The following is a 57,671-nucleotide window of genomic DNA, read 5'->3' as shown; positions in this document are numbered from 1 at the left end:
GCGCTCTGCAATCGCCGCGCGCTCAGGGATGTTATCCAGGAATACCTGGCGCGACAAATGTGGCAGCCCTGTTTCGGCGGCAATGATGGCCGCCACCGTATCTTTGTTGGTCCGCGAATCCACAAAATACAGTTGCTGCTCGGCCAGCTGGGCCATCAGCCAGGTCATTTGTTTTCGCAAGGGGGTCAGCGCGCTGCCCATGTGGTTGTTAACCCCACGGATATGAGGCGTTCCGGCAATTGCCTGTTGCAGGGTAGCCCTGAATTCGGTTTCCGAGAGGTTCTCGGTCAACTCGCCGGTTCCGGGATTATTGTTGCCCAGTGCACTCATCGGCGCGTGCAGCAGTACCTCCTTGCCGGCGAGCCAGGCCTGCTTGGCCAGGCCAGCACCATGTGGGGTGTGCGGCAGTACCGCAATATTGAGCTTGCCCGGTAGCGCGATGGCGGCCTCGCCTTCCCCCCGATGGTTGCCGATATCATCAATGATGATTACCAGGGTCACCATCCCGGGGGCTGGATGGACGGTGCTGATGGCGCCGGGCAGGTCATCCGCGCGCCGCGTTTCCGTAACGGCCCACGCCGTGTCGACCAGGGGTAATAACAGCGCGAGCAATAGCAGTCGATGCATCGGTTCAGGAGCCGGACTTGTTTGTGCCCTGCATGGGGCCTTTGCGTCCCCCAAGAATATTAACGCCCTTGAGCAGGGTTAGCGCTTCATAGAGCTGGTTATCAGTCGCCAGGAGGTCGCTGGAAACCCGCTTCTCGGGCTTCCGGTCGCCGTTGGCGTTATCCAGGCGCCTGCTGAGATCGGCCTCGCTCAGTTCACGGGACGTGTCGTACGCTGTTACCCGGGCGCGTTCAACAATGATATCCGGCTCTATACCTGCAGCCTGGATGGAGCGCCCGTTGGGCGTAAAGTAGAGCGCGGTGGTCAGTTTTACCGCCCGTGATTCCGAAATGGGCATTACCGTCTGCACTGAGCCCTTGCCAAAGCTCTCGGTGCCCATAATGACCGCGCGGCTATGATCCTGCAGGGCACCGGCAACAATTTCCGAGGCGCTGGCGGAGCCCCCGTTGATCAGTACCACCAGCGGGACGCCGTTACTGGCATCGCCCGGCCTGGCGGCATAGCGGGCATCTGAATTGGCGAGACGGCCCTCGGTATAAACTACCAGGCCGCCGTCCAGGAACAGTCCGGCCACATCAATGCTGGCGCCCAGTACGCCGCCCGGGTTGTTGCGCAGGTCCAGCACCAGGCCTTTCACTTCCTCTTCCATCAGCCTCGCCAGTGCGGCGCTGATATCCCCTCCCGTGCCACTCTGGAACTGGGCAATGCGGATATAACCATAACCGGGCTCCAGAAAACGCTCGCGTACGCTAGCCACTTTGATGGTGTCCCTGACCAGGGTCACGTCGAAGGGCTGGCTTTCTCCCGGGCGGCCGATTTGCAGTTCAATCGAGCTGCCCTTGGGGCCGCGCATGATTTCAATTGCCTCGTTGAGGGTCATATCCTTGACGGTCTTGTCATTGAGTTTGAGTATCACATCGCCCGCCATAAGGCCGGCCTCGGCCGCGGGAGAGCCATCAATGGGAGCGATAACCTTGACGAACCCGTCTTCCATGCCAACTTCCAGGCCGAGGCCGCTGAACTCGCCGGTAGTGGATGTCTGCAGATCTTCGAACGCATCTTTATTCAGGTATGCAGAGTGTGGATCCAGGTTCGCGAGCATGCCCTGGATGGCGTACTCCAGCAGGGTACTATCATCTATTTCCTCGACATAGCCGATACGAATCTGGTTATAGATGTCAGCGAAGATGCGCAAATCCTCAAGCGGCAGGCGCCCTTCTTCCTCGGCGGCCTGTGCACCCGACGGGAAACCCAGCAGTGCGAGCGGCAGCACCAGGAACCGCAGCTTTGCCAGGGAATTGAAAAGAGTGTGCATGAATACCGCCATCGGCTCGCTGGCCGTCGCTATAAAAGTGTTTAGTGTAACCGATTCCCCGAGCGCCCGGGGGTGCCGGTCGGCTGCTTTATTGGCACCAGATGACCGGGTCGACGGGTTTTCCGTCCTTGCGAATTTCAAAATAGAGACCGGCCCGCGCGGCACCACCGGTATTGCCAACGGTACCGATAATGGTGCCGGGACCTACCCATTCCCCGACTTCGCGTAACAGGCTCTGGTTGTGGGCATAGAGACTCATATAACCCTCTCCGTGATCAATGATCAGCAGCAGCCCGGAGCCACGCAGCCAGTCCGCATAGACTACCCGGCCGTGATGAATCGCCTTGACCTCGGTCCCTTCCCCAGCGCGCAAATTTATACCGTGCCAGCGCATGCCACCGGCACCGCGACTGGCGCCAAAACTGTTGCCGCGCTTGCCCGGTACCGGCCAGGCCAGGCTGCCCCTGGTATTCGCAAAGGGCTTGTAGTCGTCGGGAAGCTGCATTTGTGCGATGTTCTGGGCGATGGAATCGAGCAGCTCCTCAAGTTCGGCCCGATCCTGTTGCAGGCGCTCGAGTTCATCGTCCTTGCCGCGAATTTCTGCTCCCAGCCTGGCCAGAACCTGCTTGCGCTGCTGTTGTGCAGCAACCACCTGCTGCCTTTGTTGCTGCAGCGCTTGCTGCTGTGCAGTCAGTTGCGCGGCACTTTCCTCAATACTTGCCCGAACCTCCGCCAGCTGTTTGAGAGTGCCTCTGTAGGCCTCAACCAGGGCGTTACGAGCATTGAAAAAGTAGCGATAGTAAGCCATGGCACGGGCTACCGTATGGGGGCTCTCCTGGTTCAGCAGCACCTTGATTTGCCCATCCTGGCCCATTTTCCAGGCCGCCCCAAGCTCTGTGCGGATGCGTGCCTGCTGGCTGTCCCGAGCCTGTTGCAGAGTGACCCGGCGCGCCTGCAGGGCAGCGAGCTCATCCTGGGTGGCAGCGGTGGCTTCCAGATTGTCAGCGATGGACCGCAGTAGTTCGCCCAGGGTGGTTTCAGTCTGCCGCAGTTGTTGCTGAAGGTCGCCAAGACGGGTGCGTGCCTGCGCCAGTTCCCGGCTAATCTGCTCGATCTTCTGCTGTAACTCCCTGAGCTCTGCGCGCGCCCGTGTTTCCTCCGTTTCTGCACTTGCGGCCAGAGGCATGAGCGTGCATACGGCTGTCAGCAACAGCAGCAGCGATGGCCCTCGCAGCATGGTGTTCAGCCTCGACAACTGATCAGGCTGTGGCCTGTCATTTCCCCGGGCTTGGGCAGGTTCATCAGTACCAGCAGGCTGGGTGCGATGTCGGCCAGTATTCCGCCCTGTGGATCCAGGCTACAGTCCCCCGGGCCGATGTATATGAGGGGCACCGGCTGCGTGGTGTGCTGGGTATGAAGTTGTCCGCTTTCGTAGTCCAGCATCTGCTCGCAGTTACCGTGATCGGCGGTAATGAGGGCCTGGCCGCCTACCTCCAGCACTGCCTGCTCGACCCGCCCCAGAGCCTCGTCCACTGCCTCTGCCGCAGCTACCGCCGCCTCAAATACGCCGCTGTGACCCACCATGTCGCCATTGGCATAGTTACACACGATCAGGTCATAGCGACCCGACTTGATAGCTTCCACCAGCTTATCGGTCACCTCGGGTGCGCTCATCTCCGGCTGCAGATCATACGTGGCGACATCGGGGGACTGCACCATGATGCGGTCTTCACCGTCATAGGGCTGCTCGCGACCGCCGCTGAAAAAGAAAGTCACGTGGGCGTATTTTTCGGTTTCAGCTATTCGTAGCTGGGTCCTGCTGTGCTGCGCAATGTAATCCCCAAGCACGTTGTCCAGGCTGGCTGGAGGAAAGGCGCAAGCTGCGTCGATATCGGCTGAGTATTGCGTGGTCATTACAAAGCCTGCCAGTTCCGGTCGCTGCTGGCGTTCGAAATTGTCGAATTCGGGGTCAGTGAAGGCCCGGGTTAGCTGGCGCGCGCGATCGGCGCGGAAGTTCATGAACAGTATCGCATCGCCGTCGTTAATGGTGGCGCTGTCTTCGCCCTCGCGGCAGATCACTGTCGGCAGCACAAACTCGTCGTTTTCATCGCGGTCGTAGGCCATTTCAAGGGCTTCCGCGCTGGTGTCGGCGCGGTAGGGCGCCTCCGCTTCAGTCAGCAGGCGATAGGCTTTTTCAATACGGTCCCAGCGGTTATCGCGATCCATGGCGTAGTAGCGGCCGATTATGCTCGCCGTGCGGCCGTGCCCCAATTCCTGAAACACGGCATCTGCCCTTTCAAGAGACTCTGCAGCGCTGCGCGGGGGCGTGTCGCGGCCATCCAGGAAGGCGTGCAGATAAATGCGCTTGGCACCGTGTTCCGCGGCCAGCCGAATGGCCGCGAAAATATGGTCCTCATAACTGTGGACGCCGCCATTGGATAAAAGGCCCATCACGTGAACGGCTCCGCCATTGGCAACCGCGCGATCTATGGTTTCGGTATAGGCAGGGTTGTCGTTGAAACTGCCATCTTCCAGCGCCTTGTTGATTCGGGTACTGCTTTGATACACAACCCTGCCCGCGCCCAGGCTCATGTGGCCTACTTCGGAGTTTCCCATCTGGCCTTCCGGCAGGCCCACATCCAGGCCCGATCCGGAAAGAAGCGTATGCGGCGCCTGGGCCCAGAGGCGGTCCCATACCGGGGTTTTGGCGTTGGCGATAGCATTGTCCCGGGTTTCCTCCCGGTAACCCCAGCCGTCGAGGATGATAAGTACGGTGGGAATTCTGTGATTGTCGCTCATGGGCAGTCCGGGTTTGTCCGTGAATTGGGGAGTGGCCTGGTATTTTACCTGTTCCCGCGGAGGATCGCATTGTTGCGGGCTGGTTGCCTGTCAGTATAGCTTGTATACTTGCCGGCGATTTGGTGGCGCACTGCTTGTTGGCGGCGCATCGGCCATCCCGGGGCAAAAACCCCGGATCAACCCAAATTACGAGACCACGCAATAGCCTATGGCACTGTTCCTTGAATTCCTTACCCAGCAGTGGGTGCTTTTCGCTGCCCTGCTTGCCGTCGTCATCATGCTGATTATGCACGAGGCGCGTAAATCCGGGCCGGCACTGAGCCCACAACAAGCCATTAACCTCGCCAACAGCGAGGACGGTGTTTTTGTGGACTTGCGCGATGCCGCCGATTTCAAGGCCGGCCATATTGTGGATGCCATACACATTCCCGCCACCAAGGTTAGCGCGCGTATTGGCGAATTGGAAAAGTACCGGGAGCGCCCGATAATCCTGGTTTGCAAGATGGGCCAGAGCGCCGGCGCGGTGGGCAAGCAGTTAAAGGCCGCAGGGTTTACCCGGGTCTACAAGATGGCGGGTGGCATGCTGGAATGGACCAATCTGCAACTACCTACCGTCAAGTAAACGGGAGCCTGAACAATGACTGCACCGGTCAAATTGTATACAACCCGGTTCTGCCCTTATTGCGTGAGCGCCAAGCGGCTGCTGCAAAACAAGCACGTTGACTACCTTGAAATATCGGTAGACGGTGATCTCAACAAGCGTGCCGAAATGACGGAACTTAGCGGGCGCCGTACCGTACCCCAGATATGGATAGGCGATCTCCATATCGGTGGTTTTGATGAACTTGCCGCGCTTGACCGGCAGGGTCGTCTGGATTCTTTACTTGAACAGGCGCAGTAGGCGCCAGCCCCTACGATAACCCAATGGAGGACGGCTCAATGGCCGATGAAGAAGCACAAGCAGCTGGAACCGCGCAGGAACAGCCCCAGCAACAATTTGCCATGCAGCGCATTTACACCAAGGATGTGTCCTTTGAGTCACCTGGCACCCCCGGGGTTTTTCGTAAACAGTGGCAACCGCAGGTCAATGTTGACCTGAACACCAAAAGTGAAAAGATTGACGATCTCGGCAATTATGAAGCGGTACTGACCATCACCCTGACTGCCAAGATCGAAGAAGAGACGGCATTTCTGGTGGAGGTGCAGCAGGCCGGCATTTTCATGATTACCGGCATTGAGGGCGAGAATCTGCGCCGTGTGCTGGCCACCGCCGCGCCTACTATCCTGTTCCCTTACGCCCGGGAAAATATTGATTCCCTGTGCGTCAAAGGCGGTTTCCCTGCAGTTATGCTGGCGCCGGTCAATTTTGAGGGTCTGTACCAGCAGGCAGTGGCCAAGTCGCAGGAAGAGGCTGCTGCCGCAGCACCGGCTGCCGACGAGCAGGGAGCTACTCACTAGTAGCTTCCTGGTCGCATTTCACTCAAGGCCCGGAAAGCCCAACTGGCGTAATCCTTCATAGCAGATAAGAGCCGCTGCATTACTCAGGTTGAGGCTGCGGCTTCCGGGTCGCATTGGAATACGCAGCACCTGTTCCGGCGGCAGCGCCTGCAGCAGGTCGGTCGGTAAGCCCCGGGTTTCCGGACCGAGAATAATGGCATCGCCGGGACAATAGGCATGTTCGTGGTAGGCGGTGGTCCCGCGGGTGCTCACCGCGAGCAACCGCGCGTTCGGCAACAGATGTTGCAGCGCCGCCAGATCCTCGTGTACCTGTACACTGGCAAATTCGCGATAATCCAGCCCTGCCCGACGGAGCTTCTTGTCATCGAGGTCGAACCCGAGTGGTTTTACGAGATGCAGGTTGCAACCGGTGTTGGCACAAAGACGGATGATATTGCCCGTATTGGGCGGAATTTCGGGCTGATACAATACGATATTAAGCATTGGCCTATTATCTGCCGGATCCGGCCATCGGGGAACCCACTTGTGGTTTCACGCAGATTATTACGATATGCCGAGATCCTTCATCTTGCGGGTAAGGGTATTTCGACCCCAGCCCAGTAGTTCGGCTGCATCGCGTTTTCGACCACTGGTATGTTCCAGGGCCACCTCGATCATGGCTTGCTCAAACATGGGCACGGCCTGGCGCAGAATGTGGTGCTTGTCCTGTGCCAGCTCGTTTCGCGCCCAGTGACAGAGCAGGTCATGCCATTGCATTGCAGTATTACCCGTCTCCGGGGCTACGGTCTTACCCAGCTCCGGCGGCAGGTCGCGCAGGTGAATTTCACGGCCGGAGGCCATAACCGTCAACCAGCGGCAGGTATTCTCCAGTTGCCGGACATTCCCCGGCCATGACAGGGTGGTCAGGAAGCGCTCGGTCTCCGCGAGTAACACCTTGGGTTCGCCCCCGAGTTCCTCTGCTGCCTTGCGAAAAAAGAAATTCATCAGCCGTGGGATATCCTCGCGCCGTTCCGCCAGCCGGGGAATGTGTATGCGGATGACGTTCAGGCGATGGAACAGATCCTCGCGGAAATCCCCCTGTCGCACCCGTTCTTCGAGATCCTGGTGAGTGGCGGCAATAATCCGTACATCTACCTTTACCGAGGTGTGCCCGCCAACTCGATAGAACTCGCCATCAGCCAGTACCCGCAGCAGCCGGGTCTGGGTTTCAGCCGGCATATCCCCGATTTCGTCCAGAAACAATGTGCCCCCATCTGCCTGCTCAAAACGACCTTCACGTTTAGTGTTGGCACCGGTAAAGGCGCCCTTTTCGTGCCCGAAAAGCTCGGATTCCATCAGGTCGCGGGGAATCGCAGCCATGTTAAGCGCGATAAACGGTTTTTGTGCTCGCGGACTATGGCGATGCAGGGCTCGCGCCACCAGTTCTTTACCGGTGCCGGACTCGCCATTGATCAGTACGGTGATGTTGCTCTGCGCCAGCCTGCCGATTGCCCGAAACACTTCCTGCATGGCCGGTGCTTCGCCGATAATCTCGGTTTCCGGAAGTTGTTCCGGCGTGACCGGTTCTCCCCGATTTTCCTGTGCGTGGGCAAGGGCACGCTCGGTGACTGCAATAACCTCGTCGACATCAAAGGGTTTGGGCAGGTATTCAAAGGCCCCGCGCTGATATGAGGCCACAGCGCTTTCCAGGTCTGAGTGTGCGGTAGTGATGATCACCGGTAACTCAGGATATTGTTCAGTGATCCTGGTCAGTAGATCCAGCCCATCTATTCCGGGCATGCGAATGTCGCTGATCACTACATCCGGTTGTTCTACCCGCATCCGCGCTATCAGCTGGTCTCCATCAATAAAGCTCTCGTTGTCGATGCCGGCCTGGCTGAGGGCGCGTTCAAGTACCCAGCGAATTGAGCTGTCGTCATCAACGACCCAGACTTTAGCGTGTTTCTGCATGGCTCTGTTCCATTGGTAAATAAAAGGTGAAACGGGTCTTGCCGGGTTCGCTTTCGCACTCGAGCAGACCCCCATGCCGATTAATGATCGACTGGGCAATGGACAGCCCGAGGCCGGTGCCATCGGCGCGACCGGTCACCATAGGTAGAAAAATGGACTGCTGCAGATCGTTCGGAATCCCGGGACCGTTATCAATGATGTCGACCCGACATACCAGCCTGTGGCGCACGTTACCAATGGTGAACTGGCGTTGGGAGCGGGTGCGCAGCGATATCTGGCAATCCTCCGGCCGCGGCGCCGCCTGTAGCGCATTGCGCATGATATTGAGTGCCGCCTGGACCAGTTGCGACCGGTCCGTAGACAGGGTCGGGAGGCTGGGATCATAGTCCCGGCTGATCTGCACCTGGTTGTCGACTTCGGCGGATATCAGGTTACGCACATGTTCCAGGATTTCATGGATATTGAGATCTTCGAGTACCAGGCGGTGATTGGGTCCCAGCAGGCGGTCGACCAGGTCGCGCAGCCGATCGGCTTCACGGATGATGATCCGCGTGTATTCGGTCAGCTCTTCAGTGGGCAGTTCTTTTGCCAGTAACTGTGCCGCGCCACGTACTCCCCCCAGGGGGTTCTTGATTTCGTGGGCCAGCCCGCGGATCACGGCGCGAGTGGTCTCCTGGGTATGCAGCATGCTCTCTTCGCGACTGATGCGTTGCAGCCGGTCTATCGGTATCAGCTCAAGCAACAGGAAGTTTCCGCCCTCGGTTTGCGCCGCCATTGAGGTTGCAATCAAGTCCACGTGAATCTCCTGGCCCGAGTGCAGGACAAGTGACATGCCCCGGCGAGCCAGTGTCGATCGTGTATCCCTGGCCTGCTCCAGGGTTTGCAGGAACTCCCGGGGATGCTCCACCAGCTGGCCGGCATGGGCGCCCATGGCGCGGCTGATTGACGCCTCCAGCAATACTTCGGCAGCGGAATTGATATCAGTGACCCGCAAATCCTGGTCCAGGGCGATAATCCCTGTGCTTATGTGATCGAGAATGTCTGCCTTGTGCCGCATGCTTGCCCCATGATTGACCGCATTACTGTGGCCTGCATCGTGATATAGCAAAAATAGCGCCAGAATGGCGGCTTGCCCGTTAAAAAGTTAAAAGCACTGTTTTTTCTGGTCTACAAAGGTAGTGAGTGCTCGCTACCCGCCTTTGTGCAGCTAAAACGGCAGAAATGTGGCCAGATCGTCATGCTTGCAGGGTCTGGGCCTGAGTATCATGCACCATTATGGTGCGGCATGATCTGGCTGTTGTCCAGCGCCTTTACTTGCTGCCCCGGGCGTTGGGTATGTTATAGGGTCGCATGACGTAGACCCTTACGGTGTCCGAGCGTGCAACGACATCGCCATCGGCATCCAGGCGCACGACTTCAAGATCGTACCCGCCGCGGAACATGCCGGTGAGGGACCAGCGGGTAGTTGTCTGTGTTTCGCCATAAGGTTTGCCGTCGATAGACAGCTGCAGTTGCTCTCCCGAACGCAGAGCCGGGGTTACCGACGCCTGAACGCTGAAATTACCCGGCCCCATTGGGATAACCGTGTCATTTTCCGGGGTGACTATAGTTACAGTGGGTTCCGGTGCCGGCTCCTCGGGTTGTTCGCCGGGTTGCCGAGGGCGGGTTTCAAGGGCGGGTGCCGTGTTGGTCGGCGGCAGCTCCAGCTTTTCAGCTTGCTTGCCATCCTCGGGAGGCTGGTCGCTGTAACTGACGTTGCCCTGCTCATCAACTGACTTGTAAATCTGTGCCTGGGCAAGCGCCGGCAGTATCAGTAGCAGCAGGAACAGGGGTATTCGTGTCATGGTTCACCTCGGCCGGGTCAGTGTAGCTGCCGATAACGATAGCAGAAAAGCAAAAAGCTACCTATTGGCGAATGGCAAGCATAAAAAAGCCCGCGCGAGGCGGGCTCTCATGTTTTCGCCGTTGCTCTTACACGGAGTAGTACATATCGAACTCGACCGGGTGTGTGGTCATGTCCAGGCGCTCGACATCCAGACGCTTGAGGGCAATATAACCATCAATCATGTCATCGGTGAAGACACCACCGGCTGTCAGGAAGTCGCGGTCCGCATCCAGGGAATCCAGTGCTTCGGTAAGACTTGAGCAGACAGTGGGGATGGCCTTGCCTTCTTCGGGTGGCAGATCGTACAGGTCTTTGTCGGCGGCATCACCGGGGTGAATCTTGTTCTGGATGCCATCCAGGCCCGCCATCAACAAGGCGGCAAAGGCCAGATAAGGGTTGGCAGCGGGGTCGGGGAACCGCACTTCCACGCGCTTGCCCTTGGGGCTTGCAACATAGGGAATGCGAATGGAAGCGGAGCGGTTACGGGCGGAGTAGGCCAGCATTACCGGCGCTTCAAAGCCGGGTACCAGGCGCTTGTAGGAGTTGGTGGCTGGGTTGGTGAATGCATTCAGGGCCTTGGCGTGCTTGATGATGCCGCCAATATAGTACAGCGCCATGTCGGACAGGCCCGAGTAACCATCGCCCGCAAACAGGTTGACACCGTCCTTGGAGATTGACTGGTGTACGTGCATGCCGGAGCCGTTATCACCCACCAGGGGCTTGGGCATGAATGTGGCGGTTTTGCCATAGGCATGGGCCACGTTGTGTACGCAGTATTTGAGAATCTGCACTTCGTCGGCTTTTTTCACCAGGGTGTTGAACAGGACCCCGATCTCGCACTGGCCGGCAGTACCCACCTCGTGGTGATGGACTTCAATGGGCAGGCCCATTTCTTCCATTGCGGTACACATGGCGCCGCGGATGTCGTGCAGTGAGTCGACCGGGGGTACCGGGAAGTAACCGCCCTTGACCTTGGGCCGGTGACCGATGTTGCCTTCTTCCACATGCAGGTTGGAAGACCAGGCCGCTTCCGAGGAGCTGATGGCATAGCCTGCACCCGAAATATCCGCGTGCCACTTGATGTCGTCGAAGACAAAAAATTCCGGTTCGGGACCAAAAAATGCGGTGTCGCCGATACCGGTGGCAACCAGGTATTCCTGGGCGCGATGGGCCACGGAGCGAGGGTCGCGTTCGTAGCCCTGCATGGTGGTGGGCTCTACGATGTCGCAACGCAAAATCACGGTGATATCGTCGGTAAAAGGATCCAGGACCGAGGTGCTGTCATCGGGCATGAGGATCATGTCCGACTCGTTGATGCCTTTCCAGCCGGATATCGAGGAACCATCAAACATCTGCCCCTCTTCGAAAAAGTCTTCATCGACACTGGCCGAGGGCAGAGTGACATGCTGTTCCTTGCCGCGAGTATCAGTAAAGCGCAGGTCAACCCAGCGTGCTTCGCTTTCTTTGATCAGATTCAGAGTCTGCTCTGACATGGTGTTTCCTCCGTGGGATAAAAGTCATTCTGCCTTTCGGCACGTGCGTGTTCCTGGTGCAGGGGTTGCTTGCGAGCGTTCCATCAGCGGCCAGAGAGTATCTGCATAAGTTGAAAAGCAAAAGCTGTGCCAATCCTGTGATTTGTGCGGATGCCGCATTTACAGCAATTTACAGGCTTATTTACGCCCCGACGTGTAGCTGCATGCACCAAAATAAAGCGCTAGTGCGCTATTTTGGTGCGAAGATTGTTGCCGCACGCTTCATTATGCACCTTGAAGGCGCGCTTTCGTTATCCCTTTCGGGCATGAAGTTGTCAAGTGTTGCGGCTGTAATGGTACTTTGCCTGAGTATCGGGAAGGCCGCAATATCACCGCTAACAGAACCTGACGCCGCGTGCAGTCCTGGGGTATAATCCGCCGCCTTTTTTGCTGTCGGGTCCCTGGACCGAGGAAATCCCTTGATTGAGAAGCTTCGTAATATCGCCATTATCGCCCACGTTGACCACGGCAAGACCACTCTTGTGGATTGCCTGCTGAATCAATCCGGCACCCTTGATCGCCGCTCCGAAGGGTCGGAACGCATTATGGACTCCAATGACCAGGAGCGAGAGCGGGGTATTACCATCCTCGCCAAGAATACCGCGATCATGTGGGACGACTACCGCATCAACATTGTGGATACCCCCGGGCACGCGGACTTCGGTGGCGAGGTTGAGCGCGTGCTGTCGATGGTCGATTCGGTATTGCTGTTGGTCGACGCGGTGGACGGTCCCATGCCGCAAACCCGGTTTGTGACTTCCAAGGCCTTTGAGCAGGGGCTCAACCCTATTGTGGTGATTAACAAGGTCGATCGCCCCGGCGCCCGCCCTGACTGGGTGGTAGACCAGGTTTTTGATCTCTTTGATCGTCTGGGGGCGACCGAGGAGCAGCTGGATTTCCCGATTGTTTTCGCCTCCGCCATCAACGGTATTTCCGGCCTGGATCACGAAGACATGGCCGAAAACATGAAGCCCCTGATCGACACCATTATCAGCAAGGTGCCGGCGCCCGCGGTTAACCGCGACGGCCCGTTGCAGTTGCAGATCAGCGCACTCGACTACAACAGTTATGTGGGTGTGATCGGTGTTGGCCGTATTACCCGCGGCGTCCTCAAGCCCAACACCCAGGTGACCGTGATAGACGCCGCCGGCAAGAAGCGCAATGGTCGCGTATTGCAGGTAATGGGTTATCTCGGGCTGGAGCGGATTGATGTGCCCACGGCCGAGGCGGGCGATATCGTCTGTGTAACCGGTATCGAGGGGCTCAACATCTCCGATACCTTGTGCGACCCCGCCACGGTCGAGGCGCTGCCGCCACTGACCGTGGACGAGCCTACCGTGAGCATGACCTTCCAGGTTAACGATTCGCCCTTTGCCGGTCGCGAAGGCAAGTTCGTTACCTCGCGCAATATCAAGGAGCGCCTGGAGCGCGAGCTGATCCATAACGTGGCGCTGCGGGTTGAGCCCGGTGACAGCCCCGACAAGTTCAAGGTATCCGGTCGCGGTGAGCTGCACCTGTCGGTGCTGATTGAGTCAATGCGGCGCGAAGGCTTTGAGCTGGGTGTATCGCGGCCCGAAGTGATCCAGCGGGAAATTGACGGGGTGCTTCAGGAGCCCTACGAGCAATTGATGATCGATTGTGAGGACCGGCACCAGGGTGCGGTGATGGAAGAGCTTGGCCAGCGCCGTGCAGAGCTGGAAAACATGATTCCCGATGGCAAGGGCCGGGTGCGGCTGGAGTTTATTATCCCCGCGCGTGGCCTGATCGGTTTCCGTGGCCAGTTCCTTACCCTGACTTCGGGCAGCGGTATCCTGACTCACGTTTTTGACCACTACGGACCGGTCAAGTCGCAGGATGTGGCGCATCGCAGCAACGGTGTGCTGGTATCCATGGTCAAGGGTAAAACCCTGGCCTATTCCATCTTCAACCTGCAGGACCGCGGGCGCATGTTCATTGAGCCCAACGTCGAAGTCTACGAAGGGCAGATCATCGGCCTGCACAGTCGTGGCAACGACCTTACGGTAAACCCCATCAAGGGCAAACAGCTGACCAACGTGCGTGCCTCGGGTACCGACGAGGCACTGACCCTGACGCCACCAACGCGCCATTCCCTGGAGCAGGCACTGGAGTTTATTGAGGATGACGAGCTGGTTGAAGTCACCCCCGAGAGCATTCGCCTGCGTAAGAAAAAGCTGCTTGAACACGAGCGTCGTCGCGCCGGTCGCGGTTAACCCTCGCCGGTGAAAGCGCTGTTGCAGCGGGTTACCTCGGCCGGTGTTTCGGTTGAGGGCCGTTGCGTCGCCAGTATCGGGGCCGGGATGCTGGTGTTCCTGGGCCTTGATCGCGCTGATAACAGGGATGTTGCGACGCGCATGATGGACAAGATCCTGGCTTACCGGATGTTCTCCGACAATGCGGGCCGGATGAATGCCAGTATCACCGATGTTTGCGGTGGGATTTTGTTGGTATCCCAGTTCACCCTGTCGGCAGAGACGCGCAAGGGGCTGCGTCCCGGGTTTTCCAGCGCCATGCCACCGGCCGACGCACAGCCGCTGTATCACTGGATGCTGGAGTGCCTGCGCCAACGGCATGGGGATGTTGCCGCCGGACAATTTGGCGCCAATATGCAGGTGAGCCTGGTAAATGACGGGCCAGTGACATTTCTGCTTGAATTGAGTTAGCGGGAATTGGAAAGAGCGCCAGCCTGCTGTTGCGCGGGATAGCGCATGTGCACATGAAGGATGCCATCTTCCAGGTAAGGTTCACCTTCCCCGGCAAAGCCCAGGCTGCTGTAGAAATCGAGCAAGTAGGCCTGGGCGCCGATTACAATGTCCGCCTGCGGCCATTGTTGCCGATTGAAGTGGATGCCCCGTGCTACCAGCTCGCGGCCCAGGCCAGTGCCGCGAGCCTCGGCCGCGACCACAACGCGGCCCAAAGACGAGCACCCGGGATAGGAAATGGCCGGTGGCAGGCAGCGCTGGTAGGCCACTACTGCGCCGTTCTGCAGGCAGCGCATATGCCATGCGTGCTGGTCAAGCCCGTCCAGGTCGGGATAGGCACAATTCTGTTCGACCACGAAAATATCCTGGCGCAACCGCAAAAGGTCATACAGCTGGGCTGCATCCAGGGCGTCAAAGGGCGTGTTGAGCCAGTTGTATTCCACGGCTAGTGGTGGTGACCGCCAACCCCATGGGCATGGCCATGGGAGATTTCTTCCGGAGTGGCGGCCCGGACTTCTACAATGTCGATGTCGAACACCAGGGTCTGTCCTGCCAGCGGGTGATTGGTATCAATTTCCGCGCTGTGCCGGCCCACCCGCGTAACCGTAACCGGGTGGCGGCCTTCACTGGTGTTCAGCTGGACGGTCATCCCCGGTTTCAGCTTGCCCTGATAGACCAGGTGCTTGACCGGTACCTTCTGTACCTGGGCTTCCTTGCGTTGCCCATAGGCGTCTTCCGGTGCCAGGGTCACCTCGGTATGAGCGCCCGGCTCCAGTCCGCTCAGGGCCGCTTCCAGACCCGGGATGATATTGTTTGCTCCATGCAGGTAGGCGGTGGTATCCGCGTCCCTGGAGCTTTCAAGTTCCTCGCCCTGTTCGTTGCGCAGGGTATAGTGGAAATTGACGACCGTTTGCTGACTGATTTTCACGCTGGCATATCCGCTGTGGCAAAAGCGATATTTTAACACGGCGGGCGCCTCTGTGCTCCTGTCCGAAATGTACAATTAACGCCACTGCGATGATTCTCCCGTGGGTTAATAGTTGCTACCATTGGCGCTCGCCCGGAGTGGAGCGAAGCGCTCCATAATGACAGTACGTTGCATATGGCAGGGAACCGCCAGTGTTCCTCATACAATAAATCAAGAGCACAGTGATGCTGGCCAATACCGAAGTTCCACAAGATTTCACTCAACTCAACCGGCAGTTCAAAGAGCTGGCGTCTGCGCTTATCGACCGGGTCAGTGCAAACCCCATCAGACTGGAAATAGAAGCGGCTCCCCAGGGGAATTTCCGGGGTTTCGACCCGGGCAGGTTCTACCGCGTTGACAGCGGATCACTCACCGCACGTTATCGGGGGAAATCGGTTTATATTCTCGAAGAAGGTGATATGTTGCTGCCGGACATCGCCGGTACCGGCAACGCGGCAATGGCGGTTGTCTATGGCAGTGAAGCGGGTGCGAGCCTCGACGGATACCCAGCCCTCGACTTTATGCAGAAGGTGTTTGCCGATCCGGGTGCGACCAAGCTATGGAGCCGGTTACTGGTAACCTATGCAGGCCTGATGTTGCGCCTGAGTACCGTTCAGGCCAGCGGCGGGTCTCAGACAACCCCGGGCTTTGAAGAGTACCAGCCAGGCGAGATAATTATTCACCAGGGCGAGCGTGCCGATTATGTTTTCAACCTGTCAGCGGGTGTGGCGGAAGTACTGGTGGATGATGTTATTGTCAGCCGGATCGGTGAAGGCGAGATTTTCGGCGCCATGGCGGCTCTTACCCAGGCCGACCGCAGTGCCACGGTAAGAGCGCGTACGCCCTGCTCGGTGGTGAAGGTGCCCAAGGAACAATTTTCCGAGCTGATCAAGAGCCATCCTGCTCCCGTCCACAGGCTACTGGTTGATATGGCAAACTCCATAGTCAACCTGAATGAACAACTGGTGGGGCTGCGCAACGAGCCCTCTGTCGATTGATTGCAAGTGGCACCCCGCCCGCGGGATGACAACTCATCCCGCGGCGCTGGTGTGAAGCCGCTTAGCGCTACTGAATACAGGTTTTTCCTTAATGTCCGAACTACTGGAAATTGATAGCGACGGCATCGAACAGGTGTCGATGCGTCAATATACTGAAAAGGCGTACCTGGATTACTCCATGTATGTGATTCTCGACCGTGCGCTACCCAATATCGGCGACGGCTTGAAGCCGGTGCAGCGGCGCATAATTTACGCCATGAGTGAACTCGGTCTCAAGGCTACCGCAAAGTTCAAGAAATCGGCGCGTACGGTGGGCGATGTTATTGGTAAATTTCATCCCCACGGTGACAGCGCGGCATATGAAGCCATGGTGTTGATGGCGCAGAGCTTCAGTTATCGCTATCCCCTGGTGGATGGCCAGGGTAACTGGGGGTCCCCGGATGACCCCAAATCCTTTGCCGCGATGCGGTACACCGAATCACGGCTGACGGCTTATGCCGATGTGCTGTTGGGTGAGTTGGCGCAGGGCACGGTGGACTGGGTGCCAAATTTCGACGGTACCATGGAGGAGCCTTCGGTACTGCCCGCCCAGGTTCCGAATGTGCTGCTCAACGGCACCACCGGTATCGCGGTGGGTATGGCCACGGATATCCCTCCCCACAATCTCAGGGAGATTGTCACTGCCACGGTAAGGATGCTCGAGTTTCCTCGTTCTACAGTGGCTGAACTGTGTGAGCATGTGCAGGCGCCCGACTTTCCTACCGAGGCTGAAATAATTACTCCCCGGGCCGATATCCTGGCGCTTTACGAAACAGGCCGTGGTGGTTTGCGCATGCGTGCGGTGTGGGATGTGGAGGGCGGTGACATCATAATCCGGGCTCTGCCCTACCAGGTATCCGGTTCCCGCCTGCTGGAACAGATTGCCCAGCAGATGCAGGCCAAGAAGCTGCCGATGGTGGCCGACCTGCGCGATGAGTCTGACCACGAGAACCCCACCCGCCTGGTAATTGTGCCGCGCTCCAATCGGGTTGATCTCGATGCCGTGATGAGTCACCTTTTCGCCACTACTGACCTGGAGCGCAGCTACCGGGTTAACCTCAACATGATCGGGACCGATGGCCGGCCCGGGGTGAAGCCCCTTGATCGCATCCTCAAGGAGTGGCTGGCGTTCCGTACCGCGACCGTGCGCAGGCGGCTTGAATACCGCCTCGACCGGGTGCTCAGGCGATTGCATATCCTGGAAGGCTATCTGGTGGCCTACCTGAATCTGGATGAAGTTATCCATATCATTCGTACCGAGGACAAGCCCAAGGCTGCTTTGATAGAGCGCTTTGGCCTGAGCGACGTACAGGCCGAATCCATTCTCGAACTGAAGCTGCGCAACCTGGCCAAGCTTGAAGAAATGAAAATCCGCGGCGAGCAGGATGAGCTGCAGCAGGAACGAGATTACCTGCAGACCATGCTGGGCAGCGAGGCCCGCCTCAAGACCCTGATCAAGAAAGAATTGCTGGCGGTTGCGCAACAGTACGGCGATGACCGCCGGTCACCCCTTGCGCAGCGCGAAGAGGCCCGGGCTTTCAGTGAACTGGAGCTCATGAGTGCCGACCCGATCACGGTGGTGCTCTCCGAAAAGGGCTGGATCCGTGCCGCTAAAGGCCATGATCTCGATCCCGGGGGATTGAGTTACAAATCCGGTGACAGCTTCAAGCTGAGCGCGCGAGGCCGCAGCAACCAGCCCACCGTTATCCTGGACTCTACCGGTCGGGCTTATACCCTGCCCTCCCATAATTTGCCCTCCGCGCGCGGCCAGGGTGAGCCGGTTACCGGGCGCATCAATCCGCCCTCAGGTGCGACATTCGAGGGCCTGATGCTGGCGGATAGCGAACAGCGTTTCCTGCTCGCCAGCGACGCCGGCTATGGTTTTATAGCGGTGTTTGCCGACCTGCAATCCAAGAACCGGGCCGGTAAGGCGGCGCTGTCTTTGCCCAAAGGTGGTCATGTACTGCAGCCGGTACCGGTGCCCGCGGAAAACGAGGGCAACTGGGTGGCTGCGGTCTCCAATGAAGGCAGGCTGCTGGTCTTCCCCCTGCAGGACCTGCCGCAGCTGGCGCGTGGCAAGGGTAACAAGATAATTGGTATTCCCGGCGCCCGGGTACAGAGTCGCGAGGAGTTTGTGGTTGCGGTACAGGTGATTACCGAGGAACAATCCCTGGTGGTTCTCGCCGGCAAGCGCCACCTGAACCTGAAATTCTCCGAGCTTGAGCATTATCGCGGCGAGCGTGGCCGCCGGGGTAACAAGCTGCCGCGGGGCTTCCAGAAAGTTGACGGGATGCGCGTGGGCTAGGGGTGGCTAGTCTGTCTAGAGTCGGTCGGTCATGCGCCTGAGTATCAGGCGCAGCTGCCGTTCCAGCAAATCGTCCCAGGGCCCCAGGAACTCTTCGAGCACAGCGTAGTCTCCCAGTTCGCTGGGGCATTGCTCCAGGCGACTGCTGACATCAATATCTGCGCACACAGTGGGCGACAGCATGACCCGGGGTGGCTTGTTGCCACACAGGGCCTGCAGTTCATCAAGGGCCGGCTGGATATACAGCCCGGGGTAGATGTCAGCTTCATCACCTCGGCCCAGTTCGCTGTGGGTAATGGCCATGGCCACGGTCAGGGAAAGCGATATCTGTTTTTCCAGTTCCCTGCATACTGCCTGTATCAGCCATGCGCAGGATGCCGCGCGGAAGGCCGCGCTGCCACTGCTGGAAGTGTCGCTGAAAAATATCGCCAGCCCGAACTGGCGCACCACCTGCAGTTCGCCGCCATAGAATCCGGCTGCCATGTAGACTATCTGGTGCAGGCGATCGGTGTAGCGATGCAGTGATTCATCATCCAGTGTGTCTATATAATCCGCCAGGCTTATCAGGTGCAGGTAGAGCACTGCCGTATTCAGGTAATGCTCTTCCTTGGCGCCGGTGCCGCTACGCGCCCGCAGCAGGTTCATGGGCAGCGCGTCGATACGTTGCTCCAGTGCCTGCAATTCGTTGGCGGGCATGGGTTCGCCCCGGGTTTCATCGAGGGCTATTGCCCGGGCCTGTCGCCGCAGGCGGCTGGACAGAAGGCGCCTGCTTGCCTGGCTTGCTGCGCCATAGGCCGCGAGACTGAGAAGCCCGGCAAGACCGAGCAGGCTCAGCAGAAAGCGTTGACGAGCGGTTTCGGCAGTCTCGGTATTGATGCTGACAACCACTTCACCAGCAGTGTCGTTGGCAACCAGTACCGGCGCACGATATTGCGCCTGCTGGCCACTGCCGGCCTCCCCGGCCTGGCCGAGTGCCCGGCCCTCTATGTCGAAGAATACGACCTCTGTAGCGGAGGAGCTGTTGACGAAGCTGTGCAGCGAGGCGGCAATATTGAGGAGATCGCCGGTTTCGAGAGACGCGCTGATACGATGCGCAATCTGCCGCGCCAGGGCATTACCGAAGGCCGCTTGCTGGCCTTCCTGCATATGCCGGGCGGAGGTTACCGCCAGTGCGACCAGCGCCAGGCTGACAAGCAGGCAGCCGATGGCGGCAATCAGGGCCAGTTGGTGACTCAGGCTGGACTCGCTGAAACGGTTTTTCACGCAGACTCGGTTCCACTGGTTTAAAGCGCGGAGTATAAACCATGGCCGCTGCGCATGTTGCGCCGGTTTCACCACATAATGTCTAGGGGTAGAATACGGGGCTTCGTTACCGGTGGGGCACCGAATCCGCGTGAATGACATTGTACTGATCACTCTCTCCGGCGATGACCGCCCGGGAATTACCGCCGGTGTGAGCGGGATTCTCGCGCAATATGCCGTAAACGTGCTTGATATCGGGCAGGCTGTCATTCACGCCACCTTGTCTATGGGGCTTCTGCTGGAGATTCCGGGTAACGTACCCCGACCCGAACTGGCAGAGGCATTGCAGGCCTTTGCCGGTAGCCATGCGTTGCAGTGGCGCTGGCAGGACATCAGCCAGGAAAGCTATGGCGACTGGGTTTCAGCCCAGGGTCGGGCGCGGTACATCACCACCCTGCTCGCGCGCAAGATCACCGCTGACCAGGTGGCCCGGGTGAGTACGGTGTTTTCCAGGCACGGCCTTGGTATTGATGGAATTAGTCGCCTCTCCGGTCGCATCCCGCTTGGCGAATTGCCGCCACTGAGCAAAGCCTGTGTTGAATTCTCCCTGCGTGGCCCGCTTCCGGATCTGGCGGCATTTCGCAAAGAGCTACTGGAAGTGGCCAGCGAGCTGGAGGTAGACCTGGCTTTCCAGGAAGACAACATGTATCGCCGCAACCGCCGCCTGGTGGCGTTTGATATGGATTCAACCCTGATCGAGGCGGAGGTGATTGATGAGCTGGCCAGGCTTGCCGGGGTCGGTGAACGGGTTAGCGCCATTACCGAGCGGGCGATGCGTGGCGAACTGGATTTCGCCGCGAGTTTTCGCGAGCGGGTAGCCCTGCTCAAGGGCCTGCCGGAAACCGCGCTGGAGGAAGTGGCGGCGAAGCTGCGTATTACCGAGGGTGCCCGGCATTTGATCGCGACCCTGCGCTTGCTGGGCTATAAAACCGCGATCCTCTCCGGTGGCTTTACCTATTTTGCCGAGCGGCTGCAACAGCAGCTGGGCATTGATTATGTCCATGCCAACGAGCTGGAGATTGCCGACGGTGTGGTCACCGGCGAGGTCAACGGGGTTATTGTCGACGGGGAGCGCAAAGCGGCGCTATTGCGACAGCTCGCCACCCTTGAAGGGATTGACCTGCAACAGGTTATTGCCGTGGGGGATGGGGCCAACGACCTGCCAATGCTGAGTATCGCCGGCCTGGGTATTGCCTTTCGTGCCAAGCCGCTGGTGCAGCAGTCCGCGGAGCAGTCCATCTCCACTCTGGGGCTGGACGCCATTCTTTATTTGCTGGGCATCTCTGATCGTTACCAACCGCCCCCCTCAGATCTTGCTCCAGATCGATTCGAACGCGTCTGAGGACGGGTTATAGTCCTGCGCCGGATCGCCTTTCTGCTCTTCCGGGATATCGCGAAATTCAAACTGACTGAAGGTCGAGGTGGTCGCCACCTGTTGTTGCAGCTGAATATCGTGCCGGAGGCCATTGCGCAGCAAGGTGATTTTCAGTCTTTCGTGGAAGCCGGTGCGCGGGGTGACCAGGGTTCGGGGCTGCGCAACCAGAGCGATCTCCGGCAGCATCAGTACGCGGATGGCCTCTGAGGGAGCACCTTGGTGGTGTCTTATTTTAGCGCCATAAGCCGTTGCCCTGGGGCTGAGCAGCTCAATGCCCACCATGGTGTCCCGCTCCTCAAGCTGGGTCGTCCAGCGAATGGCGGCAATGGCCCATTCGCTATTATCGTGTTCACGTACACAAAGAACATCGCCACTACGGGCGTCGCCGGGCAGCCCCGTCGCCCACCGCAAACAGTACCCCCCGGGGCCCACATTCACAGCCTGAACCGGAAAGAGCGGAAACCGCTCGGCGGATGAGGCCGGGTCATCCGGGGATTCACCCAGCAGGACTTTTCGTGTTTCGGCATCCGGCTCTATCGATTGCGAATCACGACCGGTACTTGCATCGGGCCGGTTTTCACTGCGATGGATGCCGTCGGGATCATTGCGTTCCCACTGGTCCGTAATCCTGTGCTCCATAAATGGATTGCCCGACTTGCGCTCGCTCGCATCGGGCTGGTAGTTAGCACCGCGAAGCACCTGGTCGAAATTTCGTTTACCCGCACAGTGAAAATGCGCGCTACTGAGTCCCAGGGCAACCTGGAGTTGCTGCTGGAAAGGGCTGCGATTGAAATTACGCATGCTGATGGAGGACAGTGCGTCAGTCATATGCTGGATTACGTGGGGGTACAGTCGGGTGTCGTTATCAAAAACAACACCTTGCTGGGTGGTATGGTCGCTTTCTTCCTGTAATTGTCTCAGGCGTGCCACTACCGGGCCGGTGGCGATAATCCGCAACTGCGGGGCTTCGCTATTGAGCATTGCGCCGGCATAGGCGGGGGGCCGGTCACTACTCAGGTCAACGCTGAACAGACCCTCACCTGCCGCGCTTATGCTGGCCAGGCCACTCCACTCCTCCAGGCAGCGAAATACGGCGGCCAGGTCGCTCTGGCGCAATTGGCTGGGTTTGCAGCAGGCCAGCAGCAAAGACTTCAGGTAGGTTGCACTGACGGTGGTTTCCGCACCCTTGACGCCGCTAACCTGCGCCCGGGTAAGCTGCTGCCGCTCGGCAAACGCATATAACTGGTGCAGTGTTTGCCAGACTCCGGGTTCCAGCGTCTGGTACAGTTGATAACGCTGGAAGATCCTGCAGCCGGTAAAGCAGAGCGCCCGCTGCAACGCCTCGCAAACCAGTCGTGCCGGGTTGATGTTCTGGATGGATTCGCGATCCCGGGTTGCATGCACTGCTACGAGGGTATATGCGGTACCCGCGGCACTGAACAGTTGCTCCGCAAGGTCGGCGATGTGTTGGGGCTCTGCCGGTAATACCAGCGGCTGGTTGATGAAGCGCCGGGGCAAGCTCGACATGGCCACCTGCAGGCTTGGTCGCATGGCCTCAATAAGGCCAAAGCGACGTTCAGCAGGCACGACCACCTGGTTCAGTTCCTCTATTGCGTCGAGTAACTGCTGCACAAGCCGAGGAGTGTTGGTGACCGGCAAGTCCCCGGCCCAGGCGCTGGCGGCGTCCGCAGTGAGGGGGAACAGGCTGAATTCGGTACGTTCCTGGCGGGGGATGCTGAGCCTTATCGGGGTATTATCGCTCATGAACCTGTGCGGTCACCTGTGGATTGTTTTATGGTCGTGCGGGTTTCAAGAGTAGCTTATCTTGCTTGCCGATCGCCACTGGAATATCGCCCAAAGCGACATCGTGCTGTATCATGCTGGCCTTTACAGCGATAGATGAACTGGATCCCCATGGCAAACTTTTCTACTAATGAATTCCGCTCTGGCCTCAAGGTCATGCTGGACGGCGACCCCTGCAGCATTCTCGAGAACGAGTTCGTCAAACCGGGCAAGGGTCAGGCGTTTAACCGGGTGCGGATGCGTAACCTGAGAACCGGTCGGGTCTGGGAGCGCACTTTCAAGTCGGGCGAAACCCTCGAAGGCGCTGATGTCATCGATCTCACGATGCAATATCTCTATACCGATGGCGAGTTCTGGTATTTCATGGAGCCGGACACATTCGAGCAGCACCAGGCTGACGCCAAGGCGGTAGGCGATGCCTATTTGTGGCTGAAAGAGCAGGACAACTGCGAGGTAACGCTCTACAACGGCTCTCCCCTGTCAGTGGCTCCGGCCAATTTTGTCGAGCTGGAGATTGTCGAAACCGACCCGGGCCTCAAGGGTGATACCGCCCAGGGTGGCAGCAAGCCCGCCAAACTCAGTACCGGCGCCGTGGTCAAGGTGCCTTTGTTCATCACTACCGGGGAAGTGATCCGGGTTGATACCCGTACCGGTGAATACCAGAACCGCGCCAGCAAGTCCTGAGCCCGCGGCAACGCGCGGCCCGGTTTTGAGAGACTGGCAACCTGCCGCATCCACGGCATTATTGCGCCAGCGAGCTGGCCTGCTGGCCCTGATCCGCGAGTTTTTTGCCGAGCGCGGCGTGCTCGAAGTTGAAACCCCGCTGTTGTGTCGCAGCGGTATTACCGACCCGGCTATTGAGCCATTGCAGGTGTGTAGCGGCCGCTCGATAGGCGCGGACGGGCGCTATCTGCAGACCTCTCCCGAATACGCAATGAAGCGGCTGTTGGCGGCGGGTAGTGGCTCGATTTACCAGGTCTGCAAAGCCTTTCGCGACGGCGAGGCGGGGGCTCGGCACAATCCTGAATTTACCCTGCTCGAATGGTACCGGCCCGGCCTGGACCACCATCAGCTGATGGTGGAAGTTGCCGATCTTGTCTGTCATTGTCTCGGTCCGCGTCCCTGGCAGGCTCTCAGCTACCGCGATTTGTTTCTCGAAAGTCTGGATATCGATCCTTTCTCTGCATCCGTGGATACCCTTTGCGGTATTGCGCGCGGGCATTTTGACGTCGGTAACCTCGAAGGTGACCGCGATCTCTGGCTGGACCTTCTGTTGACCCACGCGGTGGAACCCTGGCTGGCCGGTCGCGGCATTTGTTTTGTCTACGATTACCCCGCAAGCCAGGCGGCACTGGCGCGGATTGTAGAGCGCGATGGTTATTGGGTTGCCGAACGCTTCGAGTTGTATGTCGATGGCCTTGAGCTGGCCAATGGCTACCATGAGCTGGGCGACGAACGGGAGCAGCGGGCCCGGTTTGAAGCCGATAACCGTCTCCGGCGGCAGCGGGGACTGGCCACGAGGCCTCTGGATGAGCAGCTGCTGGCGGCTTTGGCGGCAGGCCTGCCGGCCTGCAGTGGTGTCGCCCTGGGTATGGACAGGTTGTTGTTGTGCGCCAGTGGCGAATCAGATATTCGCCGGGTTCTGGCCTTCCCCTGGGAACGCAGCTGATATCTCGCTTAGAACCGCCGGCCCATAACCGGCAATGAATTCCGCCGGCATGCGTCGCGCGCGGCCACTGCTGATTTCGATGCAGACGAAGCGCATGACGCCCCGCAGCAGAGTGACTCCGTCGGTTGCCCGTATAATCTGGAAATGTCGGTGCATGGTCAGCTTGCGATCCCAGTCTACAATCCACGTGGCCACCTGCAGTTCCTCGCCCGCGCGCGAAGCCTGCAGATAGTCATATTCGCTGCGCACAATGGCCATCGCCCGGTCCAGTTGCCGATAGTTGTCCAGATCCAGTCCCAGCGCCACGGAATGGGCCCACGCAGCCTGTTCGCACCACTTCACGTAGACGGTGTTGTTGGTATGTTTCAGGCCATCGATGTCATCCGCCGCTACCACCGCCTGCAGGATAAACGGCTCCGGGTAGTCCCACAGTTCCGGGATCACTGTCACCGGAGTACCGCAGAATTTTCGGCAGAGGTCTCCAGCGGTTTCTGACCAATATGCATGAAGGCAAACAACACTGCCAGCAGGGGGCAGATCAGGTTGAAGAAGGCAAAAGGTGCATAGGCAAAGGTTGCAATCCCCAGGGTGGCGGACATGTAGGCCCCGCAGGTGTTCCAGGGAATAAGGGCCGAAGTCAGTGTTGCGGAATCCTCAAGGGTGCGCGACAGGTTAAGCCGCGACAGGCCCCTGCGTGCGTATTCGTCCTTGAACATGCGCCCGGGAAGGGCCACGGAGATGAACTGGTCTGCGGCCAGCACATTGGTCGAGATGCAGGTGACCACGGTGGCACTGACCAGCCCGGCGGCGCTATGTACCCTGCGCAGGATTATCTTCAACAGGTGAGCCAGGATACCGGTACGCTCCAGAACACCGCCAAACGCCAGTGCACAGATAACCAGCCAGACGGTATTCAGCATGCTGCTCATGCCGCCCTTGCTCAGCAGATCATCCAGAAATACATTACCACTATTTGCCGTATAGCCGTCGAACAGGCTGATCCATATGCCCTTGAGCAGGACCATGGGCTGGATCACTCCCGCGCTGGCCCCGGCCAGCTGGCGTACGGCGTCTGGCTGGAACAGTAAAGCGAAGAGTCCCCCAAGCAGCGCGCTGACGATAATCGAAGGAAAAGCGGGAAAACGGCGGTAGATCAGGCCCAACATGATCAGCAGTGGCAAGAGCAGATGCGGGCCAATATTGAACTCGCTGGTAAGACTGAGCTGCAGTGCGGCTATTTCCTCCGGCGTGGCGGCCTCGCCACCGCCGATGAGGGCAAACAGGGCCAGAGCCAGGGTAAAGCCAGGTACTGTCGTCCACAGCATATGCCTGATATGGTCAAACAAGTCGACTCCCGACGCTGCGGCTGCCAGGTTGGTCGTATCTGACAGGGGGGACAGCTTGTCGCCAAAGTAGGCCCCGGAAATGATCGCGCCGGCGGTAATGCCGGGAGACAGGCCGAAGCTACCGGCGATGCCCATCAGGCCAATACCCAGGGTGCCGGCAACGGCCCATGAACTGCCAATACTGACCGCGACGATGGCACAGATAACCGCGCTGGCGGCATAAAAAATGCCGGGATTGAGGATTTGCACGCCGTAGTAAATCATTGCCGGTACCGTGCCGGAAAGGATCCAGGTGCCGATCAGCATGCCGACGGCGAGCATGATGAGAGTGGCGCCCAGGCCGACGCTGACGCCGTTGATCATGCCTTCCTGCAGAGTGTCCCAGGACATTCCTATACGCTTGCCAACCAGTGCGGTAGCGCAGGATGCAAGGATCAGTGCAACCTGGTTGGCGCCATAGGATGAATCCGCACCGAATAAATAGACCGACGCCCCCAGCAGCAAAGTGAGGAATATGACCGGTGTAACGGCCAGCGCCGTCGAAAGTGGGGATGATGACGGCTGCGCTGCGCTCAAAATGAGTTTCCATGTCGGTGCGGCAAGCCGCAGTAGCGTTGGTGTCGTTTGCAGTGGCAAGAATGCCTTAAAATGCCGGTCGGGTACAGCCTGGCTCTGACACCGGTAAGTGGATGACGTACACTCACGGCCTCGGGCAAGCCATGTGGGAGGATTCCTGTAAAGCGGTTCGCAAAGTGATTCCGGTGGACTGTTTGCGCGGTGATAACACGCTTCTCTTGAGCATATTTCATGAAAGATGATCGCAAGGCACTGATGCTGGGGTTGGCTGCCGTTCTGCTGTGGTCCACCGCAGCGACGGCGTTCAAGCTGGCGCTGCGGGAGATGGACGTATTCCAGTTGGTCGCCTGGTCAGTGAGTGCTTCGGCTTTCGCTTTACTGTTGATCGTGGGTTGGCAGGGCAAGCTGCATCTGCTGTTTGCGTCCCTGCGTGCACAACCGCTGTATTTCCTGGCGATGGCGGCCATCAATCCCTTGCTCTACTATCTGGTTCTGCTGCATGCCTATGATTTGTTGCCCGCCCAGCAGGCGCAGACCATCAATTACACCTGGGCCATTACTTTGGCCCTGTTGGCGGTGCCGTTACTGGGTCAGAGCCTGGGGCGCCGGGACCTGCTGGCCGCGGCGCTCGGTTACACCGGCGTGGTGATCATTGCCACGGAAGGACAACCGTTGGCCATGGCCTTCACCAGCCTGCCCGGTGTTGCCCTGGCCCTCGGAAGCACCCTGATCTGGGCCCTGTACTGGATCCTGAACACCCGTAACCAGCGCGATCCGCTGGCCAGTTTGTGCCTCAACTTTATTCTTGCAACGCCGGCGGCATGGCTGCTGTGCGCGCTTTTTTCAGCAGTGGAAATCGCCAGTTGGCAGGGACTCTCGGCGGCACTTTATGTGGGTCTTTTTGAAATGGGTATTACCTTTGCCCTCTGGTCCAGTGCCCTCCGCCTGGCAAGCTCGGTGGCCAGGGTGGGCAACCTGATTTTTCTGTCACCCCTGTTTTCACTGGTGTTTATCAGCACTATTCTGGGTGAAGCCATACATCCGGCAACCCTTGTGGGACTGGCGTTGATCATTCCCGGCGTGCTGCTGCAGCAGGCCGGGTCACCGCCGCGCTCGGCGCCAGACGCCGTATCCTGACCGATGGCCGGGCACCCCTCAACTCCGGTACCTGCCGTCTTGGTACCCTTGTATTATCGCGACAACTTTGATGCTCTCTGCCGCGCGGTGGTGGCCCGCTATGGCGATCTGCTGAACCGCGCGGAACACAGCCTGCTGGAGCGTTGGCAGGGCTTGCAAATGCCCGCCCAGTGTCTGTATGTGCGGCTGGTATCGCGGGTGGGCCCCTGGTTTCGCGAGCGCAAACTGGTGTACCCGGAAATCAGTGACATTCCCGCCGCCCTGGCCGAACTGGAAATGGCCGGTCTGGTGCAGCGACCCCAGGGGCTGGATGTTGCAGCATTGGCCCCGCTATTTACAGTGGCCGAGTGGCGCAGCGCTTTTACCGGTGTGCTTGAGGGTGGTTTCAGTAACAAGGGTGCCTGGCTTGCGGCGGCAACTGCGCTGGACTGGTCCGGTGAGGAGTATTTGCACTGCTTGCTGGCGGCCACTGACGATAGCCTGGTTGCGCCGTTGGGCGTGGAAGTGGTGTCGCTGCTGCAGTTGTTATTCTTTGGCAATCGCCGCCAGGGGATGACTGACTTTGTGCTCAGTGATCTGGGTATCGCCTGTTATTACCCTTATTCGCTGGACCGGGAGCAGCGCCTGTTCAGCTGTCGGGAGGCCGTTACCGAGTATCAACTATGGGGTGAGCTGGCGGATCATTACTGGTTCCTGCGCGACGCCGGCGATCAGGAAGGTCTGGAGGCGCTCGCGCAACAGCTGCTGGCTGCTTCGCCCCGGTTTGAGACCAGTGTCCATCGGCACTGGAAGCTGTGTAACCGTTTGGGCCGCGACCTGGAGCGTGTCGGTGCACTGGCGTTGGCTGCGTCCCTCTACAGCCGCAGCCAACTGCACCCGGCGCGGGAGCGGCGCGCCCGCGTGCTGGAGACAGGCGGCGACTGGAAAGTTGCACATGCCCAGTGCCTGGATATTCTCGAGCAGCCCTGGTGTGAGGAGGAACAGGAAGCGGCACTGCGTATCCTGCCGAGGCTATGCCGACGTCTCGCCCAACCGGCGCCGGCCTCCCGGCGCGACCACTTTGAACTGTTGGACCTGCAGCTGCCCCGCTCTGGAAATAGTGTGGAACTGGCCGTGGCACAGCATCTGGCAGGCACCTGGGCCGAAGTTCACTATGTCGAGAATACGCTGCTCAACAGCTTGTTCGGACTGGCTTTCTGGGAGCAGATTTTTGCCGCCGTCCCCGGGGCCTTTCACAATGCCTTCCAGAGTGTGCCCGCGGACATGTATCAGCAGGGTTTTTATCATCGCCGGAGCCACCTGCTGACGGCGCGACTTGAGCTATTGGCTCGCACCGATCTCGCCGGGGAGCTGGTGTCGGCCTACCGGCGCTACCAGGGCTACCAGTGCCGGTGGGTGAACTGGCACCTGTTGAGTGAAACTCTTCTGGCACAGGCATTGGCGTGCCTGCCGCGGTCGCACCTGCTGGCGATATGGGAACGAATGCTGTTTGATCCCGGTGAAAACCGGCGCGGTTTCCCGGATCTACTGGCCCTGGGCAGTAAGCCGGGCGACTATTGCCTGATTGAGGTGAAAGGTCCCGGGGACCAGTTGCAGCACAGCCAGCGCCGCTGGCTGCGGTTTTTTGCCGCGCAGGGAATTCCCGCGCAGGTCGCCCGGGTGAGCTGGTGTGATGACTGAATTTACCATCACAGTGCGCGACCTGGCCTTGTTTTGCCACCGGCAGGGTGATATTGATCACCGTTTCACGCCCTCGCCTACTGCGATGCAGGGTATCGAGGGTCACCAACGCGTGTACCGGGATCGGCCTGCATCCTATCAGCGCGAATTTTCCGTGAGTTACAGTGCCCCGGTCGCCGGCCTGGGGTTGCGCGTGCGCGGGCGCGCAGACGGCTATGACCAGACCCGGGCCCTGGTGGAGGAGATCAAGACCTGCCGGGTCGATCCCGCGCGAATTCCGGAGCCGGTTACGCGCCTGCACCTCGCCCAGGGACGGCTGTACGCGGCAATGATTGCCGAACAGGAGGACCTGCAGGCGCTGACCGTACAACTGACCTGGCTGGAGCTGGATAAAGACCGCGAGCACAGCCTGCAACAGGACTATAGCCGGGCTGAACTGCGGGCATTTCTGGAGGATTCCCTGCATCGTTACGGCACCTGGCTGGCTCTGGTGCAGGCGCATCGCGCACGTCGTGACCTGAGCCTGCGAGACCTGCCTTTTCCGCACCGGGGTTTTCGCCCGGGCCAGCGAGAGTTGTCGGAGCGGGTATACAAGTGCGTGCACCAGGCGGGCCGGCTGTTGCTGGAGGCGCCAACCGGCATCGGTAAAACAGTGGCGGTGTTGTATCCGGCACTGAAGGCACTGGCAACCGGAAGGCACGAACGCATTGTCTTCACCACCGGTAAAATCAGTGGCCGACGCACGGCCGAGCACACCTTCGACCAGTTAATGCGGGCGGGTTATGCCGGCAACGCCCTCAGCCTGACTGCAAAGGAGCAGGTATGCCTGTCTCCCGGTCGCGCCTGTCATGGTGAGGACTGTCCCTATGCGCGGGGCTATTACGATCGGTTGCCGGCAGCGCGGGCTGCGGCGCTGGACACGCAACAGCTGGATCGACCGGCGCTGGAGAGCCTGGCCCGGCGCTTTGAGGTCTGCCCCTACCAGCTGAGCCTGGACCTCGCACCCTGGGTAGATATGATTATCGCGGATGTGCACCACGTGTTCAGCCTGACTGCCAATCTTGCCGAACGGCTGGCGGCCAGTGCCGAGCGCTGGACCGTGCTGCTGGACGAGGCGCATACCCTGCCGGAACGTGCCCGGCAGATGTACGGCGCGGAACTGGCCCGGTCAACCCTGGTTCTGGCCCGGAAAGAGGCACCGGCCGTAGTGAAAAAGCTCCTGGACCGCTGTAACCGGCAGTTCCTCGCACTTGAAAAAGCTCGGCTGCCAGGTGCGCAGAATGAATGGCACGAGAGTATCCCCGATAAGCTGCACAAGGTGCTACAGGCATGCTTCGAGAAATTGGGGGAGCAGCTGGCGCTGGATCCGCTGTTGCTGCAACAGCGCCCGGCGTTACGGGACTGGCACTTTGCGGTATTGCAGTTTCTGCGGGTAGTGGAACTCTGGGGTGACGAATTCCGCCTGGAGGTAGTTGCAGACACCGGGGGCCAGGGCCCACGACTGCTATTGCACTGTCTGGACCCCGGCCGCCTGCTGGCCTTGAGGCACGAGCCCGTGCATGCCCTTGTGGCTTTTTCCGCAACGCTGACACCGCAGCGCTGGACTCTTGACAGCCTTGGGCTTGACCAGGAAGCAGTGGCCTACCGCGCGCGCTCGTCCTTTGCCCGGGAACAGCTGCAAGTCCAGTTGGCCACCCACATTGATACTCGCTACCAGCAGCGCCAGCATAGCCTGCCGGCGCTGGCTGCCCTGTTGCGGCAGTGGCTGGACATGGTCCCCGGCAACTGCCTGTTGTATTTTTCCTCTTACAGTTACCTGCAATCCTGCCTGGTGGAGCTGGAGGCTCAGGGCTGGCCCGAAGGGCGCCTGCGCTGGGTACAGGCCCCCGGGCAGGATGCGGATGCCCGGGGCAGCCTGTTGCGACAATTGGGCGAGCGGCGGGATGTGGCGGCATTCTGTGTACTTGGCGGAGCCTTTGGCGAGGGTATTGACCTGCCCGGCGATGACCTCAGCAGTGTCGTGGTGGTCGGGGTGGGGCTACCGCAGGTGAATGCGGCCAATGAGCAGCTGCGCAATCACTACCAGAAACATTATGGCAGTGGCTTTGCGCACGCTTACCAATACCCCGGTATGCAGAAAGTCAGCCAGGCCCTGGGTCGCGTGGTGCGCCTGGAAACCGACTATGGCCGGGCGCTGCTGGTGGACGGCCGCTACAGTGACCCGGCGTACCGGGCGCTGCTGCCGCCGTGGTGGACCTATCGTATGGGTCCGCTGCAAGAGGGTCCGGTGTAGCCCTGGCGCCAGCTTTCAGCCGTTGGCAGGTACCCGGTAACCCGGCTTGGCAAAGGCCAGTTGCACGGTGCTGATGATGCGTTCCCGGAAGCCGCCCTCGCAGTAACAGAGGTAGAACTCCCACATGCGGATGAACTGTTCGTCAAAACCCATATGTCGCACTGTTTCCAGCTCGGCGGTAAAGCGTTCGCGCCAACAGGCCAGGGTGCGGGCATAGTCCAGGGTGATGTCGCGCAGGTGCACCAGTTGCATGTCGGTGTCACGCGCCAGATGGTCGGCGATAACGGCCAGCGACGGCAGACAGCCACCGGGGAAAATATAGCGTTTGATGAAATCTACCGTATCCCGGGCCTGCTGGTAGCGCTGGTCACTGATGGTAATGGCCTGGATGACCATTTTGCCGGTCGGCTTGAGCAGGTCGCTACAGCGGGCGAAGTAGCTGCTGTAGAAGTCGTGCCCGACCGCCTCAATCATTTCAATGGATACCAGCTTGTCGTATTGTCCGCTGAGTGTGCGGTAGTCGTCGCACAGGACCGTTACCTGTTCTGCCAGGCCCAGTTCATTGACCCGCCGGCGAGCGTATTCGTACTGTTCGCGGGAAATGGTTGTGGTGGTCACCCGGCAACCATAGTGTTGCGCCGCATGAATGGCCATACCGCCCCAACCGGTGCCGATTTCCAACAGGTGGTCATCCGGTTGCAATTCCAGCTGGCTGCAGATTTCATCCAGTTTCGCTATCGAGGCGGCCTCGAGGGTGGCATCCGGGGTATCGAATACCGCGGCGGAATACATCATGGTGGGATCCAGGAAAAGCCTGAAGAAATCATTGCCGAGATCATAGTGGGCGGCGATATTTTTCCGCGAGCCGTCATGGGTATTGCGATTCATGGCATGCGCGAGCTTGAGGCCTGCACGCACCGGCCAGGAGCGCCGCGCCTCCATCGCTTCCATGGCCCGCATGTTGGCGCAAAACAGGCGTGTCACCGTCGTCAGGTCCGGTGTGCTCCAGTCGCCGGCCATATAGGCCTCGCCGGAGCCGATAGTGCCGCCTGCCAGAATTCTTGCATAGGCCTGCTGGTTGTGGACAAATACCTCGGCATGAGGTTCACCGTCACCTTCGAGGTGCCCTACGCGCAGGGTTTCCGCGCCATCGTGGATGGTCAGGCTGCCGACTTTGAAGTTTTCAAAGGCCCGCAACAACAGGTTGCGAGCCAGGTGGGTGTTTGACCAGCGGCTACGGATTCTCTTGGATTGCAGCCGTACCTGGCCGACACTCATATCGTTCATTTTATGCTCCAGGGATTTTTGATCGGGGGTGGGAATGGATTGGTATGCCCTTTATGAACAAGCGCAGGGCCTGCCAGTAAATTGCCATGGCGATCTTCGCGGTCATCATCGGGTAGCGCCAGAGTACCCGGTTGAGGTTGCGGCCGGTCATGGGTCGGGCCTCCAGAGCGAGGGTGGCGGCGAACACCTTGTCTCCCTCATTATTGCTGGTGGCCAGATGGACCGAAAGTGTCTCCCCGGGTGTGCTGCTGCGCCAATGGTAGCGCATGGCCATCGGGTTGAAGGGCGACACATGCATGGCCTTGTCGAACTCCTGGCGTAGCCAGCGCTCCTGTCCCGACCCTTTCAATACATAGCTGTGACGCTCGTTCCAGGGTGTATTGGTAACCTCGGCGACCAGGTATTCAAGCTCCGTTTCGTCTTCGTTGAAACAGTAATAACAGGCGATCGGGTTGATTGAATAGCCAAAATAGCGCAGGTTTGCCAGCAGGTAGATGGGGCCCGAGTGCCGGTATCCCGTCTCCTCATGAATGCGCCTGCGAACTTCGTCCTGCAATGGCCGGGTTGGATCCCCGAGAAAATCGCTGCGCCTGAAGCTGGCCAGGGCCCGGCCGGAGGCGGACCATAGCCAGCGCGAACGGAACAGCTCGGGCAGTTCGTCGAGGCAGATATAGGGCATGAAAACGCGATAGCCGAAGCCATGAGGCTTGGGCAGAAAGCGCTGATGGTTCAACCACCCCTGGTACAGTCGTGACTTCACGCTGCTATCCTGTTGTCCTTGCCGATGGCCTCGGCGACCCGCAGGGCGCTGGTAACACCATCCTCATGAAAGCCATTGCGCCAATACGCTCCACAATACCAGGTACGGCGCTGGCCGTTGATGTCAGCCCAGCGTGACTGAGCCGCAACCCCCGCCAGTGAAAAAACCGGGTGCGCGTAGTTGAACGTACCGAGTATTTTGTTCGGGTTGATAGCGCTGGTATCATTAAGTGTTACACAGAAAGTCTCGGGTGCCTGCAGCCCCTGTAAAATATTCATATTGTAGGTCACGACGGCGCGCTGTTCGTCGACACCGAGGCGATAGTTCCAGCTCGACCAGGTTTTCCGGTTTTTGGGCAGCAGGCGGGTATCGGTGTGCAATACCACCTCATTGTTCTGGTAGGGCAGGGCCGACAGTATTGCCGTCTCCTCCGCGCTGGGGTCTTCCAGCAGGGCCAGCGCCTGGTCAGAGTGAGTGGCGACAACGACTTCATCAAAGTGAAAAAGCTCTCCACCGCGCACCTGCAACGTCACCCCCTGGGCCGTACGCCGTATCCCGGCAATGGGACTATTGGTACGTATTCGCTGCTCGAAACGATGGCACAGGGGCCGCAGATACTCCCGTGACCCACCTTCAATCACCCGCCACTGCGGGCGGTTGTTCACAGACAGCAGGCCGTGGTTGCGAAAGAACCTCAGAAAAAATTCAAGCGGAAATTCGGTAATGCTGGCGCAATCAGCCGACCAGATCGCCGAGCCCATGGGTACCAGGTACTGCCGGCAGAACGCCTCGCCGTAGCCCTTGCGGCTGAGGTAGTGACCCAGCGTCTCGCCCTCCTGCAGGCGGCCGGCGTCAAGGTCTGCTACGGATTCCCGGTTGAAGCGGAGGATATCCCGGACCATGCCGATAAAGCGCGGGGAAAGCAGGTTGCGGCGTTGGGCAAAAAGGGTATTTATGCTGCTGCCGGAATATTCTGTGCCCGAGTGCCCATCGGTCACACTGAAACCCATGTCAGTGGCTTTGCTGCTGACCCCCAGTTCATCCATCAGGGCGATGAAGTTGGGATAGGTCCAGTCGTTGAACACAATGAAACCGGTGTCGACCGCGTAGCGGCGTGTACCGAGCCGGACGTCGACGGTGGCCGTATGGCCGCCGACCTGGCTGCCGGCCTCAAACACCGTAACCTGGTGTGCTGCGCTCAGGTAGTGCGCGCAGGCCAGGCCAGAGATGCCTGATCCGATGACTGCAATTTTCAAGTGAGGGCTCCTTCGGGAGCGATCTCGAGGCGAGTCGCACCGGGGTGTTGATAATATTCCAGAGTACGCCTTCGCGCCGTCAACGGATCAATCCGTTTATAATGGCAAGGATGGGTTGATCCGGGATGCCAGAGGCAGCGTATACTGGACAGCAGGCAATGAGAAGATGCGGAGAGCGTTTGTGGAAGACAGGGAAAGCGGCAGTGTAACGAGTTGGCAGGGTTCCTCCGGACGTCGAACCGACGAATGGAGCGAGTGCCTCACGCTGATAGCCTCGAAAGAGGATCGCGCGGCGTTTACGCGGTTCTTTCGTCATTTCGCACCCCTGATCAAGGCGTTCGCGCTCTCTGGTTCAACCATGTCGGCTACCCATGCCGATGAGCTGGTGCAGGAAGTCATGCTCAAAGTCTGGCAGAAAGCCCGCGGATTTGATCCGGAACGCGCTGCGGCGAGTACATGGGTGTATACGATTGCCCGTAACTGCCGAACCGACATGTTCAGGCGCTTGCAAAAGTTCAACACGCCCCTGGCGGCGGAAGATTTTACGCCGGACCAGGAGCCTGCTGAACCGTTCGCCATGTTGCAGACCCGCCGCAGCCGCGACCGGATCCATGAGCTGATGGCCTCGCTGCCGCCGGACCAGGCGCAGATTCTGGCGAAGGTGTATATGGAAGGAAAATCGCATGCAGAGGCGGCGGCGGAGTTGGATTTGCCTCTGGGCACGGTGAAGTCACGGGTTCGACTGGCAATCCAGAAACTTCAAATTCAAATCGACAGGTAACAAGACGCGAACATTATGGCCAAGTTTCATCCAGATATAGACCTATTGACCGAATATGCAGCCGGCATAATGCCCCTGGCTCAGTCTGCCTGCATATCGGCCCATCTCAATTACTGCCCGCAATGCCAGCGACAGACTGCCAGGTTGCAGGATCTCGGCGCCGTATTGTTTGAGGGACTGACTCCGGAGCCGGTTGGGGAGGCCCAGCTGGAAGCGGTACTTGCCCGTCTGGATGAGCAGCCTCCGCTGAGCTATTCTCGCGCCGGTTCGGTTGCCGGGGGGCGGTTGCCGGCGCTGCTGCAGCGGCTGATGAATGGGGATTTTTCCGAGCTTGTGTGGAAAAAAATCACCTCTTCGCTGCGCATCAGCTACGTCAAAACCGGTGACCCCAACTACGAATTTGCCCTGTATCATATCAAGGCAGGTGGTCGTATTCCCGAGCACAAACACCGCGGCTCGGAGATGACCCTGGTCTTGCAGGGTGGTTTTTCGGATGCTGCCGGAAGCTATCACGAGGGCGACTTCATTTACCGCGAGCTGGATGATTCGCACGCTCCTACCGCCCTCCAGACCGAGGATTGTATCTGTCTTGCGGTCCTGGATGCGCCCCTTCGATTCACCGGCTGGCAGTATCGCTGGATGAACTCTTTCCTGCAGCTTCGAGCAGGCTGACACCGAGGGCGGGATAACCCGCCCAAAGCGTTCTATACTCTTCCGGATGCCCACATGCCCGAGCGGAAATGATTCCGGCGGGGGTGTGGGCATTTTGCTCTGGCGACCAGCTGTGCTAATGTGCTCCGCCGCTAATTCGGCGCAGTCGTTCATGGCTGCGCTGCAAGGGCAGACAACAAGGTCCCGCAAAAGGGGCGCAGGCTAACGAAAAAAGTATGGGGTAACAAGGACTATGCGTATCGCAATTCCGAGGGAGACGCACCCCGGTGAGAACCGGGTGCCAGTGACACCGGAGACGGCTAAAAAACTATGCCGACTCGGTGCTGAGCTCGTCATTGAGAGTGACATGGGCCTTGGGTCCGGCTTCACCGACGATCAATACATTGAGGCCGGCGCAACTGTCAGCACAGACCGGGAAGCCCTTTTCCGGGAGGCAGACATGCTGCTGCGTTTGCGCAAACCACAGCGCGATGAAGTGCCGATGATGAAATCCGGCTGCATTCATATCAGTTACCTGGATCCGTTCAATGAGCATGACCTGGTGCGCGCACTGCAGGAGCAGGGCGTAACGGCCATCAGCATGGAAATGATCCCGCGTACCACCCGCAGCCAGAAAATGGACGCACTCAGCTCCCAGGCGAACCTTGCCGGTTATGTGATGGTGCTGCAGGCTGCAACCCATCTGCCCCGGATTTTTCCCATGATGATGACCCCCGCGGGCACACTGAAGCCAGCCAGGGTCTTTGTCATTGGCGCGGGTGTTGCGGGGCTGCAGGCCATCGCGACCGCCAAGCGCCTGGGCGCGCGGGTTACCGCCTTCGACACCCGTGCCGTGGTTGCCGAACAGGTACAATCCCTGGGAGCAAGTTTTCTGGAGATTGATCTGGGTGAGACCGGTGAAACCTCGGCGGGTTACGCCACCGAACTGACGCCGGAACAGATCCAGAAACAGCGCGACGCGCAGAAAGCCACCATTGCTGAATCCGACGTGGTAATCACCACCGCCCAGGTGTTTGGCCGCAAGCCTCCTGTTATCGTGACCAGCGATATGGTCGAGGGCATGCAGCCCGGCTCGGTCATTGTGGACATGGCAGCGGAAACCGGCGGCAACGTTGAAGGCTCAGTAGCCAACGAGGTCGTCAACGTGAATGGCGTCACCATTATCGGCAAGGGCAACCTCCCCAATGAAGTGTGCCGGGATGCCAGCCACATGTACGCCAATAACCTGTTCAATCTGGTGGAGGATGTCTGGGACAAGGAGAAAAATCTCTTCGCGATTGACTTCGAGCACGACATTTTGCCCGGCTGTGTGATCACCCATGGCGGAGAAGTCACCAACGAAACCATCAAGAATATCCTGGAGGGGGCCAACTGATATGGAACTGATATTCCTGGTATTTATCCTCATGTTGTCGATTTTTCTCGGCTTCGAGCTCATCAACAAGGTCCCTGCGACACTGCACACACCGCTGATGTCGGGTGCCAACGCCATATCCGGCATTACCGTGGTCGGCGCGATCAGCCTGGCCGGAACCGGGCAGCAGGATCTGTCCAACTGGTTGGGTGCGGCAGCGGTTGCGCTTGCCACGGTTAACGTGGTGGGCGGTTATATGGTCACTGATCGCATGCTTGCGATGTTCAAGAAAAGGGGTAGTAAATAATGAGCGCTATGGGATTGGCTATTCAGATGGCCTTCGTTGTCGCTGCGGCGCTGTTTATTTTCGGCCTGAAATTGCTGGGTTCTGCCGCAACGGCCCGGCGTGGGAATATGCTCTCCGCGGTCGGTATGTTGCTGGCGATTGTCGCCGCACTGCTCGACCAGGGAATAGTTGAATACCAGTGGATTGTGCTGGGCTTTGTCCTGGGTGGAGCGATTGGTGCCGTTGCCGCACGATTTGTGCAAATGACCTCCATGCCGGAAATGGTGGCGCTGTTCAATGGTTTCGGCGGCATGGCCAGCTTGCTGGTCGGCGCCGCGGCGTTGGCAACCGCGGGCAGTACCTTCACCCTGGTAACGATTGTGCTCTCCATTCTTATCGGTGGCCTGACCTTTACCGGTTCACTGGTGGCCTGGGGCAAGCTCAGCGAAACCATCGGTAGCGGTGCGGTGACTTTCCGCGGGCAACAGATAGTCAACAGCCTGATTGTGGCCGGTATTGTTGTCAGTGCCGTGATGTTTTGCCTGCAGCCGGAAAGCAGCCAGTGGCTTTACCTGATCATAGGACTGTCGCTGCTGTTCGGCGTAATGGCCGTCATCCCCATTGGTGGCGCCGATATGCCGGTGGTGATCTCCCTGCTCAACTCCTATTCGGGTCTTGCCGCCTGTGCGGCGGGTTTTGCCATCAACAGCAATATCCTGATTGTTGCAGGTGCGCTGGTGGGAGCCTCCGGGATCATTCTTACCCAGATCATGTGCAAGGCCATGAATCGGTCGCTCACTAATGTGCTGTTCAGTGGTTTTGGCAGTGTGAGCACAGTCGAGACCACGGTCGAGGGTGAAATCAAGCCGATCTCCGTGGAAGACGCCTACTACGTGCTGGAAGCGGCGACCAACGTCGCTATTATCCCGGGCTACGGCATGGCGGTGGCGCAGGCGCAGCATGTGGTGAAGGAGCTTGCGGAGTTACTTGAGGAAAATGGTTGCGAAGTAAACTTCGGTATCCACCCGGTAGCGGGTCGCATGCCCGGCCACATGAATGTATTGCTGGCCGAGGCCGATGTGCCGTATGACCAGTTGCTGGAAATGGACGATATCAATCCACGCATGGAGACCGTTGACGTGGCAATCGTGATTGGCGCCAACGACGTCGTTAACCCGGCGGCGCGGGAAGTTGAATCGAGTCCGATTTATGGTATGCCGGTGATCAACGTCGACAAGGCGCGCACCGTGTTTGTACTCAAGCGCTCCATGGCATCAGGCTTTGCCGGCATTGAGAACCCGCTGTTCTACAAGGACAACACGCGGATGTTGTTTGGCGACGCCAAGGAGAGCATCGCCGGCCTGATTCGCGAGTTCAGCTAATCTTCTTCAACCGCCCCTTCGGGGGCGGTTCTTCATTACCTCGCGTTCAGCTCTCGCGATGGGATAACCCGGCCGACGGCGAGTCCCTACACATCCTGGAACTGAAGGCTGGCCAGGCGGGCGTAGAGTTCGCAGTCTTGCAGCAGACTCTGGTGAGTTCCCGTTGCAATCAATTCACCCCGGTCGAGGACCGCAATCCGGTCCGCATGCAAAATGGTCGACAGGCGGTGGGCTATTATCACAGTCGTCCGGTCGCGCATCAGTTCGTGTAGTGCCAGTTGCACCTGGTGCTCACTTTCGCTGTCCAGGGCGCTGGTTGCCTCATCCAGTAGCAGCACTCGCGGATTATTGAGTATGGCCCTTGCCAGGGCGATACGTTGTCGCTGCCCACCGGAGAGGCGGACTCCCTGCTCCCCCAGGTGACTGGAATAGCCGCCTGGCAACGCAATAATGAATTCGTGTGCATGTGCGGCCCGGGCGGCAGCCTCTATTTCCCGGTCAGTGGCGCAAGCTTTACCGTAGGCGATGTTGTAGCGCACGGTATCGGTGAACAGGGCCGGTTGCTGGGGTACCAGTGCCAGCTGCTGGCGCAGGGTCTGCAGGCCCATATCGCGGATGTCCACGCCATCAAAAACGATGCTGCCTTCCTGGGGATCGTAAAAGCGTTGCAGCAGCTCGAACAGGGTTGATTTACCGGCCCCCGACGGCCCAACCAGCGCCAGGCTCTTGCCGGGATCTATGGTCAGCGAGACCCCGCGCAGCGCCGGGTCAGCCGGACGTGCAGGATAGGCAAAGCTCAGGTGACGCAGTTCCAGGCGCGCCACGGGCAAGTCGGGTGTGCTGCCCGTATCCACCAGCTCACTGCGGGTGTGTACCAGTTCCAGGAGTCGTTCGGCTGCTCCGGCGGCTCTTTGTAACTCGCCCCAGACTTCGGATATCGTGGCAAACCCCGAGCCCACCATCATCGCGTAAAACACGAACGCGCCCAGCTCGCCACCACTCATGCGGCCGGTGATCACATCCTGGCCGCCACTCCACAGCATGACTCCCATACCGGTGAACAATAATAAAATGGCCATGCAGACCAGTAGTGCCCGCTGGCGGATACGGCGCCTGGCGATGCTGAAGGCGCGCTCTACTTCCCCGGAAAACGCCGTGCTTTCCCGGTTTTCACTGGTGTAGCTTTGCACAGTGCGGATGTGCTGGATGATCTCCCCCGCGTAACTGCCGACACTGGCGATACTGTCCTGGCTTTCGGTGGAAAGGCGTCGCACCCGCCGCCCGAATATCAGGATGGGCAGCAGGACCAGGGGTACGCCGGCGGTAATAATCAGGCTCAGTTTGACGTTGGTGACAAACATCAGTACCAGGCCGCCGGTTAATGTCAGGCCGCTGCGCAGCGCCATACTCAGGGAGGAGCCGATGATAGTTTGCAGCAAAGTGGTATCGGTCGTCAGGCGGGACATGATCTCGCCGCTGCGGTTGGTTTCAAAGTAACCGGGGTGGAGGTGGATGATGTTGTTGAATACCGCCTTGCGAATGTCGGCGCTTACCCGTTCTCCCAGCCATGAAACCAGGTAAAAGCGCGCGAAGGTGCCGATTGCCATGGCACCTGCTATTACCATGATCACGCTGATTGCAGCGCGCAGGTCTTCGCTGGTGCCGCCCCCAAAACCCTCGTCGATCAGCATTTGAATGCCGCGACCCAGGAACAGCGTAGCTCCTGCGGTGAAGACCAGGGCAGTACCGGCCGCCAGCATTCGTCCACGATAGGGTAGCAGAAAGCGGAATACTGAGAGCAGCGGCGATAGCGAGCGGGTTGAAGACAGCGGGACTACTCCTCGCCCTGAGCGGCCTGGCCCCGACGCTGGATAAAGCGGCCAAAAAATACACCTATCTCAAACAATATCCACATGGGAATCGCCAGCAGTGCCTGCGAGATAATGTCCGGCGGTGTCAGGAGCATGCCGAATATGAAGCATCCTACAATAATGTAAGGTCTCTTTTTCACCAGGTCTTCCGGCGTGGTGATTCCGGCCCAGATCATGATCACTGCGGCAATGGGTATCTCGAAAGCGATTCCAAAGGCAAAAAACAGCTTGAGAACGAAATTCAGGTAGCTGTTGATGTCTGTCATGATGGCGATATCTTCGGGCCCGACACTGGTGAAGAAGCCGAAAATCAGCGGGAATACCACATAGTAGGCAAACGCTGCACCGGCATAGAACAGCAGGACACTGGAGGCGAGCAGGGGTATTGCCAGACGTTTTTCATGGCGATACATGCCGGGCGCAATAAAACTCCAGACCTGGTAGAGCACGTAGGGAACCGCCAGAAAAATCGCTGCTACCAGGGTCAGCTTGAAGGGTGTCAGGAAGGGGGACGCCACCTCGGTCGCTATCATGGTCGCTCCCTCCGGTAACAGCGACCGCAGCGGCAACGAGACAAAGGCGTAGATTTCGTTGGCAAAGGGAAACAGGCAGATGAAAACTACCAGAATGGCGAGCATCGCGCGCAGCAGGCGGTCGCGCAGTTCGGTCAGGTGGGCGACCAGCGGCAGTGGCTGGTCGGCAGAGTCTTCGCTCATGGTGCCGGGGGTTCCTGCGATGATGCGGGCTTTTGAGTGTCTTCGGTGTCTTTAGTGCTTTTAGTGTCTTCAGGGTCTACGGCTTTTACGGTGTCTCTCAATTCCCGCTCCGCTTCGCGCGCGCTGGCCTGGAGGTCGGCACCGGTTTTGCGTAGTTCCTGCAGCACAGCATCATTGTGCAGTTCCTGGGAAACTTCCTGGCGGATGTCGTTAAAGCCACGCTTGATCCGATGGACCCAGGCGCTACCGGTGCGAATTGCGCCGGGCAGCCGCTCGGGGCCTATCACCAGCAGACCGACCACGGCTATTATCACCAGTTCGGTAAAGCCTATGTCAAACATGGCTGCGCGTTACGCTTTATCGTTGCCGTCGTTCCGGGGCGAGGGTTGTTCCTCCTCCTCCGAAGATGCTTTCTGGGCCTCGCTGTCATCATCGCCCATGCTCTTGCGAAAGCCCTTCACGGCACTGCCCAGATCGCTACCAATGGTGCGCAGGCGCTTGGTGCCGAATAACATGATCACGATTGCCAGAATGATCAATAATTGCCAGATACTAATGCCGCCGATTCCCATTGCCTTTTCCCTCTTTGCACTGTAACAAAACGTTATGGGGTACCCGTTGATTCACCGCGGGCAGCTTTTTCTTCCAGTCCCGACAGGCCGAAGCGATCCTGCAGGCACTCCAGTACCGCCGCCGAGCCTGTGTCCAGGTGAGACAGCATGACCAGGGTATGAAACCACAGATCGGCCACCTCGCCTACGAGCGCCGTGTTGTCGCCCTCTCCCGCCGAGTCCTTGGCGGCGAGAATAACCTCGGTCGCCTCTTCACCGACTTTTTCCAGAATCCGGTTCAAACCCTTTTCATGCAGGCTGGCCACATAGGAGCTCTCGGGATCTGCCTGCTTGCGCTGTGCGAGTATGAGGTCCAGATGTTGTAGAATATCGTTCATTCGGGCTTTCCGTACAATTCTTCCGGTGTCTTGATAACGGTATCGGTTACCACCCAGGCATCGTCCTGCCAGCGTTGGTAAAAACAGCTGCGCCTGCCCGTGTGACAGGCAATCCCGCCCAGTTGTTCCACTTTCAGCAGTACCGCATCGGCATCGCAGTCCAGCCGTAGCTCGCGGACCCGTTGGACATTGCCGGAGCTCTCGCCCTTGCGCCAGAGCTGCCCGCGGGACCGCGACCAGTACACCGCGCGGCCCTCCTGCGCGGTAAGCGCCAGCGCCTCGGCGTTCATCCACGCCAGCATCAGCACCTCGCCTGTCTCCCAGTCCTGCGCAATCGCTGCTACCAGACCCTGGTCATTCCAGCGTACCGTCGTGGTTAGAGAATTCGGTCCGGTCATCGTATAACTGCTACTGGTCGGGGGTCAGGTCTCGTATTGTAGCATTTATCGCGATACATCATTGTTGCCCACTCCGGGGCCACAACAGCAGCAGTGCCAGTGCCGCGAGTCCCCAGCTGGAGGCAGGTACCGTCGCAAGATGGGCACTGCCACCCGGTACAGCCAGCACCAGGGCCAGCAGGCCGACGGGGATTGCCAGCAACTGCCGGCGACGGCTGCACTGTTGCCTCCGCTCCAGCTGGCTGGTCCGCAGCTCCAGCTCGCGAACCTGCCGGGCGGAGGTGTTACCGGATTGTTGCAGGTTATTCAGTATCATATCCGGCAGGGTAGGCAATTGTTCCAGCCATGAGGGCAGCTGCCGCTGCATTCGCCCGAGCACTGCCTGTGGGGAGTAACGGTCCCGTATCCAGTGCTCAAGGAAGGGCTGCGCGGTATCCCAGAGATTAAGCTGGGGATACAGTTGACGTCCCAGTCCCTCGATGTTGAGCAGGGTCTTTTGCAGTAGCACCAGTGCCGGTTGCACCTCCATATCAAAGCGACGGGCAGTGCTGAACAGGTAAATCAACAACTGGCCGAAGGAGATATCACTGATGGGCCGCTCAAACACCGGTTCACAGACCGCTCGCATGGCAGACTCAAAATCCTGGACCCGGGTCTCCGGGGGGACCCAGCCACACTCTACATGCAGTTGCGCCACTTCCCGGTAATCGCGGCGAAACACCGCCAGCAGGTTGCGCGCCAGGTAATACTGATCCGCATCGCTGAGGCTGCCCACGATGGCGCAATCTACGGCCATGTAGCCCGGGTTTGCCGGGTCGGTAGCGTCAACGAAGATATTGCCCGGATGCATGTCGGCGTGGAAGAAGTTGTCCCGGAATACCTGGGTGAAGAAAATCTCCACACCCCGCTCCGCCAGTAACTTGAGATCGGTGCCCCGGGCCTGCAGGGTTTCCAGGTCGGTCACCGGAATGCCGGCAATGCGCTCTGACACCATTACGTTGCGGCGGGTAAAATCCCAGTAGATCTGCGGCACGTAGACCAGGGTGCTGTCTTCAAAATTGCGTCGCAGCTGGCAGGCATTGGCGGCCTCCCGGCGCAAATCCAGTTCGTCAATGATCACCAGCTCGTAGTCGGCGACGACCTCTACCGGGCGCAGCCGTCGGCCGTCGGGCAAGTAGCGCCTCACCAGCCGGGCCAGGGTATACAGCAGCGCGAGATCCTGGCGGATGACCGCTTCGATACCCGGCCTGAGAACCTTTACCACCACCGCCTCGCCACCGTGCAGGGTGGCGCCGTGCACCTGGGCGACCGACGCCGATGCCATCGGCAGGGTATCAAAATGCGCAAACAGGCTGGTGACCGGCGCGCCCAGGGCAGTTTCGATAATGGTGCGGGCCTGGCTTTCATCGAAAGGCGGCACCTTGTCCTGCAACTTGGCCAGCTCATCGGCAATATCCGGTGGCAACAGGTCCCGTCGGGTGGATAGCAACTGGCCAAACTTGATGAATACCGGACCGAGTTCCTCAAGAGTCAGACGCAGGCTCTGGCCACGATCGAGGCCTGCTTTGTTGGCTGAGCGCCGGGGTAGTAACTTCAGCAACAGTCGCGGCAGCGGCGGCAGCGTACTTTTGTCGATAAATTCGTGTAGCCGGTAGCGCCGTGCAATACGCAGGATGCGCAATAAACGCCGGCTGCGCGAGAGCATGACCGAGTTCATCCGGTCGCCTGCTGGAGCCGCCTGCGCAGCCGGTTGACGCGCGATTGCAGGCGCTCAACCCGCTGCTCCAGTGCCTGCACGTCGCGATAGAAATCCTCGACCTCAAGCCGTGGCGGGCTGAGCCGTGCCTCCTCGTGGATGAACTCATCCAGTTGCCTGGCCAGGCTGCGGGACAGGTTGCCACCGGTAGTGAAAGCGGTACGCAGCAGCTGTGCCAGCTGGTGGCCGACAACATCACCCAGGGAGTCGACCAGCGGTGCCTCCCAGTCGAGTTCCAGCCCCGCCAGTATTTTCTGCAGTTCAATCAGCGGCCCACTGTCACCTTCCAGTATCAGCTGGCCGTTGATCAGTGCGGCGGCGGGATCGCGCGCGCTTGCCAGTTGGGTGAAATCAGAAGCGACACCGGTAACCCGGGTAGTAACCGGCCCATCGTAGTGACCCATCAGCCGCAGGCCGTTCGTGCCGGGTTGCAGGTAAACCTGCAGTGCCGGTGCGGTGCAGTCGATCGCAAAGACATATCCCGAGAGCCGCCCCAGCGCCTGCAGTGCCGCCGGGTCAAGTGCCAGTGCCCGATTGATGGCGGCTTCCAGCGCCGCCAGTGCGGCGGTGCGTAATGTGGGGTCTGTTGCGGCTGTCATCTCAGGCCTTGATGCCCCGGTGCAGGGCGACCACGCCACCTGTGAGGTTGTGGTATTCACAATTGGTGAAGCCTGCATCTTCCATCATTTCCTGCAGGGTTTCCTGGTCGGGATGCATGCGAATCGACTCCGCAAGGTACTGGTAACTATCACTGTCTCCCGCCACCAGTTTGCCCATCACCGGCAGTACCCGGAAGGAGTAGCTGTCGTAGGCCTTGCCGAGTAAGGCGTTGGTGGGTTTGGAAAACTCCAGGATCAGCAGGCGTCCGCCGGGCTTCAGTACCCGCAGCATCGAGCGCAGCGCCAGGTCCTTGTCGGTAATATTGCGCAAACCGAAGGCAATGCTGACGCAGTCGAAACTGTTGTCGGGAAAAGGCAGGTATTGCGCATCCGCCTGGACGTACTCGAGATTGCCCTGGTAACCCTGGTCTATCAGTTTGTCGCGTCCCACGCTCAGCATGGATTCGTTGATATCGGCCAGGACCACGCGACCCTCGGCACCTACGATGCCGGCAAAACGCGCCGCCAGGTCACCGGTACCACCGGCAATGTCGAGCACAGACTGGCCGGGACGCACGCCGCTGAGTTCAATGGTGAAGCGTTTCCAGATTCGGTGGACGCCCCCGGACATCAGGTCGTTCATCAGGTCGTAACGTGCGGCCACGGAATGAAAGACACCAGCCACCAGGCTCGCCTTGGCGTCGCTGTCAACTTCCTTGTAACCAAAATGGGTGGTGCTTTTATCGTTCATGCGGCCTCCGCGGGCAACAGTTGACCGCATATTGTAGCGTGATGCAAAGCCCCGGTCAGGGCTGGAATTTTACAACCTGTACCTGCGGGTCGCGACTGGCTCCCGCAGCTTCCATCCGCGTGAGATAGTCCTGCCACCAGGATTCCTGCTCCCGGCACAGCTGGTACAGGTAGTCCCAGGAGTACAGGCCGGTATCGTGACCATCATCAAATACCAGTTGCAGGGCATAGTGCCCCACGGGCTTGATAGCAGTAATAGTAACCTGCTGCTTGCCGGTCTGCAGCACTTCCTGGCCGGGGCCATGGCCTTTCACTTCAGCGGATGGCGAGTACACCCGCAGGTATTCGCAACTGAGCCGGTAGCTCTGTTCGCCGGCGTAAGTCAGTTCCAGTTCACGCGATTTGCGGTGCAGATGGATACCCTGGGGACGATGGGCGGCATCATTCATCGGCGTCTATCCGGCAAAACGCAGGAAAATCAGAGTATAAAGCGCGACAGATCTTCATCTTCACTCAGGGCCTGCAATTGTTCATTTACGTAGTCGGCATCTATGGTCAGGCTCTGGTGTTGCATGCCTGCGTCCGCCGCCGCAAAGGAAGCTTCCTCAAGCAGGCGTTCCATGACCGTATGCAGGCGTCGGGCGCCGATATTTTCGGTTTTTTCATTAACCTGCCAGGCGGTTTCGGCAATTCGGCGCAAACCTTCCGCGGTAAATTCCACCGCCAGGCCTTCGGTTGCCAGCAGGGCCTGGTACTGCTCGGTGAGCGAGGCATCCGGTTCGGTGAGAATACGCTCGAAATCCGCGGCGGTAAGCGACTCCAGTTCCACCCGGATAGGCAGGCGCCCCTGCAGTTCGGGAATCAGGTCGGAGGGCTTGGCCAGGTGGAAGGCACCCGAGGCGATAAACAGAATGTGGTCTGTTTTCAGCGCGCCGTACTTGGTGGTTACGGTGGAGCCTTCAATCAGTGGCAGCAAGTCCCGTTGTACGCCCTCCCGGGACACATCGGCACCGGCGCCCTCGCTGCGCTTGGCAACCTTGTCCAGCTCATCGATGAAGACAATACCGTTTTGCTCAGCCTCGTGAATCGCTTTCTGCTTGATTTCATCGTCATTGACCAGCTTGCCGGCCTCTTCTTCACAGAGGGCCCGGAACGCCGCCTTGACCGGCATCCGCCTGGTTTTCTGCTGTTGCCGCGACATGTTTGAAAACATGCTCTGCAGCTGGCTGGTCATCTCTTCCATGCCGGGAGGCGCCATGATTTCCACGCCGGGGTTGCTGCTGAGATCGACCTCTACTTCCTTGCTGTCGAGCTCGCCTTCCCGCAGCTTTTTGCGCAACAGCTGGCGAGTGGCGGCACCGGAAGTACTGCTGTCGTCGGTATCCCGAGCGGCGGGCAGCAGGATGTCCAGCAACCGCTCCTCTGCCGCTTCCTCGGCCCGAAAGCGAACCCGCTCCATTTCCTGTTCCCGGTAGAGTTTCACCGCAACTTCGGCGAGGTCGCGAATAATGGATTCAACGTCACGACCGACATAGCCTACCTCGGTAAACTTGGTGGCCTCCACTTTGACGAAAGGGGCATTGGCCAGTTTTGCCAGGCGCCGGGCGATCTCCGTCTTGCCGACCCCGGTAGGGCCGATCATCAGGATGTTCTTGGGGCTGATTTCGGCTCGCAGGGTGTCTGCCAGCTGCATGCGCCGCCAACGGTTGCGCAGGGCGATGGCAACGGCGCGCTTGGCGTCCTGCTGCCCGATAATATGCTTGTCCAGCTCGTGGACAATTTCGCGAGGGGTCATGTTTGACATGAAGGGTGCCTAAAAGTCGAGTTGCTCAATGGTGTGGTTGTGGTTGGTGTAGATGCAGATGTCACCCGCTATCGACAGGCCTTTCTCAACAATGCTGCGGGCGTCGAGATCGGTATTGTCGAGCAGGGCGCGGGCTGCGGACTGGGCATAGGGACCACCGGAGCCGATTGCGATCATGTTGTCCTCCGGCTCGATGACATCACCGTTGCCGGTAATGACCAGTGAGGTATTCTTGTCCGCCACTGCCAGCAGGGCCTCCAGCTGGCGCAGGGAGCGCTCGGTGCGCCAGGCTTTGGCCAGTTCTACCGCGGCCCTGACCAGGTTGCCCTGGTACTTGTCCAGTTTACCCTCAAACAGCTCGAACAGGGTGAATGCGTCGGCAGTGCCACCGGCAAACCCGGCGATAACCTGGTCGTTGTGAAGTCTGCGTACCTTGCGGGCGTTGCCTTTCATCACGGTATTACCCATGGATACCTGGCCGTCGCCACCGATCACCACGCTATTGCCGCGGCGCACCGAAAGAATGGTCGTGCCCCTGTACTGTTCCACTATAAGTCTCCTGTTTGTAGTCGATATGGGGCGCCGGGGATGGGAATTCAAGCGCCCGGAGGGTGGCTCAGGGACTGTCTCGTTTGAGCAGCAGCGTTTCAATATCCTGTGCGGTGGTTAGCCCCCTCGCTTTGCTCATTCCGGCATGACTCTGGAAAGGGCCCAGATAAACCCGGAACCAGCGCCCGTTTTCGGTAGCACTTGCTTCCACCCTGGGCTCCAGGCCCAGCAATAGTAGTTCGGCCCGGCGTCGGTCTGCGTCTTCACGCTGGCGGAAGGAGCCGGCCTGCAACAGGTAGGTCTCGCTTCCGGTTGTGGTGCTGCGGGGCCTGGCTACCTCGGCGGGTTCCACCTCGACCGCCAGGGTCTGTTCCGGCAGTAGAGTATAGAAGTCAAAGCGGGGTTTCGGGGCAGTCATTTCACTGGCTGTGCCTGTGCCATCGGCTGCGGGGCCCGCTTCACCGGCCGGAGGCAGGGTTCCCAGATACAGTAGCAGGCTCAGGAAGACACCGGTGGCAACGCCCGCGCCATACCAGCGCCAGGGGTTGGTTCGCGGTGGCGCCGGCTGCCGCCTGCTGGCTGCCGGTTGCCGCTTGCGGGTGCGGCTTTGATCGCGGACGTAATCCCTGGCCACGTTACATCGCTTCCGGGGCGGATACGCCCAGCAGGTCCAGGCCATTCGCGATCACCTGGCGCACAGCCGCACACAATGCAAGCCTCGCATCCCGCAGAGCCTGGTCCTCGGTGAGGACCTTATGGGCGTTGTAGCAGGTGTGAAACTCCCCCGCGAGCTCACGCAGGTAATTGGCAACGCGGTGTGGCTCGCTCGCGGCAGCGGCGTTGGCGACGACCTCAGGGTACTGGTCGAGACGCCTGAGTAACGCCTTTTCGTGCTCCTCCTGCAACTGGTCGAGTGCTGCAAGGCCGCGCTCCTGCTGCCAGTCCCAGCCGTGTTCGGCGAGTTTTCGCAGCACCGAGCAAACCCGGGCATGAGCATACTGGATGTAATACACCGGGTTGTCATTACTCTGTGACAGGGCCAGGTCGATGTCAAAAGTCAGCTGGGAGCTGGGGGCCCGCGCCACCAGGAAGTAGCGGGTTGCGTCGCAACCGACCTCTTCAATCAGGTCGCGCAGGGTGAGGTAACTGCCGGCGCGCTTGGATAGCTTGACCTCCTTGCCCTCGCGAATCACCGTCACCATCTGGTGCAGTACGTAATCCGGCCAACCTTCGGGAATGCCGATCTCCAGTGCCTGCAGGCCGGCACGAACCCGGGTGATGGTACTGTGATGATCCGCACCCTGCTCATTGATTACCCGCTCGAAACCCCGTTGCCACTTGTTCAGGTGGTAGGCGATATCGGGCACAAAGTAGGTGTAGCCGCCCTCGCGCTTGCGCATCACTCTATCCTTGTCATCACCGAAGTCGGTGGTGCGCAGCCAGAGGGCGCCATCGTGTTCGTAGGTGTGTCCCCTGGCAATCAGTTGCGCAACCGCCTTTTCCACCGCACCGGAGTCATAGAGCGATGACTCCAGAAAGTAGTGATCAAAGTGAACGGCAAACGCTTTCAGGTCCAGATCCTGTTCGCGGCGCAGGTAAGCCACGGCAAGCTCGCGTATGGCCTGCAGGTTATCGGCATCACCGGCCCCGGCAACATGGCGGTCTTTGGCGTCGATCTGCTCACCCGCCAGATAGGCCCCGGCAACGTCGCTGATATAGTTTCCCCGATAACCATCGTCGGGCCACTCGGGGTCATCCGGTGTGAAGCCGCGGGCTCTTGCCTGCACGGACAGCGCGAGATTGTCGATCTGGGCGCCGGCATCGTTGTAGTAGAATTCGCTGCTGACGTCCCAGCCAGTAGCGGTCAGCAATCGGCACAGGCTGTCGCCCACGGCAGCACCCCGGCCGTGGCCCACATGCAGTGGCCCGGTGGGATTGGCGGAGACAAATTCGACCTGGACCTTGCGGCCCCCACCGGTATTTGAACAGCCGTAGCGTGCGCCTTCGGCCAGCACCCGGCCTATTACTGCCTGGCTGCTGTCGCTGGTCAGGAAGAAATTGATGAAACCGGGTCCCGCTATCTCGGTTTTACTGACAAAGCCGGCGCTGGGCAGCGCGGCACAGATCAGGCCGGCAAGTTCGCGCGGGTTTTTGCCCGCGGTTTTGGCCAGGGTCAGGGCAACATTGCTGGCAAGATCTCCGTGGCTGGGATCCCGGGTGCGATCAATGGTAATGCCGGGCCGTGTAGCGGCGGGCAGCTGGCCCTCGGCTACGAGCGTATCCAGTGCCTGCTGGATCAGCTGTGAGAGTTCTTCCTTCATGGTAAGTGGGGGTACCTGCTTGATTGGGAGTCAGGGACTGAAAAGCGCAGCCCGACGGTTGCATATTATGGCCGCAAATGGCCACCGTTGGCCAGTGCGTCGGCTCAGCCCAGGTCCAGCGGGTCGACGTCAATCGACCAGTTAACGCCGCCGCGAACCGGCAGTTGCACCGCCACCGCTACCAGCATCCGCGCCGCCGTTTGGGCGCTGCGTGAATCCGCGGCCGTTACCAACAACTGGCTGCGAAACTTCCCTGCCCGGCGCTGTAGCGGCGACGGTAGTGGCCCAATCATCCGGCAGCCCGCCGGTAGTGTCGCTTGCGCCTGGCGCCGCAGTTGGCTGAGAAAAGATTCCCCGGCGGCGGCATCGGCACAATCGCTGCGCAACAGCAGCAATCTGCCCCAGGGCGGTAGTCCCGTCTGCTGGCGCTCGCTCAGCATGCGACGGGCCTGTTCGGCGTAGGTTTCAGCCAGCATGGCCTGTACGATCGGATGGTCGGGGTAATGGGTCTGCAGCAACACCGTGCCGGTTTCGTCGCCGCGGCCTGCCCTGCCGGCGACCTGGGTCAGTAGCTGCGCCATGCGTTCTTCACCCCGGAAGTCAGCGCTGAACAGCATGGCATCCGCGTCGATGATCGCCACCAGGTTGACTGCGGGAAAGTGGTGGCCCTTGGTTAACATCTGGGTGCCCAGCAAAATACAGGGCTCGCCGCCGTTTACCTCATTGACCAGGTCCTGCATGGCGCTGCGGTTCTGCATTGAGTCGCTGTCGACCCGGTGCACGGGCCAGCGATTGAACTGGCGACACAGAACCTCTTCAGTCTGTTCGGTGCCGAGACCGTTAGTGAGCAGTCGCTCGCTATGGCAATTCTGGCAGCGCTGGGGCAGGCGCTCGCCTGCGCTACAGTGGTGGCAGCGCAGCCGGCGCGAACGGCGATGGACGGTCATCCGTGCGTCGCAGGCGCGACACTGGGCTATCCACCCACAGTCATGACATTGCAGTGTGGGCGCATAGCCGCGGCGATTGAGGAATAGCAGGACCTGTCGACCATTCTCCAGAGTGTTGCCAATGGCGGTAAGCAATGCCGCGGACAGCCCCCCCTGCAGGGCCTGTTTGCGAACATCCAGGGCGCTGATGACAGGCAGGCGGCTGCTACCGGCGCGCAAAGGCAGCGGATGGTGGCGGTATTTGCCTTGCAGGGCATTATGCAGGCTTTCCAGTGCGGGAGTGGCGCTGCCCAGGAGTACCGTGCAATTCTCCAGCTGGCCGCGCTTCACCGCGACATCCCTGGCAGAGTATCGAAAGCCGTCCTGTTGCTTGAACGAGGCATCGTGTTCTTCATCCACGATAATCAGCCCCGGTCGCTGCAGGCTGCTGAAAATGGCGGAACGGGTGCCGATGACTATGGCCGCGGATCCGGTGCGCGCCGCTTCCCAGGCGCGGTAACGTTCCGTGGCGCTGAGCCCGGAGTGCATTACCACTATGCCGCCCTGGAATCGCGCCTGGAAGCGCGCCAGAGTCTGGGGCGTCAGGCCTATTTCGGGAATCAGCACCAGCGCCTGATCGCCACGTTCGAGACAGCGGGCGATCAACTGCAGGTAAACTTCGGTCTTGCCGCTACCGGTAACCCCCTCGAGCAGGTGGCAGCTGAAGCGGCCAAAACTGTCCGCTATGCCGGCAAAAGCGGCGGCCTGGTCAGGGTTCAGCGCTAGTCCCGGTTGGCACAGGGGAGTTTCTCGGGGAGGCTGCAGTACGCAGCGCTCCGCCAGGCCCCGATTTTCCAGTGATCGCAGAATGCCAGGCGACAGGCCCCGAGCCTTGAGTTCACTTGCCGGTAACGCGGTAAACGTCTGCAGCAGCGCCAGTGCCTGTGCCTGTCGCGGTGAGCGTTTCAGGGCACCTTCCGGCAGCCCCTTGCCGCGTTGGCTCAGCGCCCAGCCCGCGGTGCCCGGAGGCTGGTGTGGCTGCCCTTCGCGCAAACCCTGGGGGAAGGCATTCGACAGCACCTCGCCGGGTGAGTGCTGGTAGTAGTCCACTGCCCACAGGCACAATTGCACCAGGCTTGTCGCCGGTAGCGCCTGGTGGTCGAGTATGGTAATGGCCCGGCGCAATGACTCACGCGGCAGTTCCGAGTCGGCCGCCACTTCAATGAGGTAGCCCTGCACCTGTCTGCGGCCGAAGGGTACGAGTACCCTGCAGCCCGGCTGTAATTGTCCCAGTTGATCCTGTGCCAGGTGTTCCGGCGGCAGGTAGTCAAACAGGGAGCGCAGGGGTGAAGGAATGGCCAGGCGGAGTACAGACATTGCGCCTCTCGTGGGCGTAGTGGGCGATTGCGGGTGCGCATGATAACAGATGTCGGCTAAAGCTTGCTTCCAGCGCCACGTCTGGTACTATGCGCGCCTATTTTTTGCACCATTGCCAACAAGTCAGGCGCGGTGCCCGACGGGATCGGGTGGCGGCGTCCCATACCAGGAGCAAGACCATGAAAGCAGAAATTCATCCAAAATACGAGGTGATTACCGTCACCTGTAGCTGTGGCAACAAACTCGAAACCGGTTCGACACTGTGCCAGGATCTGCACATCGATGTGTGTTCGGAGTGTCATCCCTTTTACACCGGCAAGCAAAAAGTTGCCGACAGCGGCGGTCGGGTTGACCGCTTCAAGAAGCGCTTTGGCGCACGTGGCGCCTCGCGCTAGCCGGAATCCGGTTGCGGCGTGCCGCATTCCTTTTAAAAAGCCGGGGCAGAGAGTCTGCCCCGGCTTTTTTTTGCCTGCCTGCCGGGCCTGTTCGCCATTTTGCCGGCGTGGTACAACGCTGTGCCAGCCGGTTGCGCCCTTGTTACTGCAACCGCTTTTCTATATTCTCTGTCGACTTTTATGCAGCTGCCGGGGCGAGAGCGCGATAACAATTATGAGCAAGGACTTCAAGCAAGCGGCACTGGATTATCATGCCAATCCCGTGCCTGGCAAAATCAGTATGGAACTGACCAAGGCTGCCGAGACCCAGGCCGACCTCGCTCTCGCCTACAGCCCCGGCGTGGCGGAACCGTGTCGGGAGATAGCCCTCAACCCCGACGAAGCCTATCGCTACACCGGCAAGGGCAATCTGGTTGCCGTGATCAGCAACGGAACCGCGGTACTCGGCCTGGGTAATCTTGGTGCCCTGGCAAGCAAGCCGGTAATGGAAGGGAAGGCGCTCCTGTTCAAGCGCTTTGCCGGCATCAATTCCATTGATATCGAAGTGGATACCGAGGACGCCGCCAGTTTTATCGATACGGTAGCCAATATTGCAGGTACCTTTGGCGGTATAAACCTTGAGGATATCAAGGCGCCCGAGTGCTTCGAGATAGAGGCGGAGCTGGGGCGCCGCTGCTCGATCCCGATATTCCACGACGACCAGCATGGCACGGCTATTGTTACTGCCGCCGGCATGGTCAATGCACTGGAGATTCAGGGCAAACGGCTTGAAGACGCCGTAATTACCTGTCTGGGTGCCGGTGCGGCGGCGATCGCCTGCCTGCGATTGTTGCTGAGCATGGGCGCGCGCCGGGAAAATATCTACATGCTTGACCGCCGTGGTGTTATCTACGAGGGTCGCGAGGGGGTTAACGCCTACAAACAGGAGTTCGCCAACCGCACCGACAAGCGTACCCTGACGGATGCAGTCAGCGGTGCCGATGTATTTTTGGGTTTGTCCGGGGCTGATTTATTGAGCGCGGATATGCTGCTGTCGATGGCTGACCGCCCCGTGGTCTTTGCCTGCTCCAACCCGGATCCGGAAATCAGCCCCGACCTTGCCCACAGTGTGCGCTCTGACCTCATCATGGCTACCGGTCGTTCGGATTACCCGAACCAGGTAAACAACGTGCTGGGGTTTCCGTTCATTTTCCGCGGAGCGCTTGACGTGCGTGCCAGTACGATCAATGAAGAAATGAAAATAGCGGCGGTCAAGGCGCTCAGTGCGCTGGCTCGCGAGCCTGTCTCGGCAGCTGTGTTGGCGGCCTGTGGTGAAACGGAACTGACGTTCGGGCCGAAATACATCCTGCCCAAGGCAATTGACCCGCGTCTGCTGGAGTGGATTGCCCCCGCGGTTGCGCGCGCTGCCGTTGATAGCGGTGTCGCACGCATCCCCTATTCGGAAAGCTGAGACCCGGTGCCCGCTCCCGGCGGGCAGTTGATGGTGAACCCGGGTTGGGAACCGCTAGAAAATATCCTTGATCAGCTCGTCGGTGTTGCCGCTGCCACTTCCCGGTTGCTCGCTGTCGCTGCCCTGCCCCGGTACGTTCTCCTCGCGGAAGTATTCAAAAATGGCATTTTCCTGGCCGGGCCGCGCCAGTAGCCCGGTATCGGGGTCTATGCGCACATGGACAATGCCGGGAGGTAAGGGTCGCGCCTGGTCCGGGCTGCCCTGCAGGGCGCCCCGCATGTAATTAATCCAGATCGGCAGCGCCGCCGTGCCCCCGAACTCCCTGCGTCCCAGGGGCGTGTAGTTATCAAACCCAACCCAGGCCGTAGTAACCACATCCCTGTTATAGCCTGAAAACCAGGCGTCCATGGGGCCGTTGGTAGTACCGGTTTTCCCCGCGAGGTCATCGCGGCCAAGGGTCAGTGCGCGGCGTCCGGTGCCACGCTTGATAACGTCCTGGAGCATGCTGTTGATGATGAAATTGATCCGTTCGTCCATCACACGCTCGGCCCGGGGTGGCTGTGTGTCTGTCTGTGACTGGGCGAGGATCTCCTCCATGCGCAATTCGCGCTCATCCCCTGAAACCTCTGCCGGGCCATCACACTCCCGGCAGACCGCGGCTGGGGATGCCTGGTACAGGGTCTCTCCGGCAACGGTATCAACCCGCTCAATGAGCCAGGGGGTAACTGCATAGCCCCCGTTGGCGAGTATTGCGTAGGCGGCGGCTACGTCTATTGGTGTCATTACATGGGTCCCGAGAGCCAGGGACAGGTCCGGTGGATACTCACTGGCGTCGAAACCCAGGCGGTCGATGTAACGCAGAAACGGGCGAACACCTATTTGCTGCAGTAGCCGTATGGAAACGAGATTGCGGGATTTGGTGAGCGCCCAGCGCAGGCGCGTGGGGCCGTGAAATTCACCACTGTCATTTTCCGGCCGCCAGATGTCCTCGAGACCGGCATCTGCGAGTACCACGGGAGCATCATTGATAATGGTCGCGGCGGTAAGGCCCGCCTCGAGTGCGGCGCTGTAAACGAAAGGCTTGAAGCTGGAGCCGGGCTGGCGCCTGGCCTGGGTGGCGCGATTGAATTTGCTGCTTTCAAAGCTCAGGCCGCCGACAATGCTGACAATGGCGCCATTATCCGGGTTCAGCGACACCAGCGCTGCCTGTGCCGCTGGAACCTGGGCGAGGTGCCAGCTGCCATCCGCTTTCTGCTGTACGCGTATAAGGTCGCCGACAGCGACAACATCACCGACCTGCGTCGGTGCCCGCCCCATTGCGTTTTCAGACAGGTAGGGGCTGGCCTGGCGCAGGCCATTATCCCACAGCAAAAACTCGGGATTGCCGCTGCGCAACAGGATTTCGGCACCCGTCTCCTGAATGCCGGTAACAATCGCCGGATCCAGGCCGGCGATAATCGGCGTATCGTTCAGACTCGCCCGCCACAGTTCAAGCGCGGCTTCCGGCGAGCCATCCCCCGGAACCGGCAATTGCCGTTCGGGGCCGCGATAGCCGTGTCGCCTGTCATACATGAAAAGACCGTCAACCACGGTTTGCTGCGCAAGCTGCTGTAGATCACTACTGATAGTGGTATAGACATGGTAGCCGTCGGTATAGGCAGCCATGCCGTAAGTGGCCAGCATCTCCTGCCGCGCCATTTCGGCGGCATAGTGGGCGGCCAGGCTTACCTGGTTATCGTGGAAGCCGGCGCTGTTCGGCTGGGCAACGGCCTCTGACCACGCCTGCCGATCTATGTAGCCCAGGCTGAGCATGCGACCCAGAATCCAGTTGCGGCGCTCCATGGTGCCTTCCGGTCCACTGATCGGGTTATTGCGTGAAGGCGCCTTGGGAATGCCCGCCAGCGTCGCGTGCTGCGCGAGGGATAGCTCGTCGATGCTTTTGCCATAATAGGTCTGGGCGGCCGCTTCAAAACCGTAGGATCGATGACCGAGGAATACCCGGTTGAAATACAGTTCAAAGATTTCCTCTTTTGTCAGTGACCGTTCAATCTGGATCGCCAGCAGTATCTCGTTGAACTTGCGCAGGAAAGTGCGCTCGAGGCTGAGAAAATAATTGCGCGCAACCTGCATGGTCAGCGTACTTCCGCCGGAGCCCTTCTCGCCGGTCAGTACCAGCTCTGAAACGGCGCGCATGAGGCCTGTAAGGTCGACGCCCCGATGTTCGAAGAAACCGTCATCCTCTGCCGCCATCAACGC

At 59.5% G+C, this 57,671-nt stretch carries 54 protein-coding genes (2 of these 54 cut by a window edge); 20 read left to right on the top strand and 34 right to left on the bottom strand.

Going from position 1 to position 57,671, the window contains the following annotated elements; translation table 11 throughout:
- The 4 genes from CWI75_RS02795 to gpmI form a co-directional block, all read right to left on the bottom strand.
- Positions 1–627 carry the 5' portion of a divergent polysaccharide deacetylase family protein gene (locus CWI75_RS02795; protein ID WP_101519921.1) on the bottom strand. 174 nt of this gene lie to the left of the window's left edge, so only the first 627 of its 801 coding nucleotides appear in the window; it begins with the start codon at positions 625–627; its stop codon lies beyond the left edge, outside the window.
- A gap of 4 nt (positions 628–631) precedes the next feature.
- A complete protein-coding gene (locus CWI75_RS02790) occupies positions 632–1,942 on the bottom strand; it encodes a S41 family peptidase (RefSeq protein ID WP_241521050.1) in 1,311 nt (436 codons plus the stop codon).
- An 88-nt stretch (positions 1,943–2,030) separates the two neighbouring features.
- A complete protein-coding gene (locus CWI75_RS02785) occupies positions 2,031–3,179 on the bottom strand; it encodes a murein hydrolase activator EnvC family protein (RefSeq protein WP_101519919.1) in 1,149 nt (382 codons plus the stop codon).
- 5 nt (positions 3,180–3,184) lie between these two features.
- Positions 3,185–4,741 carry a 2,3-bisphosphoglycerate-independent phosphoglycerate mutase gene (gpmI, locus tag CWI75_RS02780; protein ID WP_101519918.1) on the bottom strand — a complete coding sequence of 519 codons (1,557 nt, stop codon included), beginning with the start codon at positions 4,739–4,741 and terminating at the stop codon, positions 3,185–3,187.
- A 208-nt stretch (positions 4,742–4,949) separates the two neighbouring features.
- Between gpmI and CWI75_RS02775 the strand changes: the two genes are divergently transcribed.
- The 3 genes from CWI75_RS02775 to secB are packed head-to-tail and all read left to right on the top strand — an operon-like array spanning position 4,950 to position 6,199.
- Entirely contained in the window at positions 4,950–5,363 is a 414-nt protein-coding gene (locus CWI75_RS02775) for a rhodanese-like domain-containing protein (RefSeq protein WP_101519917.1), read from the top strand.
- A gap of 15 nt (positions 5,364–5,378) precedes the next feature.
- Entirely contained in the window at positions 5,379–5,642 is a 264-nt protein-coding gene (grxC, locus tag CWI75_RS02770) for a glutaredoxin 3 (protein WP_101519916.1), read from the top strand.
- A 38-nt stretch (positions 5,643–5,680) separates the two neighbouring features.
- On the top strand, positions 5,681–6,199 hold the full coding sequence (gene secB / locus CWI75_RS02765; RefSeq protein ID WP_101519915.1) for a protein-export chaperone SecB: 519 nt from the start codon (positions 5,681–5,683) through the stop codon (positions 6,197–6,199).
- A gap of 18 nt (positions 6,200–6,217) precedes the next feature.
- Here the strand turns inward: secB and CWI75_RS02760 are convergent, their stop codons facing one another.
- From CWI75_RS02760 to glnA, 5 genes are all read right to left on the bottom strand, one after another.
- Positions 6,218–6,682, bottom strand: a complete 465-nt coding sequence (locus CWI75_RS02760; RefSeq protein WP_101519914.1) for a tRNA (cytidine(34)-2'-O)-methyltransferase — start codon at positions 6,680–6,682, stop codon at positions 6,218–6,220.
- Between the two features lie 60 nt (positions 6,683–6,742).
- Positions 6,743–8,149, bottom strand: a complete 1,407-nt coding sequence (gene ntrC, locus CWI75_RS02755) for a nitrogen regulation protein NR(I) (RefSeq protein ID WP_101519913.1) — start codon at positions 8,147–8,149, stop codon at positions 6,743–6,745.
- Positions 8,133–9,206 carry a nitrogen regulation protein NR(II) gene (glnL, locus tag CWI75_RS02750; RefSeq protein WP_101519912.1) on the bottom strand — a complete coding sequence of 358 codons (1,074 nt, stop codon included), beginning with the start codon at positions 9,204–9,206 and terminating at the stop codon, positions 8,133–8,135. Before glnL ends, ntrC begins: the two co-directional genes overlap by 17 nt.
- Positions 9,207–9,459: 253 nt before the next feature.
- The gene (locus CWI75_RS02745; RefSeq protein ID WP_101519911.1) at positions 9,460–9,993 is read right to left on the bottom strand and encodes a DUF4124 domain-containing protein; all 534 of its coding nucleotides are present in this window, start codon (positions 9,991–9,993) and stop codon (positions 9,460–9,462) included.
- A gap of 127 nt (positions 9,994–10,120) precedes the next feature.
- Entirely contained in the window at positions 10,121–11,527 is a 1,407-nt protein-coding gene (glnA, locus tag CWI75_RS02740; protein ID WP_101519910.1) for a glutamate--ammonia ligase, read from the bottom strand.
- 458 nt (positions 11,528–11,985) lie between these two features.
- Between glnA and typA the strand changes: the two genes are divergently transcribed.
- On the top strand, positions 11,986–13,797 hold the full coding sequence (typA, locus tag CWI75_RS02735) for a translational GTPase TypA (RefSeq protein ID WP_101519909.1): 1,812 nt from the start codon (positions 11,986–11,988) through the stop codon (positions 13,795–13,797).
- 9 nt (positions 13,798–13,806) lie between these two features.
- Complete coding sequence (gene dtd / locus CWI75_RS02730) at positions 13,807–14,247, top strand: D-aminoacyl-tRNA deacylase (protein ID WP_101519908.1); 441 nt, start codon at positions 13,807–13,809, stop codon at positions 14,245–14,247.
- Here the strand turns inward: dtd and CWI75_RS02725 are convergent.
- Together CWI75_RS02725 and CWI75_RS02720 are read right to left on the bottom strand one after the other, a co-directional pair.
- Positions 14,244–14,729, bottom strand: a complete 486-nt coding sequence (locus CWI75_RS02725; protein ID WP_101519907.1) for a GNAT family N-acetyltransferase — start codon at positions 14,727–14,729, stop codon at positions 14,244–14,246. The genes dtd and CWI75_RS02725 overlap by 4 nt on opposite strands.
- 2 nt (positions 14,730–14,731) lie before the next feature.
- The gene (locus CWI75_RS02720; protein WP_101520107.1) at positions 14,732–15,214 is read right to left on the bottom strand and encodes an FKBP-type peptidyl-prolyl cis-trans isomerase; all 483 of its coding nucleotides are present in this window, start codon (positions 15,212–15,214) and stop codon (positions 14,732–14,734) included.
- 224 nt (positions 15,215–15,438) lie between these two features.
- Here CWI75_RS02720 and CWI75_RS02715 point away from each other — a divergent pair, with 224 nt between their 5' ends.
- Complete coding sequence (locus CWI75_RS02715; RefSeq protein ID WP_101519906.1) at positions 15,439–16,251, top strand: Crp/Fnr family transcriptional regulator; 813 nt, start codon at positions 15,439–15,441, stop codon at positions 16,249–16,251.
- A 91-nt stretch (positions 16,252–16,342) separates the two neighbouring features.
- Positions 16,343–18,595 (top strand): DNA topoisomerase IV subunit A, encoded by a 2,253-nt coding sequence (gene parC / locus CWI75_RS02710; protein WP_101519905.1) that lies wholly within the window; start codon positions 16,343–16,345, stop codon positions 18,593–18,595.
- A gap of 15 nt (positions 18,596–18,610) precedes the next feature.
- Here parC and CWI75_RS02705 read toward each other — a convergent pair whose 3' ends face one another.
- Positions 18,611–19,858, bottom strand: coding sequence for a hypothetical protein (locus CWI75_RS02705; RefSeq protein WP_101519904.1), 1,248 nt, complete (start codon positions 19,856–19,858; stop codon positions 18,611–18,613).
- A gap of 130 nt (positions 19,859–19,988) precedes the next feature.
- Here CWI75_RS02705 and serB point away from each other — a divergent pair, with 130 nt between their 5' ends.
- On the top strand, positions 19,989–21,239 hold the full coding sequence (gene serB / locus CWI75_RS02700; protein ID WP_101519903.1) for a phosphoserine phosphatase SerB: 1,251 nt from the start codon (positions 19,989–19,991) through the stop codon (positions 21,237–21,239).
- Here serB and CWI75_RS02695 read toward each other — a convergent pair.
- Complete coding sequence (locus CWI75_RS02695) at positions 21,204–23,036, bottom strand: hypothetical protein (RefSeq protein WP_101519902.1); 1,833 nt, start codon at positions 23,034–23,036, stop codon at positions 21,204–21,206. The genes serB and CWI75_RS02695 overlap by 36 nt on opposite strands.
- Before the next feature lie 150 nt (positions 23,037–23,186).
- On the opposite strand from CWI75_RS02695, the gene efp reads away from it, so the two are divergent.
- Complete coding sequence (gene efp / locus CWI75_RS02690; protein ID WP_101519901.1) at positions 23,187–23,759, top strand: elongation factor P; 573 nt, start codon at positions 23,187–23,189, stop codon at positions 23,757–23,759.
- A 25-nt stretch (positions 23,760–23,784) separates the two neighbouring features.
- Positions 23,785–24,744, top strand: a complete 960-nt coding sequence (gene epmA, locus CWI75_RS02685; RefSeq protein ID WP_101519900.1) for an EF-P lysine aminoacylase EpmA — start codon at positions 23,785–23,787, stop codon at positions 24,742–24,744.
- Here the strand turns inward: epmA and CWI75_RS02680 are convergent.
- Together CWI75_RS02680 and nhaC are read right to left on the bottom strand one after the other, a co-directional pair.
- Positions 24,700–25,194 carry an acyl-CoA thioesterase gene (locus tag CWI75_RS02680; RefSeq protein ID WP_338152684.1) on the bottom strand — a complete coding sequence of 165 codons (495 nt, stop codon included), beginning with the start codon at positions 25,192–25,194 and terminating at the stop codon, positions 24,700–24,702. The two genes, epmA and CWI75_RS02680, sit on opposite strands and share 45 nt — an antisense overlap.
- Positions 25,191–26,666 carry a Na+/H+ antiporter NhaC gene (nhaC, locus tag CWI75_RS02675; RefSeq protein WP_101519899.1) on the bottom strand — a complete coding sequence of 492 codons (1,476 nt, stop codon included), beginning with the start codon at positions 26,664–26,666 and terminating at the stop codon, positions 25,191–25,193. Before nhaC ends, CWI75_RS02680 begins: the two co-directional genes overlap by 4 nt.
- Before the next feature lie 231 nt (positions 26,667–26,897).
- On the opposite strand from nhaC, the gene CWI75_RS02670 reads away from it, so the two are divergent.
- The 3 genes from CWI75_RS02670 to CWI75_RS02660 are packed head-to-tail and all read left to right on the top strand — an operon-like array spanning position 26,898 to position 31,776.
- Positions 26,898–27,803 (top strand): DMT family transporter, encoded by a 906-nt coding sequence (locus tag CWI75_RS02670; protein ID WP_101519898.1) that lies wholly within the window; start codon positions 26,898–26,900, stop codon positions 27,801–27,803.
- A 39-nt stretch (positions 27,804–27,842) separates the two neighbouring features.
- Complete coding sequence (locus tag CWI75_RS02665; protein WP_162299971.1) at positions 27,843–29,483, top strand: VRR-NUC domain-containing protein; 1,641 nt, start codon at positions 27,843–27,845, stop codon at positions 29,481–29,483.
- Positions 29,476–31,776, top strand: coding sequence for an ATP-dependent DNA helicase (locus CWI75_RS02660; RefSeq protein WP_101519896.1), 2,301 nt, complete (start codon positions 29,476–29,478; stop codon positions 31,774–31,776). Before CWI75_RS02665 ends, CWI75_RS02660 begins: the two co-directional genes overlap by 8 nt.
- A 15-nt stretch (positions 31,777–31,791) precedes the next feature.
- Here CWI75_RS02660 and CWI75_RS02655 read toward each other — a convergent pair whose 3' ends face one another.
- Genes CWI75_RS02655 through CWI75_RS02645 form a run of 3 tightly spaced genes read right to left on the bottom strand, consistent with a single transcriptional unit; the run spans position 31,792 to position 35,079 of the window.
- Positions 31,792–33,063 (bottom strand): SAM-dependent methyltransferase, encoded by a 1,272-nt coding sequence (locus CWI75_RS02655; RefSeq protein WP_101519895.1) that lies wholly within the window; start codon positions 33,061–33,063, stop codon positions 31,792–31,794.
- A 1-nt stretch (position 33,064) separates the two neighbouring features.
- On the bottom strand, positions 33,065–33,823 hold the full coding sequence (locus CWI75_RS02650) for a DUF1365 domain-containing protein (protein ID WP_101519894.1): 759 nt from the start codon (positions 33,821–33,823) through the stop codon (positions 33,065–33,067).
- A complete protein-coding gene (locus tag CWI75_RS02645; RefSeq protein WP_101519893.1) occupies positions 33,820–35,079 on the bottom strand; it encodes an NAD(P)/FAD-dependent oxidoreductase in 1,260 nt (419 codons plus the stop codon). Before CWI75_RS02645 ends, CWI75_RS02650 begins: the two co-directional genes overlap by 4 nt.
- Before the next feature lie 181 nt (positions 35,080–35,260).
- Between CWI75_RS02645 and CWI75_RS02640 the strand changes: the two genes are divergently transcribed.
- The 5 genes from CWI75_RS02640 (at position 35,261) to CWI75_RS02620 (ending at position 39,554) form a co-directional block, all read left to right on the top strand.
- On the top strand, positions 35,261–35,860 hold the full coding sequence (locus CWI75_RS02640) for a sigma-70 family RNA polymerase sigma factor (RefSeq protein ID WP_241521049.1): 600 nt from the start codon (positions 35,261–35,263) through the stop codon (positions 35,858–35,860).
- A 15-nt stretch (positions 35,861–35,875) separates the two neighbouring features.
- Positions 35,876–36,532 (top strand): ChrR family anti-sigma-E factor, encoded by a 657-nt coding sequence (locus CWI75_RS02635; RefSeq protein ID WP_101519891.1) that lies wholly within the window; start codon positions 35,876–35,878, stop codon positions 36,530–36,532.
- Positions 36,533–36,764: 232 nt separating this feature from the next.
- Positions 36,765–37,907 (top strand): Re/Si-specific NAD(P)(+) transhydrogenase subunit alpha, encoded by a 1,143-nt coding sequence (locus CWI75_RS02630; RefSeq protein ID WP_101519890.1) that lies wholly within the window; start codon positions 36,765–36,767, stop codon positions 37,905–37,907.
- 1 nt (position 37,908) lies between these two features.
- Positions 37,909–38,193 carry an NAD(P) transhydrogenase subunit alpha part 2 gene (locus CWI75_RS02625; RefSeq protein ID WP_101519889.1) on the top strand — a complete coding sequence of 95 codons (285 nt, stop codon included), beginning with the start codon at positions 37,909–37,911 and terminating at the stop codon, positions 38,191–38,193.
- Between the two features lie 8 nt (positions 38,194–38,201).
- Complete coding sequence (locus CWI75_RS02620; protein ID WP_101520105.1) at positions 38,202–39,554, top strand: NAD(P)(+) transhydrogenase (Re/Si-specific) subunit beta; 1,353 nt, start codon at positions 38,202–38,204, stop codon at positions 39,552–39,554.
- 86 nt (positions 39,555–39,640) lie between these two features.
- On the opposite strand, the gene CWI75_RS02615 is transcribed toward CWI75_RS02620, so the two are convergent.
- The 15 genes from CWI75_RS02615 to CWI75_RS02545 all read right to left on the bottom strand — a co-directional run bounded on the left by CWI75_RS02615 (position 39,641) and on the right by CWI75_RS02545 (position 53,570).
- Positions 39,641–41,383 (bottom strand): ABC transporter transmembrane domain-containing protein, encoded by a 1,743-nt coding sequence (locus CWI75_RS02615; RefSeq protein WP_175580190.1) that lies wholly within the window; start codon positions 41,381–41,383, stop codon positions 39,641–39,643.
- 5 nt (positions 41,384–41,388) lie between these two features.
- A complete protein-coding gene (gene tatC, locus CWI75_RS02610; RefSeq protein ID WP_101519887.1) occupies positions 41,389–42,141 on the bottom strand; it encodes a twin-arginine translocase subunit TatC in 753 nt (250 codons plus the stop codon).
- The gene (gene tatB, locus CWI75_RS02605; protein WP_101519886.1) at positions 42,138–42,482 is read right to left on the bottom strand and encodes a Sec-independent protein translocase protein TatB; all 345 of its coding nucleotides are present in this window, start codon (positions 42,480–42,482) and stop codon (positions 42,138–42,140) included. Before tatB ends, tatC begins: the two co-directional genes overlap by 4 nt.
- Positions 42,483–42,491: 9 nt before the next feature.
- Complete coding sequence (gene tatA / locus CWI75_RS02600) at positions 42,492–42,713, bottom strand: twin-arginine translocase TatA/TatE family subunit (RefSeq protein WP_101519885.1); 222 nt, start codon at positions 42,711–42,713, stop codon at positions 42,492–42,494.
- A gap of 32 nt (positions 42,714–42,745) precedes the next feature.
- Positions 42,746–43,090, bottom strand: coding sequence for a phosphoribosyl-ATP diphosphatase (locus CWI75_RS02595; RefSeq protein WP_101519884.1), 345 nt, complete (start codon positions 43,088–43,090; stop codon positions 42,746–42,748).
- Positions 43,087–43,488, bottom strand: a complete 402-nt coding sequence (hisI, locus tag CWI75_RS02590) for a phosphoribosyl-AMP cyclohydrolase (protein ID WP_101519883.1) — start codon at positions 43,486–43,488, stop codon at positions 43,087–43,089. The genes CWI75_RS02595 and hisI overlap by 4 nt, the downstream gene beginning before the upstream one ends.
- A 58-nt stretch (positions 43,489–43,546) precedes the next feature.
- Positions 43,547–45,205, bottom strand: coding sequence for a ubiquinone biosynthesis regulatory protein kinase UbiB (gene ubiB / locus CWI75_RS02585; RefSeq protein WP_241521046.1), 1,659 nt, complete (start codon positions 45,203–45,205; stop codon positions 43,547–43,549).
- Positions 45,202–45,843, bottom strand: coding sequence for a ubiquinone biosynthesis accessory factor UbiJ (locus CWI75_RS02580; protein WP_101519882.1), 642 nt, complete (start codon positions 45,841–45,843; stop codon positions 45,202–45,204). The genes ubiB and CWI75_RS02580 overlap by 4 nt, the downstream gene beginning before the upstream one ends.
- A 1-nt stretch (position 45,844) precedes the next feature.
- The gene (gene ubiE / locus CWI75_RS02575) at positions 45,845–46,594 is read right to left on the bottom strand and encodes a bifunctional demethylmenaquinone methyltransferase/2-methoxy-6-polyprenyl-1,4-benzoquinol methylase UbiE (RefSeq protein ID WP_101519881.1); all 750 of its coding nucleotides are present in this window, start codon (positions 46,592–46,594) and stop codon (positions 45,845–45,847) included.
- Positions 46,595–46,649: 55 nt separating this feature from the next.
- A complete protein-coding gene (locus CWI75_RS02570) occupies positions 46,650–47,042 on the bottom strand; it encodes a gamma-butyrobetaine hydroxylase family protein (RefSeq protein ID WP_101519880.1) in 393 nt (130 codons plus the stop codon).
- Between the two features lie 29 nt (positions 47,043–47,071).
- A complete protein-coding gene (hslU, locus tag CWI75_RS02565; RefSeq protein WP_101519879.1) occupies positions 47,072–48,397 on the bottom strand; it encodes an ATP-dependent protease ATPase subunit HslU in 1,326 nt (441 codons plus the stop codon).
- A gap of 9 nt (positions 48,398–48,406) precedes the next feature.
- Entirely contained in the window at positions 48,407–48,946 is a 540-nt protein-coding gene (gene hslV / locus CWI75_RS02560) for an ATP-dependent protease subunit HslV (RefSeq protein ID WP_101519878.1), read from the bottom strand.
- Between the two features lie 67 nt (positions 48,947–49,013).
- Positions 49,014–49,580 carry an SPOR domain-containing protein gene (locus CWI75_RS02555; RefSeq protein WP_241521045.1) on the bottom strand — a complete coding sequence of 189 codons (567 nt, stop codon included), beginning with the start codon at positions 49,578–49,580 and terminating at the stop codon, positions 49,014–49,016.
- Between the two features lies 1 nt (position 49,581).
- Positions 49,582–51,267: an arginine--tRNA ligase gene (argS, locus tag CWI75_RS02550; RefSeq protein ID WP_101519876.1), complete on the bottom strand. Its 1,686-nt coding sequence runs from the start codon at positions 51,265–51,267 to the stop codon at positions 49,582–49,584.
- A 104-nt stretch (positions 51,268–51,371) separates the two neighbouring features.
- Positions 51,372–53,570, bottom strand: a complete 2,199-nt coding sequence (locus CWI75_RS02545; RefSeq protein WP_101519875.1) for a primosomal protein N' — start codon at positions 53,568–53,570, stop codon at positions 51,372–51,374.
- Positions 53,571–53,749: 179 nt separating this feature from the next.
- Here CWI75_RS02545 and rpmE point away from each other — a divergent pair, with 179 nt between their 5' ends.
- Together rpmE and CWI75_RS02535 are read left to right on the top strand one after the other, a co-directional pair.
- Positions 53,750–53,965: a 50S ribosomal protein L31 gene (rpmE, locus tag CWI75_RS02540; RefSeq protein WP_101519874.1), complete on the top strand. Its 216-nt coding sequence runs from the start codon at positions 53,750–53,752 to the stop codon at positions 53,963–53,965.
- A gap of 214 nt (positions 53,966–54,179) precedes the next feature.
- A complete protein-coding gene (locus CWI75_RS02535; protein WP_101519873.1) occupies positions 54,180–55,415 on the top strand; it encodes a malic enzyme-like NAD(P)-binding protein in 1,236 nt (411 codons plus the stop codon).
- 54 nt (positions 55,416–55,469) lie between these two features.
- On the opposite strand, the gene CWI75_RS02530 is transcribed toward CWI75_RS02535, so the two are convergent.
- A protein-coding gene (locus tag CWI75_RS02530; protein WP_101519872.1) for a penicillin-binding protein 1A crosses the window boundary here: on the bottom strand, positions 55,470–57,671 show its 3' portion. It continues 240 nt past the right edge of the window; 2,202 of the gene's 2,442 nt are visible here — the last part of the coding sequence; its start codon lies beyond the right edge, outside the window; it ends in the stop codon at positions 55,470–55,472.

This window comes from Kineobactrum sediminis (assembly GCF_002868715.1).
GTDB lineage: Bacteria > Pseudomonadota > Gammaproteobacteria > Pseudomonadales > Halieaceae > Kineobactrum > Kineobactrum sediminis.
Note: the sequence above shows the minus strand (reverse complement) of the source record. Positions and strands in the feature narration are given on the sequence as shown.

Bases quoted from the DNA above. Each gene is read 5' to 3' on its own strand.
- efp (WP_101519901.1), top strand. From the start codon at position 23,187: ATGGCAAACTTTTCTACTAATGAATTCCGCTCTGGCCTCAAGGTCATG.
- CWI75_RS02790 (WP_241521050.1), bottom strand. From the start codon at position 1,942: ATGCACACTCTTTTCAATTCCCTGGCAAAGCTGCGGTTCCTGGTGCTG.
- CWI75_RS02580 (WP_101519882.1), bottom strand. From the start codon at position 45,843: ATGACAGCCGCAACAGACCCCACATTACGCACCGCCGCACTGGCGGCG.
- rpmE (WP_101519874.1), top strand. From the start codon at position 53,750: ATGAAAGCAGAAATTCATCCAAAATACGAGGTGATTACCGTCACCTGT.
- hisI (WP_101519883.1), bottom strand. From the start codon at position 43,488: ATGACCGGACCGAATTCTCTAACCACGACGGTACGCTGGAATGACCAG.
- CWI75_RS02635 (WP_101519891.1), top strand. From the start codon at position 35,876: ATGGCCAAGTTTCATCCAGATATAGACCTATTGACCGAATATGCAGCC.
- tatC (WP_101519887.1), bottom strand. From the start codon at position 42,141: ATGAGCGAAGACTCTGCCGACCAGCCACTGCCGCTGGTCGCCCACCTG.
- argS (WP_101519876.1), bottom strand. From the start codon at position 51,267: ATGAAGGAAGAACTCTCACAGCTGATCCAGCAGGCACTGGATACGCTC.
- CWI75_RS02775 (WP_101519917.1), top strand. From the start codon at position 4,950: ATGGCACTGTTCCTTGAATTCCTTACCCAGCAGTGGGTGCTTTTCGCT.
- grxC (WP_101519916.1), top strand. From the start codon at position 5,379: ATGACTGCACCGGTCAAATTGTATACAACCCGGTTCTGCCCTTATTGC.
- CWI75_RS02570 (WP_101519880.1), bottom strand. From the start codon at position 47,042: ATGAATGATGCCGCCCATCGTCCCCAGGGTATCCATCTGCACCGCAAA.
- CWI75_RS02595 (WP_101519884.1), bottom strand. From the start codon at position 43,090: ATGAACGATATTCTACAACATCTGGACCTCATACTCGCACAGCGCAAG.
- secB (WP_101519915.1), top strand. From the start codon at position 5,681: ATGGCCGATGAAGAAGCACAAGCAGCTGGAACCGCGCAGGAACAGCCC.
- CWI75_RS02655 (WP_101519895.1), bottom strand. From the start codon at position 33,063: ATGAACGATATGAGTGTCGGCCAGGTACGGCTGCAATCCAAGAGAATC.
- CWI75_RS02535 (WP_101519873.1), top strand. From the start codon at position 54,180: ATGAGCAAGGACTTCAAGCAAGCGGCACTGGATTATCATGCCAATCCC.
- CWI75_RS02785 (WP_101519919.1), bottom strand. From the start codon at position 3,179: ATGCTGCGAGGGCCATCGCTGCTGCTGTTGCTGACAGCCGTATGCACG.
- CWI75_RS02545 (WP_101519875.1), bottom strand. From the start codon at position 53,570: ATGTCTGTACTCCGCCTGGCCATTCCTTCACCCCTGCGCTCCCTGTTT.
- glnL (WP_101519912.1), bottom strand. From the start codon at position 9,206: ATGCGGCACAAGGCAGACATTCTCGATCACATAAGCACAGGGATTATC.
- parC (WP_101519905.1), top strand. From the start codon at position 16,343: ATGTCCGAACTACTGGAAATTGATAGCGACGGCATCGAACAGGTGTCG.
- CWI75_RS02630 (WP_101519890.1), top strand. From the start codon at position 36,765: ATGCGTATCGCAATTCCGAGGGAGACGCACCCCGGTGAGAACCGGGTG.
- tatB (WP_101519886.1), bottom strand. From the start codon at position 42,482: ATGTTTGACATAGGCTTTACCGAACTGGTGATAATAGCCGTGGTCGGT.
- CWI75_RS02760 (WP_101519914.1), bottom strand. From the start codon at position 6,682: ATGCTTAATATCGTATTGTATCAGCCCGAAATTCCGCCCAATACGGGC.
- CWI75_RS02695 (WP_101519902.1), bottom strand. From the start codon at position 23,036: ATGAGCGATAATACCCCGATAAGGCTCAGCATCCCCCGCCAGGAACGT.
- glnA (WP_101519910.1), bottom strand. From the start codon at position 11,527: ATGTCAGAGCAGACTCTGAATCTGATCAAAGAAAGCGAAGCACGCTGG.
- gpmI (WP_101519918.1), bottom strand. From the start codon at position 4,741: ATGAGCGACAATCACAGAATTCCCACCGTACTTATCATCCTCGACGGC.
- hslU (WP_101519879.1), bottom strand. From the start codon at position 48,397: ATGTCAAACATGACCCCTCGCGAAATTGTCCACGAGCTGGACAAGCAT.
- CWI75_RS02620 (WP_101520105.1), top strand. From the start codon at position 38,202: ATGGGATTGGCTATTCAGATGGCCTTCGTTGTCGCTGCGGCGCTGTTT.
- CWI75_RS02745 (WP_101519911.1), bottom strand. From the start codon at position 9,993: ATGACACGAATACCCCTGTTCCTGCTGCTACTGATACTGCCGGCGCTT.
- ntrC (WP_101519913.1), bottom strand. From the start codon at position 8,149: ATGCAGAAACACGCTAAAGTCTGGGTCGTTGATGACGACAGCTCAATT.
- ubiB (WP_241521046.1), bottom strand. From the start codon at position 45,205: ATGAACTCGGTCATGCTCTCGCGCAGCCGGCGTTTATTGCGCATCCTG.
- tatA (WP_101519885.1), bottom strand. From the start codon at position 42,713: ATGGGAATCGGCGGCATTAGTATCTGGCAATTATTGATCATTCTGGCA.
- CWI75_RS02715 (WP_101519906.1), top strand. From the start codon at position 15,439: ATGCTGGCCAATACCGAAGTTCCACAAGATTTCACTCAACTCAACCGG.
- CWI75_RS02660 (WP_101519896.1), top strand. From the start codon at position 29,476: ATGACTGAATTTACCATCACAGTGCGCGACCTGGCCTTGTTTTGCCAC.
- CWI75_RS02670 (WP_101519898.1), top strand. From the start codon at position 26,898: ATGAAAGATGATCGCAAGGCACTGATGCTGGGGTTGGCTGCCGTTCTG.
- CWI75_RS02625 (WP_101519889.1), top strand. From the start codon at position 37,909: ATGGAACTGATATTCCTGGTATTTATCCTCATGTTGTCGATTTTTCTC.
- ubiE (WP_101519881.1), bottom strand. From the start codon at position 46,594: ATGAACGATAAAAGCACCACCCATTTTGGTTACAAGGAAGTTGACAGC.